Here is a 57411-nt window from a genome sequence, read left to right on the forward strand (position 1 = left end):
CGCTTCCGCGACGACAGCGGCGCCGATCAGCAGCGCGATGCCGTGATCACCGATGTCTTCGCCCGCAATGGCGAGGAATACCTGTCGATCAGCAGCGGCGAGCTGCTGCGTCTTGACCGGCTGGTGGAAGTGGACGGCGCACGCCTTGCCGACTACGACGAGTCGTCGTGCCGGCTGTGATGGCAGGTCGTCCGGGCCTCAGCCTCGCTTGAAACAAGTCACGGCACCCAGACGAAGCTGTCGCCCTCGGCCTTGAAGCGACCCAGGCCAGGGAAGGGGAAATGCACCGAATAGATCCGCAGGTTGCCGGCTGCGGCGCGTTGCAGCAGCGCACGCCGGCTGGCCTGCGCCGCCGGCGCGTCCTGGTCGTACTGCACCGTCCATTCCGGTCGCTGTACCGAGATCACGTAGTGGTGCGCGGCATCGCCGATATACAGCAAGCGTTCGTTGCCCGACTGGATCTCGTAGGCGCTGTGCCCAGGCGTGTGCCCGGTAACCTCCACGGCAGTGACCACGCCAGGCACGACTACGGCACCGGGCAGGAAGGTGTCGACCTTCGGCGTCATCGCGGCGACGAGCGCGGCGGCATCCTTGTCCTTCTTCAGCGATTCCCATTCGACGGCAGAGAGGTGGATGGCCGCATTGGGGAAAGCCAGCTTGCCATCACGCGTCAGCAGGCCGCCGGCATGGTCCTGGTGCCGGTGCGAAAGGAAGATGTCGGTGACCTGCGACGGCTCCACGCCGGCGGCACGCAGCGAAGCCTGCAGGCGTCCGGCACGCGCCCAGGACACATCACCGGCGCCGGTGTCGAACAACAGGATCCGCGCGTCGCTGCGAACCAGCAGCGGCTGGATGCTCAGGTGCAGCATGTCGGTTGGCAGGCTTGCCGCGGCCAGCAGCGCTGCGACGTCGGCAGTCGGCTGGCCGACGGCGAACGTCTTGCCGTCGTTGGCGACGTCGATGTCGCCGTCCTTCAGCGCGACTGCGTCGAGCGCGCCGATCTTGAAGCGGAAGGCATCCGGACTTGCCGCTGGCCGGTCTGCTGCTGTCGGAGCGGCAGCTTCGGGTGTGGTGGCAACGGCGGTGTTGGTGGAGGCCGGCTGCGGCCTGGAGCATCCGGCGAGCAGCAAGGCAGTAGTGAGCGCGGCGGTGAGTCCAGCTAGCGGGATGCGGATCATGCGGATGCCTGCGTGTGAAGGGGAGGGTTTGCGGCCGGCCCTGGAGAACCAGGACTACTGAAGCGGCTGCAGGAAATCCGAGACCGGTTCGAGGATCAGTTCCGGCAGGCTTTCGGCGATGCAATCACGCAACTGCTGCCAGGCCTCGGGGTCGACCGAAGGCAGGGTCAGTCCTTCGGCCTTTGCCGCTGCCGATGGCCATTGTGTGTAGCTGTACCAGATGTCGTCCGGACCCCGGTGAAGGCGCGAGCCCAGTGAGCCGCGCTCGCTCAGCAGCAGGCGGGTGATCGTCGACCAGGCCGCGACGAACGTCGCTTCAGATCCGGGATGCAGGCGCCAACGGTAGATGGCGCAGAAGGCGGGTTGGGGCATGGGTTGTGCCTCTGGGCGATGACGGTGGGCAAGCTTTCAGCAATCGTCGGCGCGGAACGCATCACGCAGCCAGTTGAACGTCGGTGCCGCCGGGTCACCCTCGGCCTCGATCACGTCGAAGCGACAGGCGCCATTGGCAAAGCGCCGGTTCCGGGCGAGGAAGGCCATCGCAGCGCGAACGAGCTTGCGGCGCTTGTGCACGTCGATCGAGTCGGCGCCGCCGCCGAAGCGGGAACTGCGCCGGAACCGGACTTCGACGAACACCAGCGTGGCACCGTCGAGCATCACCAGATCGAGTTCGCCAACGCGGTAGTTGGCGTTCGCGGCCACGTCGCGCAGCCCGGCATCGATGAGGTACTGGCGCGCGGCGGCTTCCACCGCCGCGCCACGGCTGCGCTGGTCAGCGCTGGGCCGCATTGAGCAGCGGCACGGCGACGCCGGCGCTGAACGTCGACCACGCCGGCGTGCGCAGGACGTTGCCGAAGCCATCCAGGCGCAGCGTGCCGGTAGCGCCGTCGATCTTGCCGTCGGCGCTGGTCGCCAGCCGCTGCAGGTAGGCGGTGATCTGCCATGCGTCGAAGCCGAAGGCGAACAGTCGCGCCGCCGGGCCCTTGGCGCTGGACAGCTGTGCGCCAACGTTGCTGGCAGGCGGCAGGCCGGCGACACCGCGCGTGGACCATACGTCGCTCGGAAAGGCGATGCCGTCGAGGATGCGATCCTCTTCCGGCTTGCCGGTGCCCGACAACACCTGCGACGTGGCAACGCGCGGCTTGCCGGCAAGGCCGGCGAGCGTCAGCTTGGGCATCAGCGTGCGCGCATTGCTGCCCTTGATCGCCAGGAACACGGCGTCGACGCCGCCGGCCTTCTGCGCATAGGGACCCAGGTCGGCGATGCCTTCGCTGACCACGTCGGTGACTTCACCGCCGCGTTCGACCAGGCGATCACGCAAACTGGTAACCGCACGCTGCTGCGTGTCGTCGCTGCTGGCGATCACCAGCACGCGGCGCGCGCCGACTCCGAGCAGGTATTCGGCAGCCGCGATGCCTTCGTCTTCCGGCGACAGCGAGAAGCTGGCATTGCCGCCGGGCGGCGAGGCATCACCGCGATTGAGTGCGAGCACCGGCACCGGCAGCGCGGCCTTGCCGAACAGCGCGTTGACCTCGTCGCGGCCGAGCGGGCCGATCACGAAGTCGTTGCCTTCGGCGGCGGCCTGGTCGTAGGCGGCCAGGGCGCCGCCCGTGGTGCCGGCGGTGTCGTAGAAACTGATGTCGGGGCGGCGGCGGGTTTCGCCGTAGTAGCCGGCGAGGAGCCCGTCGCGCACCGGCGTGGCCGGGACGGCGAGGTTGCCCGACATCGGCAGCAGCACCGCCAGCTTCACCGGCGGACGGTAGCCGTCGCTGTCGGCCGGCGGGCGGTTGGCGGCATCGAAGTGCCAGGCGCTGCGGTCGAACGGGCGCGGCAGCGGCAGGCCACGGCGCAGCAGCGCCTGGCCGACGTAGTTGTAGAGCGGGTCGCCGGCGGCCAGGGCCGCGGCTTCGCGGGTGAGGGTGGGGTTGTCGAGCTGTGCCAGCAGGCGCTCGATCTCGCGATCGTTGGCGCTGCGGGCGGGTCCAACCAGGGCGGCGCCGCTGCGGGCCAGTTCGCCGGCCTGCGCGATCGTCGGGTTGCGGCTGGCCTGCGAAGTCGTGCCGGTGTGGGTCACCGTGGCGCAGCCGCCGAGCAGGGCGGTGCCCATTGCCGCGGCGAAGATCCATTTCATCGCCCATCGATTCGAAGCTAGGCTCATCGGCATGCATTCGCCGCGACGCGGCGTTCCTGAGGGACCGGTTAGGATTCTACCCGGCCCCACCGCAGACGCACGATGCCTACGTCCCAAGCAGCAAATCTCCCACCTCCGGGTGTCCTTCATGTCGTGGCTACGCCGATCGGCAACCTTGGCGATCTGTCGGCGCGTGCGCTGGAGACCCTGAAGACGGTGAGCGCGATCTGCGCGGAGGACACCCGTCATACCCGCCAGTTGCTGTCGCATTTCGGTCTGGAGCGGCCGTTGCTGGCGTTGCACCAGCACAACGAGGACGCGCAGGCGGCGCAGCTGGTGGCGCGGCTGCGTGCCGGTGAGTCGCTGGCGCTGGTGTCGGATGCGGGCACGCCGTTGGTGAGCGATCCGGGTTTCCGCCTGGTTCGTGCCGCGCGCGCGGCCGGAATTCGTGTCTCGCCGGTGCCGGGTGCCTGTGCGGCGATCGCCGCGCTCAGCGTCGCCGGCGTGCCCAGCGATCGTTTCGTGTTCGAGGGATTCCTGCCGGCCAAGGCGTCGGCGCGGCGCGAGCGGCTGTCGCGCCTGGTCGGCGAACCGCGCACGTTGATCTTCTATGAGTCCGCGCACCGCATCGAGGAGTCGCTCGAGGATCTGGCGGCGGCGTTCGGCGATGCGCGCGTGGCGGTGGTGGGGCGCGAGCTGACCAAGCTGTTTGAAACGGTCCTCGACGGCAGCCTGGGCGAGTTGAAGGCACGCGTGGCGGCCGATCCCAATCAGCGCAAGGGCGAGTTCGTGGTGATCGTCGAAGGTGCGGGCGACGATGCCGACGCTAGCATCGCAGAGGGCCGGCGCCTGTACGCCAAGCTCAGCGAGCACCTCAAGCCCTCGCAGGCCGCCAAGCTGGCTGCCGAGCTGAGCGGCGCCCCGCGCAAGGCTTTGTACAACTCCGACGAAGGCTGATGCCTGCTTGGCGCAAGGCTGAGACGCATCGGTCTTCGGAAGGGCGCCGTCCGCCGGGCTGGGGATTGCTCCGCCCCTTAGTCGGACATCCTGTCCGAATGCGGGGCGCGGGACATCCATGTCCCGCTGCGGAGCAATCCCCAGCCCGGCGGACGACGCTTCGGCAATTCGTTGCCCGGTCTTCGGTGGCCCTCACCCCAACCCCTCTCCCGCAAGCGGGAGAGGGGCTCCCACCGGCGCTGGAAGACCGTCATCCCCGCGAAGGCGGGGACCCAGTGACTTGGCTCTTGCGGCGCGCGAAGAAGCAACGTCACTGGGTTCCCGCCTTCGCGGGAATGACGGTGTGAGGGTGGTGATGCGAATGACGATGCGGGCGTCGCCGCGCATGGCGAAGCACCAGCCCCCTTTAGTAAAGGGGGCGCCGCGGCAGCGGCAGGGAATTGGCAACTTACGGAGCGGGGCCCAAGGTTTGCGTAGCGAACTTTGGGGCTTCTGTGGCGTAGCCGCAGAAGGGCTCAGCCGCGGCAGCGGCAGGGAATTGGAGGCCATTCGGTCGGGGCCCGAAGTTTGCGCAGCAAACTTTGGGGGTATTCACTGCGAAGGCAGTAGAATAACCATCGGCGGAGTCGGCCAGGCAGTCGCGTCATCCTTTCGGGGGTGCCGAGGAAAGTCCGGGCTCCACAGGGCACGGTGCCAGGTAACGCCTGGGCGGCGCAAGCCGACGGAAAGTGCAACAGAGAGCAGACCGCCGAACGGCGTCGCAAGACGTGCGTGGTAAGGGTGAAACGGTGCGGTAAGAGCGCACCGCGAGTCTGGCAACAGACCGGCACGGCAAACCCCACCGGGAGCAAGACCAAATAGGGAGGCAATGCCGCGGCCCGCGGTGTCTCCGGGTAGGTTGCTTGAGCGTAGCGGCGACGCTGCGCCTAGAGGAATGACTGTCCACGACAGAACCCGGCTTACAGGCCGGCTCCGCCGCTCTTTTCGCGCTCCGCGCTCAAAGAGCCCCAAGTTGCTTGCGCAACTCGGGCCCCGGGCTTTTAGCCTCCAATTCCCCGCCGCTGCCGCGGCGCCCCCTTTACTAAAGGGGGCTGTGGCTTCGGTTGGCGTGGTCGTGTCCGGGCCATTGGCCCCCTTCTCCCGCTCGCGGGAGAAGGTGCCCGAAGGGCGGATGAGGGCAGCTTTGGCTCTGCCCCCGGAGGGGGCTTTGCCCTCCATAGACATCGCATATTCATTCTCAATATGTGATTGCTATCGCAAATGTGGCGGTCGGTGCTGCGGAGCAGCATCGGCAAAGGTGCCGGGGTTGGCTTTGCACAGGGAGGCGCCTCAACCCCTTCCAGTCTCAAAAAATGAGACTAAACAATGGCTAGTGGATAAGTCTTGAATAAGACTGTGAAGTTCGCTGCAAGCCCTTGATGGAACAGGTGAAATTGCGTCTCCAAACTTGTTGACAACCCTGTGGGGCGTGCCTAAGGTGGGCATCTGAGGGAAAACCGGGTTTTTTGTGGTTTTTCAGTGACCAAGCCGCCCGCTTAGAGGTGGCCCCAACCAGGTGCTGAATGTTCCAGGGTGAGACCGCCATCACGATCGACGACAAGGGCCGGCTGGCGGTGCCCACCGTCTACCGTGACGCCGTCGCGCGTGAATGCGGCAACCAGCTGGTCATCACCTACAACCCGTTCGAGTCCGGCTCGCTGTACGTCTATCCGCTGGCCATCTGGGAACGTGTCCGCGACCAGGTCAACGCCCTGCCCAAGGCCAAGAAGGTCAACCGCAGCATGCAGTTGAAGCTGGTCGGCGCAGCGACGTTCGTCGAACTCGACGGCAATGGCCGCATCAGCATTCCCGTCAGCCATCGCGCCGCCGTCGGCATCGAGAAGAAGGCCGTGCTGCTGGGCATGGGCGACAAGTTCGAACTGTGGAGCGAGCAAGCGCACCACGCACAGATCCGTCAGACGATTTCTGACGACGATCTGAGCGAGGAGCTTCTCGATCTGCAGCTGTGACGGTGGGTGGCATGGGGCGCGGCGCGCTTTCCGGCCACCTTCCCGTGATGTACGCGCAGGTGCTCGACGGCCTGAACGTGCGCGGGAACGGAACGTACCTGGATGGCACGTTCGGGCGCGGCGGCCATGCGCGTGGCGTGCTGGAACAACTCGGCCCCGGAGGCCGGCTGCTGGTCATGGACAAGGATCCCGAAGCGATTGCCGTTGCCGAACGCGAGTTCGCCGCGGACCCGCGCGTGGCGATCTACCGTGGCAGCTTCGCCGAGCTGGCGCAGTGGGGTGAAACCGCTGCAGGCCTGGACGGCATCCTGTTCGACCTGGGCGTGTCGTCGCCTCAGCTCGATGTCGCCGAGCGCGGCTTCAGCTTCGGCAAGGACGGTCCGCTCGACATGCGCATGGATCCCGACAGCGGGCTGAGCGCGGCGCAGTGGCTGGCCCAGGCCGACGAGCGCGACATCGCCGACGTGCTGTGGACCTACGGCGAAGAGCGCATGAGTCGCAAGATCGCCCGCACCATCGTGGCCCGCCGTGCCGAGCAGCCGCTGCTGCGCACCGCGCAGCTGGCCGACCTGATCGCTTCGGTGATGCCGCGCGGCGACAGCAAGATCCATCCGGCCACGCGCAGTTTCCAGGCGATCCGCATCTTCATCAACCGCGAGCTGGCCGATCTGGAGATCGGACTCGACGCGGCGCTGGCGCGACTCAAGTCCGGCGGCCGCCTGGCGGTGATCAGCTTCCATTCGCTGGAAGACCGCATCGTCAAGCAGTTCATCCTGCGCCACAGCAAGGCGCCGCCGGCCAATCGGCGCATGCCGGTCGAAGTGGCGTTCACGCCGGTCCTGCTGGCGATCGGCGGTGCGCAGAAGGCCTTCGACGAGGAAACCTCGGTCAACCCGCGCGCCCGCAGTGCGGTGCTGCGCGTGGCCGAGAAGCTGCCGGTCGGCACCGGGGAGGCGGCATGAGCATCGCCCGCCTGCTGCTGAGCGTGCTGGTGGTAGCCAACGTCGTCTCGGCGCTGGCGGTCGTGCAGGCGCGTCACCAGCATCGCCAGCTGTTCGTCCAGCTCAGTCGCCTGGAGCGCGCCCGCGACGAGCTCAACATCGAGTTCGGCCGGCTGCAGCTCGAGCAGGCGACCTGGGCCGAAAGCAACCGCATCGACCAGGTCGCGCGCGACCGCTTGGGCATGAAGTTTCCCGAAGGTGCCGAAACCGTGGTGATCCGTCCATGACCGGTCGCAACGCCAGGCCCACCGGTCGCACCAGCCCGCTCGAGCGGCTGCTCGCGCTGCGCGAGAAGTTCGGTGGCAGCGAGCGTGACCGCGTTGCCGGCAAGGGCCGAGGCCGCGCCTCCTTCAACCTGCGCAACCGCCTGCTGATCGTCGGCAGCGCGCTGGGCGTGTGCTCGATCGCGCTGGTCGCGCGCGCGCTCGACCTGCAGGTCATCAGCAACGACTTCTATCGCCAGCAGGGCGATGCCCGTTCGCTGCGCGAGATCCCGATCCCGACTTCGCGCGGCATGATCACCGACCGCAACGGCGAGCCGCTGGCGGTGTCGACGCCGGTCGAGTCGATCTGGGCCAACCCGCAGGAGCTGCTGGCCAACCCGACCCGCATCCCGCAACTGGCCAAGGCGCTGGGTGTTTCGCGCGAAGCGCTGACGCGCAAGCTCAGCCAGCGCGCCGACAAGGAATTCGTCTACCTCAAGCGCCGGATCAATCCGGACGAAGCGCGGCGGATCCTGGCCTACAAGACCCCGGGCGTGTTCTCGCAGCGCGAGTTCCGTCGCTTCTACCCGCAAGGGGAGGCGATGTCGCACATCCTGGGCTTCACCAACATCGACGACCTCGGCCAGGAAGGCCTGGAGCTGGCGTTCGACGACTGGCTGCGCGGCAAGCCCGGTGCCAAGCGCGTGATCCGCGACGGTGCCGGCCGCATCGTCGAGAGCGTCGACCTGGTCAAGCCGGCGGAACCCGGCCACGACCTGACCCTGACCATCGATCGCCGGGTCCAGTACCTGGCGTTCCGCGAACTGCGCGCCACGCTGCAGCGCACCGGCGCCAGCAGCGGTTCGGCGGTGGTGCTCGACATCGCCACCGGCGAAGTGCTGGCGATGACCAACCTGCCGACCTACAACCCCAATGCGCTCAGCGTCGGCAACCCCGACACGCATCGCAACCGCGCCGTCACCGACGTGATCGAGCCGGGTTCGACGATGAAGCCGCTGACCGTCGCCGCCGCGCTCGAAGCCGGCGTGATCACCGCGCATTCGACCTTCGACACCAATCCGGGCTGGATGCCGAACGGTCGCTATCGCACCACCGACCACCGCAACTACGGTGTGCTCGACACCACCGGCGTGATCACCAAGAGCTCGAACATCGGCGCAGCCAAGATCGTGGCGCGGATTCCGAGCCAGAAGTATTACGACTTCCTGCATCGCTTCGGCTACGGCCGCAAGACCAACAGCGGATTCCCCGGCGAGTCGTCGGGCGTGCTGGCGCCGCCGTCGCGCTGGAGCGGCACGACCAAGCAGACCATGTCCTACGGCTACGGCCTGTCGGCGACGCCGCTGCAGATCGCGCAGGCCTATGCCGCGCTCGGCAACGGCGGCCGCCTGATCACGCCGACCTTCGTCAAGGGCGGGCAGCAGCACGAGCCGGTGCAGGTGCTCGATCCGGCGATCTCCGGCCAGATCATGCGCATGATGCAGACCGTGACCGAGCCCGGTGGCACCGCCACCCAGGCGGCGATCCTCGGCTACCACGTCGCCGGCAAGACCGGCACCGCGCGCAAGTTCAACGACACCGGCGGCTACTCGCGCCGTTATGTGTCGTTCTTCGCCGGCGTGGTCCCGGTCAACAATCCGCGCTTCTCGATGGTGGTGGTCGTCAACGACCCCGATCCGGCGAAGGGCTATTACGGCGGTTTCGTCTCCGGGCCAGTGTTCAAGAACGTCATGGAAGGCGCCCTGCGCCTGATGGACGTTGCGCCCGACGACATCGACACCTGGATGGCGGCGCAGGCCGAGGCCGAGGCCAAGCGCGCCAGGACCAACGGTGGCAAGCCTTCCGGCGCGGTGCTGCCGGCGCCGGCGCAGGTGGCGACCATGCCGGTGTCGACCGGCGTGGTGACCGCGCCCGGAGGTGGCCGATGAGCCGTCTGATGGCGCTTGCCGAACTGCTGCCCGACGTGGCGGGCATCCCGCCGCAGTTGCAGATCAGCGGGCTGGTGCTCGATTCGCGTGCAGTCCGGCCGGGCTACGCCTTCGTCGCCATCGCCGGCTTCGGCGCGCACGGCCTGCGCTTCGTCGAGCAGGCGCGCGCTGCCGGTGCGAGCGCGATCCTGTTCGAGCCGCCGGCACCGGAAGACCTGCCGGCGCCCGCCGATGCCATCGCTGTGCCGGGCCTGCGTTCGCGCCTGGGCGAGATGGGCGATGTTTTCCACGGCCGCGCCACTGCGGCGATGGATGTGGTCGGCGTCACCGGCACCAACGGCAAGACCTCCACCGTGCAACTGCTGACCCAGGCCTGGCACCTGCGTGGCGTCAGCAGCGGCAGCGTCGGCACGCTCGGTGCGGGCCTGTACGGCGAAGTAGTTCCGACCGGTTTCACCACGCCACTGGTGCTGCAGACCCATGAGTTGCTCGCGCAGATGCGCGACCGGGGTGCGCAGGCCATCGCCATGGAAGCCAGTTCGCACGCGCTCGACCAGGGCCGCGTCGACGGCGTGCATTTCGATGTCGCAGTGTTCACCAATCTCACGCGTGACCACCTCGACTATCACGGCGACATGGCCACCTATGGCGCAGCCAAGGCGCGCCTGTTCGCGTGGCCGGGCCTGTCGGCGGCGGTGATCAATCTCGACGACGAATTCGGCCGCGAGCTGATCGCGACGCTGCCGCAGGGCGTGCGCGCCTTCGGCCTGAGCTCGCGCGGCGCGCAGGACGCGACGCTGCAGGCGCAGTCGCTGCGCTTCGACAATTCAGGCATCGGCTTCGACCTCGTACACGAAGGCGAAGCCCACCCGGTGAGCTCACCGCTGCTGGGCCGCTTCAATGTAGACAACCTGCTGGCAGTGGGCGGCACGCTGCTGGCGCTGGGCGAGCAGCCGGCGAAGATCGCGCAAGTGCTGTCGCAACTGCAGCCGATCCACGGCCGCATGAACCGCCTCGGTGGCGACGGCTCGCTGCCGCTGGTGGTGATCGACTACGCACACACGCCCGATGCCCTCGAACAGGCGCTGACATCGTTGCGCATCCACTTGTACGGGCCTGCCCCCGCGAAGGCGGGGGCGCGGTTGCTGTGCGTGTTCGGCTGCGGTGGCGATCGTGACCGCGGCAAGCGCCCGCAAATGGCGCAGATCGCCGAACGCCATGCCGACGTGGTGATCGTCACCGACGACAACCCGCGTTTCGAGAACGGCGACGTGATCGTCGACGACATCATGACCGGCTTCGCCAATCCGGCGCAGGTCAGCGTGCAGCGCGACCGCGCCGCCGCGATCGCACGAGCGGTCGGCATGGCCGGGGCGGACGACATCGTGCTGGTGGCCGGCAAGGGCCACGAGCCTTACCAGGACATCCAGGGCGTGCAATACCCGTTCGACGATACCCAGGTCGCCCGTGCGGCGCTGGAGGCTCGGGCATGAAGCCGCTGCATCTGTCCGAGATCGCACGCATGACCGGCGGACTCCTGCACGGCGCCGACGCCATGGTGGCGACCGTTGCCACCGATACCCGCGCGCTGCCGCAGGGCGGGGCGGTGCTGTTCATCGCGCTCAAGGGCGAGCGCTTCGATGCCCACGACCACGTTGCCGCGTTGCCGGCAGACAAGGTCACCGCGGTGCTGGTGTCGCGCCAGCTCGACACCGCGATACCGCAGGTGATCGTCGCCGATACCCAGCGCGCGCTGGCCGACCTCGCCGCCGCCGTGCAGCGCGCGCGCATCGACAGCGGGAAGGGCGAGAAGATCGTCGCCATCACCGGCAGCAACGGCAAGACCAGCGTCAAGGCACTTACGCTGGCGATCCTCGAGCGGGTCGGCCCGACCTACGCCACGCCGGGCAACCGCAACAACGAGATCGGCCTGCCGCTGGCCGTGCTTGATGCACCCGAAGGCGTACAGTTCTCGATCTACGAGATGGGCGCCGGCCAGCCGGGCGACATCGCCTATCTGACCGCGGTCGTCCGTCCCGACGTCTCGGTGATCAACAACATTGCGCCCGGCCACCTGGAGCGCATGGGCAGCCTGCTGGGCGTGGCCGATACCAAGGCGGCGATCTACGACGCGCTGCCGGCCGAGGGCGTGGCGGTGATCAACGCCGACGATGCCTTCGCGCCGTACTTCGCCGAGCGCGCGCATGGTCGCCGCCTGCTGCGCTTCGGCCTGGATGCCAGCGCCGACATCACCGCGCGCGACATCAAGGCGCTGGCCGACAGCTCGAGCTTCACCCTGGCCACGCCGCAGGGCGAAGCGGCGATCACGCTCGCGCTGCCTGGCCGCCACAACGTTCGCAATGCACTGGCCGCCGCCGCGCTCGCGCTTGGCGTTGGCGCGCCGCTGGAGAAGGTGGCCGAAGGCCTCAACGCCGCCAGGTCGGTGCCCGGGCGCCTGATCGCCTACCGCCTGGAAAACGGTGCGGTGCTGATCGACGACAGCTACAACGCCAACCCCGGCTCGCTCGCGGCCGCCATCGACACGTTGTCTGAAAGCACGTTGTCGGAAGGCGGCGGCGAAGCCTGGCTGGTGCTCGGCGACATGCGCGAACTGGGGGCCGATGCCGAAGCGATGCACGCCGAGGCCGGTCGTCGTGCCCGCAGCGCACGCATCGCGCGGCTGTTCACGCTGGGACAGTTCAGCGCCGCGGCGGCCGCAGCCTTCGGCGAAGGCGCCACGCATTTCGAAACTCATGACGCACTGGCCGACGCACTGCGCGCGCAACTGCACGAAGGCGTCCGCGTGCTGGTGAAGGGCTCGCGCGGCAGCGCGATGGATCGGATCGTCACTGCGCTGGCCGGCACGGAAAAGAAGGGGAACACCGATGCTGCTTGAACTCACTCGCTGGCTGGAACAACTGCAAAGCCTGTTCGGTCTTTTCAGTTACCTGACCTTCCGCGGCATCCTCAGCGCGCTGACCGCATTGGCGCTGTCGTTGTGGTGGGGACCGGCGGTGATCCGTCGCCTGGGCCAGCTCAAGGGCGGCCAGCCGATCCGCAAGGACGGCCCGCAGTCGCACTTCTCCAAGGCCGGCACGCCGACCATGGGCGGTGCGCTGATCCTGATCACGGTGATGGCCTCGGTGCTGCTGTGGGGCGACCTGCGCAACAAGTACGTGTGGACGGTCCTGCTGGTGATGCTCGCCTTCGGCGCGATCGGCTGGTACGACGACTGGATCAAGATCGTGCGCCGTGACCCGAACGGACTGAAGTCGCGCTGGAAGTACCTGGCGCAGTCGGTCTTCGGCCTCGCCGCCGGCCTCTACCTCTATCTGTACGCCGACGTGCCGGCGGCGACGACCTTCTATGTGCCGTTCTTCAAGTCGATCGCGCTGCCGCTGGCCGGCATTGGCTTCGTCGCCATCGCCTACTTCTGGATCGTCGGCTTCTCCAACGCGGTCAACCTGACCGACGGTCTCGATGGCCTGGCGATCATGCCCACGGTGCTGGTCGCCTGCGCGCTGGGCATCTTCGCCTATGCCTCCGGCCACGCCGAGTTCTCCAAGTACCTGCAGATTCCGGCGGTGCCGGGTGCCGGTGAGCTGGTGATCATCTGCGCGGCCATCGCCGGCGCCGGCCTGGGCTTCCTGTGGTTCAACACCTACCCGGCGATGGTGTTCATGGGCGACATCGGCGCGCTGGCGCTGGGCGCCGTGCTCGGCACGATCGCAGTCATCGTTCGCCAGGAACTGGTGCTGGTGATCATGGGCGGCATCTTCGTGATCGAGACGCTGTCGGTGATGATCCAGGTGGGCTCGTTCAAGCTCACCGGCAAGCGCGTGTTCCGGATGGCGCCGATCCACCACCACTTCGAATTGAAGGGCTGGCCGGAGCCGCGCGTGATCGTGCGCTTCTGGATCATCTCGGTGATCCTGGTCCTGGTCGGCCTGGCGACGCTGAAGGTGCGCTGATGACCGACCTGTCGACCACTCGCCAGGCAACCCGCCTCGACGCCATCGGCGGCCACTTCGATCCGTGGCTGCTGGGCATCTCGTGCGCGCTTGCCTGCCTGGGCGTGGTCATGGTCGGCTCGGCTTCGATCGGCGTCGCCGACGGCCACGACGTCGGACCGTTCTACTTCCTCAGCCGCCACGTCGTGTTCCTGGCCATCGGCCTGGTCATGGCGATGTGGGTGATGCGCACCGAGCTCAAGACCATCGAGCAGCACAACCAGTGGCTGCTGCTGGTCTGCTTCGTGCTGCTGATCGCGGTGTTCGTGCCCGGCATCGGCAAGAGCGTCAACGGCGCGCGGCGCTGGCTGAACCTGGGCGTGTCCAACTTCCAGGCGGTGGAGGCGGTCAAGCTGCTCTACATCGTCTGGCTGGCCAGCTACCTCAAGCGCTACAGCGAGGAAGTGACCGCGACCTGGGGCGCCATGCTCAAGCCGATCGGCGTCGCCGTCGGCCTGGTGGTGCTGTTGCTGCTGCAGCCGGACTTCGGTTCGTCTTCGCTGATCCTGGCCGTCACTGCCGGCATGCTCGTGCTCGGCGGCGTCAACATGCCGCGCATGTTCGGCCCGGTGCTGATCGGCCTGCCGGTGCTGGCCATCGTGGCCATCGCCGAACCCTACCGCGTCACCCGGCTGACCTCGTTCCTCGATCCCTGGCAGGACCCGTTCAAGACCGGTTACCAGCTGACCAACGCGCTGATGGCGGTCGGTCGTGGCGAATGGGTCGGGGTCGGCCTGGGCGCATCGGTGCAGAAGCTGTCGTACCTGCCCGAGGCGCACACCGACTTCATCATGGCGGTGATTGCAGAAGAGTTCGGCTTCCTCGGCGTGTGCACCGTGGTCGCGCTGTATGCCGGCCTGGCCGGTCGCGCCTTCTGGCTGGGCCTGAAGTGCGTCGAGATGCGTCGCCACTTCGCCGGCTATTGCGCCTTCGGCATCGCGTTGTGGATGAGCCTGCAGAGCTTCGTCTCGATCGGCGTCAACCTCGGCCTGCTGCCGACCAAGGGCCTGACGCTGCCGATGATCTCCTACGGCGGTTCCAGCGTGATCATGACCTGCGCCGCGCTGGGCCTGCTGCTGCGCGTGTCCTACGAACTCGACCGCGCCCAGCGCCAGGTCGCCCGCGTGCGCAACGAAACCACGCCGCCGCCGGCCGCTTCGGCGCCGCTGGCAACGTCGGCGCCGATTGCAGCGTCGCAGTCCAAGCGTTCCGCCGAAGCAGTGCGCGGTACCAGCCGCCTGCGCCAGCGCGTCGAACCCACCCTCGGGAGGATCGCATGAAGGTTGCCGCGACCGATTCCGACCTGCATCCGGTGATGATCCTCGCCGGCGGCACCGGCGGCCACATTTTCCCGGGCCTGGCCGTCGCGCGCGAACTCAAGGAGCGCGGCGTTCCGGTGCTGTGGCTCGGTGCCGAAGGCGGCATGGAAACGCGCCTGGTGCCGCAGCACGACATCGCCATCGACACGATCGCGGTCAGCGGCATGCGCGGCAAGGGCATCGTCACGGCGCTGGCGACACCGTTCCGCCTGATCGGCGCCGTGCGCGCCGCACTGCAGACACTGCGCGAGCGCCAGCCCCGAGCCGTCGTCAGCTTCGGCGGCTATGCCGCTGGTCCCGGCGGCATAGCCGCACGCATCGCCGGCATCCCGCTGCTGGTGCACGAACAGAACCGCGCCCCCGGCTTGACCAACCGCGTGCTGGCGCGCTTCGCACGCCATGTGCTGACCGGGTTCCCCGGCACGTTCCCGAACCTCAAGGACGAAGTGGTCGGCAATCCGGTACGCAGCGAGATCGCCGCGGTGACACCGCCGAGCGGTCGCTTCGCTGTGCGCACCGGCCCGATCCGCCTGCTCGTACTCGGTGGCAGCCAGGGTGCGCGTGCACTGAACATGGCGATGCCCAAGGCCGTCGCCGGCCTGCGTGGCCGCCTGGCCTGCGAAGTGCGCCACCAGAGCGGCGAGAAGATGCGCGAGGAAGCAGAGCAGGCGTACGCCAAGGCCGGCGTCAACGCGTCGGTGGAACCGTTCATCGCCGACATGGCCGAAGCCTACGCCTGGGCCGACCTGGTGATCTGCCGCGCAGGTGCACTGACCCTGGCCGAGTTGTGCGCGGTCGGCGTCGGCAGCGTGCTGGTGCCGTTCCCGCAGGCGGTCGACGACCACCAGACCAAGAACGCGCAATACCTGGTTGATCGCGGCGCTGCATTCCTGGTGCCGCAGGGCATCGGCAACGACCTGGGCGACCGCATCTCGGCCACGATCGAAATCCTCGGCGAGCGCGGCGCATTGCTGCAGCTGGCGCAAAGCGCGCACGCGATTGCAAAGCCCGACGCCGCCAAGCGCGTCGCCGACGCCGTCATGGAGGTGGTGCCGTGAATGCCTCCAGGAGCGGGAACAGGGAACGGGGAACGGGGAACGCAGGGCGTGCCGTCGCCGTGTCGTCGCCCGCGCTTCCCGATCGCCTTGCCACAGCCCGCCAGCATTCAATGCACACCAACCTGTCGTTCCCCGTTCCCCGTTCCCTGTTCCCGCTTCACGGACCCACGCCATGAGTACCGCCCTGCGTCGCCGCCTGCAGCACACCGGCGACCTCGCCAAAGCCTTCCCGCGCGTGCACTTCGTCGGCATCGGCGGCGTCGGCATGAGCGGCATTGCCGAAGTGATGGGCACGCTGGGCTACCAGGTCTCCGGTTCGGACAACGCCGACAACGCCGTGACGCGCCGCCTGGCCGCGCTCGGCATCAACGTCCAGCGCGGCCATGCCGCGGCGAACGTGCTCGGTACCGACTGCGTCGTGGTGTCCAGCGCGATCCGCGCCGACAACCCCGAACTGATGGAAGCGCGCGCGCAGCGCATCCCGGTGGTGCCGCGCGCGGAGATGCTGGCCGAGCTGATGCGCTTCAAGCGCGGCATCGCGGTAGCCGGCACGCACGGCAAGACCACTACAACGTCGCTGGCCGCCAGCGTGCTCGCCGAGGGCGGCATCGATCCGACGTTCGTGATCGGCGGCCAGCTGCTTGCCGCCGGCGCCAACGCACGCCTGGGCACCGGCGACTGGCTGGTCGCCGAGGCCGACGAAAGCGATGGCAGCTTCCTGCGCCTGAATCCGCAGATCGCGATCGTCACCAACATCGACGCCGACCATCTGGAAAACTACGACGGCGACTTCGCCAACGTCCAGTCGGCATTCGAGGAGTTCATGCACCGCCTGCCGTTCTACGGCCTGGCCGTGCTGTGCATCGACGACCCGGAAGTGGCGGCGCTGGCGGCGAAGACGCCGCGCCATGTCATGACCTACGGCTTCAGCGAAGTGGCCGACGTGCGTGCCGAGGACGTCGAGCAGGACGGCCCGAACATGCGCTTCACCCTGTGCCTGCCCGACGCGACGCGCACGCCGGTGACGCTGGCGCTGCCCGGCAGGCACAACGTGCAGAACGCGCTGGCCGCGGCCTCGGTGGCATGGCAGCTTGGCGTCAGTGCCGAAGCGATCGCACGCGCGCTGGCCGGATTCGCCGGTGTCGGTCGCCGTTTCAACCTGCTTGCCAGCCCGACCACGGCCAAGGGGGCGAAGGTCCAGCTGGTCGACGACTACGGCCATCACCCCAAGGAGCTGGAGGCGGTGTTCGCCGCCGCGCGTGGCGGCTGGTCCGACAAGCGTCTGGTGGTTGCCTTCCAGCCGCACCGCTACAGCCGTACCCGCGACTTGTTCGACGAGTTTGCCGCGGTGCTGTCCAGCGTCGACGTGCTCGTGCTGACCGAGGTCTACCCGGCCGGCGAGGCGCCCATCGCCGGTGCCGATGCCAAGTCGCTGGCGCGCGCGATCCGCGCGCGGGGCCGCATCGATCCCATCGTCGTCAATGGCGCGGCCGACCTCGCGAGCGTGCTGCCCGACGTCCTCAACGACGGTGATCTGCTGCTGATGATGGGCGCCGGCGACATCGGCTACGCCGCGCAGCAGATCGCTGCCAACGGATTCAATGGAACCTCCAACGGAGAGAAGAAGTGAGCGCGCAGTTCCCGATCGGCCCGGCCCAGGTCAGCGATCCTGCCGTGTTCGGCCGCGTCGCCGTGCTGATGGGCGGCACCAGTGCCGAACGCGAGGTCTCGCTCGACTCCGGTCGCAACGTGCTCGACGCGCTGCGCTCGCGCGGCATCGACGCGTTCGCGGTCGACGGCATCCCGGCCCTGGTCGATGCGATCCGCGCCGGCAGTGTCGATCGCGTGTTCAACATCCTGCATGGCAACAAGGGCGGCGGCGAAGACGGCGTCCTGCAGGGCCTGTGCGAAGCGCTCGGCGTGCCGTACACCGGCTCCAACGTGCTCGGTTCGGCGCTGACCATGGACAAGATCCGCACCAAGCAGGTGTGGCTGAGCGAAGGCCTGCCGACGCCGCGCTACGTGCGCCTGTCGCCCGGTGCCGACGTGCATGCCGCCGCGCGCGAACTGGGCCTGCCGGTGTTCATCAAGCCGTCGAGCGAAGGCTCCAGCGTCGGCGTGTCGCGCGTGCTCGCCGACTCCGACCTCGATGCCGCCGTCGAGCATGCCGCTCATTACCCGGGCGAGCTGCTGATGGAGCAGCTGATCGACGGCGAGGAACTGACCGTGCCGATGCTGCTCATCGGCGGCCGGCACGTGGCGTTGCCGTCGATCCGCATCGTCCCCAAGGGCGAGTGGTACGACTACCACGCGAAGTACATCGCCGATGACACGCAGTACCTGTGCCCGGGCCTGGAAGGCGCCGAGGAAGACACCATCCGGCGCCTGGCGCAGGAAGCCTTCGTGTCGGCTGGCTGCCACGGCTGGGGCCGCGTCGACTTCATGCGCGACCGCACCACCGGTGCGCTCTACCTGCTCGAAGTGAACACCGCGCCCGGCATGACCAGCCATTCGCTGGTGCCCAAGGCCGCGCGCCAGGTCGGCATCGAGTTCGATGAACTGTGCTGGCGCGTGCTCGAGTCGAGCCTCGCCCAGGCCGCGGGAGGTGCGCCGGCGTGAACGCCATGCTTCGCATCGTTGGCTGGATCCTCGCGCTGGCGCTGGTCGTGCTGCCGATCGTGGCCGTGCTCAACGGCTGGATCGGCGCCAGCCAGTGGCCGCTGCAGAAGCTGCGCGCGACCGGCCAGTTCGAGCGCGTCGACGAGGCGTTGCTGCGCCGCACGGTCATGCCGTATGCGCAGCGTGGATTCTTCGCCGTCGACCTTGTCGCCGCCCAGGACGCGGTGTCGAAACTGCCGTGGGTCGAGCACGCGCAGGTGCGCAAGCGCTGGCCGGACGTGCTGGAAGTGATCGTGGTCGAGCACCGACCGTTCGCGCGCTGGGACAAGGACCTGCTGCTGTCGCAGCAGGGCAAGCTGTTCCCGGCCAAGGGCATCGAGGTTCCGCCGGGATTGCCGCAGCTGGGCGGTCCGCACGCGCGCGTGGCCGATGTCGTGACGCTCTACAACGAATCGCGCGCGCAGTTCGCGCCGCTCGGCCTGGATGTCAAGGAAGTCGCGCTGGATCCGCGCGGCAGCTGGACGCTCGGGCTCGACAACGGTGCCCGGATCGTGGTCGGCCGCAGCGAGGCACGCGCACGCATCGGTCGCTTCGTGCGCCTGATGCCGCAGCTGCTGGCGCAGCAGGCGCAGGTGCTCAAGCGCGCCGACCTTCGCTACACCAATGGTTTTGCACTGACGTGGGCGCCGGTACCGGCGCCGGCGGCCGTGCCGCAACAACCGCAAGGACAATCATGAGCGTGTTGGTATGAATCGCAAGGGCGACAAGTCGCTGATCGTTGGTCTCGACATCGGCACCTCGAAGGTGGTGGCGCTGGTCGGCGAGTACTCGCCGGGCAACCCGATCGAGGTGATCGGCATCGGCTCGCACGAATCGCGCGGTCTCAAGCGCGGCGTGGTCGTCGACATCGAGTCGACGGTGCAGTCGATCCAGCGCGCGATCGAAGAAGCCGAGCTGATGGCCGGCTGCGAGATCCGCTCGGTCTACGCCTCGATCTCCGGCAACCACGTGCAATGCCGCAACTCGCAGGGCATCGCCCCGATCCGCGACGGCGAGGTGACCTACGGCGATCTCGACCGCGTACTCGAAGCGGCCAAGGCCGTCGCGATTCCCGCCGACCAGAAGATCCTGCACGCCATCCCGCGCGACTACGTGCTCGACGATTCCCAGGACGGCATCCGCAACCCCGTCGGCATGACCGGCGTGCGCCTGGAGGTGCATGCGCACCTGGTGGTGTGCGCGCAGTCGGCCGCGGCCAACATCAGCAAGTGCGTGCAGCGCTGCGGCCTGCAGATCGACGATCTCGTCCTGAGCGTGCTGGCGTCCAGCCAGGCCGTGCTGACCTCCGACGAGCGCGAGCTCGGCGTCATCCTGGTCGACATCGGCGCCGGTACCACCGACATCGCCGTGTTCGTCGGCGGCGCGATCGCGCACAGCGCGAGCCTGCCGATCGCCGGCGACAAGGTCACCGAGGACATCGCCCACATGCTGCGCACGCCGACGCCGGAGGCCGAGCAGATCAAGGTCCGCTACGCCTGCGCGCTGGCGCAGATGGCGACCGCCGAGGAATCGATCCAGGTGCCCAGCGTCGGCGACCGTCCGCCACGGCGCATGCCGCGTGCCTCGCTGGCGCAGGCAGTGCAGGCGCGCTACGAGGAAATCTTCGAAATGATCCAGGCCGAACTGCGCCGCAGCGGCTTCGAGCATCACGTCCGCGCCGGCATGGTCCTGACCGGCGGCGCGGCAAAGATGGAAGGCGTGGTCGAGCTGGCCGAGGAAATGCTGCAGATGCCGGTGCGCGTGGGCATTCCGCAGCACGTCACCGGCCTGGGCGAAGTGGTCGGCAACCCGGTGCATGCCACCGGCGTGGGTCTTTTGTTGATGGGCAGCCAGATCGAGCACCCGCGTCGCCCGGTGATTTCCACCGGTCGCGCCGGCAGCTTCTTCAGCAAGCTCAAGAACTGGTATCGCGGCGAGTTCTGACGATGGTCGGAAGCGCTGCAAGCACGGATTCGAGAAGCACGGAATCGACGCGGCGGCTGCCGACGCCGGTTCCCGGTCCGGGCAGGGAGCCCGGGCCAAGAGGGCAGGCGAGGCGACGGCGAAGAGCGGCAGGCAGCACCAGTACTTCGAAAGCAACACGACACATAACTAGCAACACATAACGAGGACGACGACATGGCACATTTCGAACTGGTTGAAAAAATGGCCCCGAACGCGGTGATCAAGGTCGTTGGCGTGGGCGGTGGCGGCGGCAACGCTGTTGCGCACATGGTCAGCGGCAATGTCGATGGCGTGGAGTTCATCACCGCCAACACCGACGCGCAGGCGATCAAGAACTGTGGCGCCAAGCTGCAGTTGCAGCTCGGCAGCAACGTGACCAAGGGTCTCGGTGCCGGCGCCAACCCCGAGGTCGGCCGCCAGGCTGCCCTGGAAGACCGCGAGCGCATCATGGACGCCCTGACCGGTGCCGACATGGTGTTCATCACCGCCGGCATGGGCGGTGGCACCGGTACCGGCGCCGCGCCGGTGGTGGCGCAGCTGGCCAAGGAGATGGGCATCCTGACCGTCGCCGTGGTCACCAAGCCGTTCCCGTTCGAGGGTCGCCGCCGCATGCAGGTGGCGCTCAAGGGCATCGAGGAACTGAGCCACCACTGCGACTCGCTGATCACCATCCCCAACGAGAAGCTGATCACCGTGCTGGGCCGCAACGCCACGATGATCCAGGCCTTCCGCGCCGCCAATGACGTGCTGCTCGGCGCCGTGCAGGGCATCGCCGACCTGATCGTCCGCCCGGGCCTGATCAACGTCGACTTCGCCGACGTGCGCACCGTGATGAGCGAGATGGGCCTGGCGATGATGGGCACCGGTTCCGCACGCGGCGACGACCGCGCGCAGGCCGCCGCCGAGTCGGCGATCCAGAACCCGCTGCTCGACGACGTCAACCTGTCCGGCGCCAACGGCATCCTGGTCAACATCACTGCCGGTCCGGACTTCACGATGGCCGAGTTCGACGAAGTCGGTCGCACCATCGAGAACTTCGCCTCCGAAGACGCCACCGTCGTCATCGGCACCGTGCTCGACCCGGACATGCAGGACGAGGTCAAGGTCACCGTGGTCGCCACCGGCCTCAACCGTGCCGTCTCCCGCCAGTCCGTTCGTGGCAGCGAGAAGGAAGCGCTGCGCGCCCCGATCACCCTGGTGCGCAATGCCACCACCGGCCAGCCGGAGTTCGGCGCGATGGAAGACATGGCCGCCCCGGTGCGCCCGAGCTTCGGCAACAGCCTGCGCGGCGGCACCAGTGCCCGTACGGCCGAGCCGTCGTCGTCGTCGCCGGCCGTGGCCGACTTCGGCAGCGACAGCAGCTACCTGGACATCCCGGCGTTCCTGCGCCGCCAGGCGGACTGAGGTAAGCGAAAACTCCCTCCCCTGCTTGCAGGGGAGGGTTGGGGAGGGGTAGCGAGCCGCGCAGCGGCGAGCTTGGCCCTGCGGGCCTCGCGACCCCCTCCCAGCCTCCCCCTGCGAGCAGGGGGAGGAGCAAGAACGTCGTCGTCCCCTAGTAGTCCCTTGGGCCTCCCACGCGGGGCTTTAGGCCGGTCGGCCCTGCAAAAGCAGGCCGACCGGTCATCTTGCCCGGCCCAGAAGGCCGGACAGTGACCGATTTCCGTTAAGGTTCAGGCGGCCCGGTGGTATTCTTTCGCGCCGTTCAGGCGAGAACGATTTGCATCTGCCTGGCCGCGGCCCTACATATTCCGGACGCGCATGGATGCGTCCCAGCGTCCCAGTCCATAACAGGTCTGCCCCCGACAGGTTTGCCCAGATGCTGCGCCAGCGCACCCTCAAGAACGTGATCCGCGCCACCGGCGTGGGCCTGCACAGCGGTGAGAAGGTCTTCCTTACCCTGCGTCCGGCCCCGGTCGATACCGGCATCGTGTTCCGCCGTATCGATCTCGATCCGGTGGTGGAAGTGCCTGCCAGCGCGGAACTCGTCACCGAGACCACCCTGTGCACGGGCCTGAGCAGCGGGCCGGCCAAGATCCAGACCGTCGAGCACCTGCTGTCGGCCCTGGCCGGGCTGGGCATCGACAATATCTATGTGGAACTGTCGGCGGCCGAAGTGCCGATCATGGACGGCTCCTCCGGCCCGTTCGTGTTCCTGCTGCAGTCGGCCGGCATCGCCGAGCAGGAAGCGCCCAAGCGTTTCATCCGCATCAAGCGCCCGGTGGAAGTACGCGACGGCGACAAGGTCGCGCGGTTCGAGCCCTTTGATGGCTTCCGCCTGGACTTCACCGTGCAGTTCGACCACCCGGCCATCCCGGCCTCGCAGTCGCGCGCGGTGGTGGAGTTCTCCACCGCCAACTACATCCAGGAAGTCAGCCGCGCCCGCACCTTCGGCTTCATGCGCGACCTGGAGTACATGCGCGAGCGCAACCTCGGCCTGGGCGGCTCGATGGACAACGCGATCGTCCTCGACGAATTCCGCGTCCTCAACGACGACGGCCTGCGCTACGCCGACGAGTTCGTCCGCCACAAGATCCTCGACGCGGTCGGCGACCTCTACCTGGCTGGTCACCCGGTCATCGGCACCTACGTCGGCTTCAAGTCGGGCCATGCGCTCAACAACAAGCTGGTCCGCGCGCTGCTCGCCGAGCGTTCAGCCTGGGACGAAGTCACGTTCAGTGAAACCGATGCCACGCCGGCACCGGTCGCCTACGGCGTCCCCGCCACCGCCTGAAGCGTGGTCCGTACCGTTTCCGGGGATCCCGGATTGCCCGATGCGGCAAACGGTTACATGAATTGGAAGGACGTCACAGACGTGAACATCACGTGACGCTTTAACAATTCTTTAACGAAATCATATCAAATTGTTTCCAACCCTTTAACAAATTCAAAGGGTTGGGCCTTTAGCATGCCCCGACCGCAGCCAATCGATGGACCCCGGCAACAAGTTTGCCAAGGTCGATCTGGTTCGGCGGCAGCCCTAGGAGTCGGCAGAGTCCGGATCTTTCAGGGATGCCAGAGCGGCCTGCAGTGCTAGCAGTGCAGTCGCTGAGATGGGTTTGGCTTTCCGATCCGATTGTGGGGAGGCAGTCGTCGGAGTTGTCGTTTTGACGATCAGTTCAGCCGCATCCAGCCCGACGGAACGGGCCGCGTCGAGCAGTTCCGGGGCAGCGAGCCGCAACTTGGCACGCCATACCGGGGCGTCGACGACAAACACGAGCCTGCCTCGTTCGTAATTGGCCAGCCGCGCATGCGCGGCCAGAGACGGGGGCAGGTGTGGGCGTAACCGTAGGTCCAGTTGTTCGAGCCACAAGGCACGACGAATTGGGCCACCAGCGGGCTCGGCCAGCAGCGCATCAAGCGCGGCTTGCGGAGTCGAAGGACCTCTCTTGGGGTTCCTGGGCTTGGAATCAGACATAAGACATGACCTATCCATCCATCGTAAACAAAACCCGCGCCCAGCTGTCGCATTGGTTGCAGCAGGCCGGTTACTGGGGAGCGCAGCGTCCCGCCCTGGCCATCGCCCTGCTTGTGGGCAGTGGCGCGGCGATCGGTGCAGGCGCCGGCATTGCCGACAACGTCCTGCTGCGCAACAAGTCCGACAATCAGGAAGCGCTGATCGCGGCCACCCGCCGTGACGCCCAGCGCGAGATCAATGCCCTGGCCGCCCGCATGGGCGAGCTGCAGGCCGAGGCCAACCGCCTCAACGCCCTCGGTGAGCGCCTGACCCGCATCGGCCAGCTCCAGGACGGCGAGTTCGATTTCGACAAGCCGGTAGGCGTCGGTGGCGCCGGTCCGGTCCGCGACATGACCAAGGCCGAGCTCGACGAAGGCATGGCGACCCTGGGCCAGCAGTTCCAGGCCTCGGGCGAACAGCTCTCGGTGCTCGAGTCGCTGCTGTTCAACCGCCAGCTCGACATGAACGCGGTCCCGGGCCGCGAGCCGATCGCCGGCAGCTACATCACCTCCGGCTTCGGCGGTCGCGCCGATCCGTTCAATGGCGGCCACGCCAACCACAAGGGCCTGGACTTCAAGGCCAACGTCGGTGACCCGGTCCTGGCCGTGGCCGATGGCGTGGTCAGCTACTCGGGCGTGCGCTCGGGCTACGGCAACGTGATCGAGGTCGACCATGGCAACGGCTACGTCACCCGTTATGCCCACAACTCGCGCCTGACCCACAAGGTCGGCGAGCTGGTCCGTGCCGGCCAGGAAATCGCCAAGGCCGGTTCGACGGGCCGCTCCACCGGCGCCCATGTGCACTTCGAGGTGTGGGAGAACGGCCGCGTGGTCAATCCGCGCAACTTCCTCAGCCAGCAGTCGCCGCTGAAGATGCAGATCAAGGGTTGATGCTTTGCTCCCTCTCCCGCTTGCGGGAGAGGGCTGGGGTGAGGGCAGTCGCGAAAAGCAGCCCTCATCCGCCCTCCGGGCACCTTCTCCCGCAAGCGGGAGAAGGGACTCATAGCCCCTCGCCCGCAAGCGGGAGAAGGGACTGATAGCCCCTCGCCCGCTTGCGGGAGAGGGGTTGGGGTGAGGGCCCGCTTCACCGCCTTGCAAGCACCGACCCTCGCCCCCACGCTACAATCGGACTGGCCACAGTTCAGGCTCGATGCGATCGGGGCGCTCGGCGCCCCGATTCCATTTCAAGCCGACCTCCTTCCGGGGAACTTGCTGGCGGACGTGCACTCTGAGTGCGTCCTGCCTGCTGGTTCCCCTGTTCCGCTTTCCGGACCCGTACATGCTCAACAGCCTGCTTACCCGCGTTTTCGGTAGTCGCAACGATCGCCTGCTGCGCCAACTGCAACGCTCCGTCCTCAAGATCAACGCCCTCGAGCCGCAGATGGAGAAGCTCAGCGACGCTGAGCTGCAGGCCAAGACTGCCGAGTTCCAGAAGCGCATCGCCGACGGCGAATCACTCGACAAGCTGCTGCCGGAGGCGTTCGCCGTCTGCCGCGAGGCCTCGCGCCGCGTCCTGGGCATGCGCCATTACGACGTCCAGCTGATCGGCGGCATGGTCCTGCACCTGGGCAAGATCGCCGAGATGCGCACCGGCGAAGGCAAGACCCTGGTGGCCACCCTGCCGGTCTACCTCAACGCCCTGGAAGGCAAGGGCGTCCACGTCGTCACCGTCAACGACTACCTCGCCCGCCGCGACTCGGCCTGGATGGGCCGCGTGTACAACTGGCTGGGCCTGTCTGTCGGCGTGGTCTACCCGGGCATGCCGCACGGCGACAAGCACGCCGCCTACGGCTGCGACATCACCTACGGCACCAACAACGAATTCGGCTTCGACTACCTGCGCGACAACATGGCGCTGTCGAAGGAAGACCGTTTCCAGCGCGGCCTCAACTACGCGATCGTCGACGAGGTCGACTCGATCCTGATCGACGAGGCGCGCACCCCGCTGATCATCTCCGGCCCGGCCGACGAGTCGCCGGAGCTGTACATCAAGGTCAACCGCCTCGTCCCGAACCTGGTCCGCCAGGCCACGGAAGAAGGCGAGGGCGACTACTGGGTCGACGAGAAGAGCAAGCAGGTGCACCTGTCGGAATCCGGCCAGGAGCACGCCGAGACGCTGCTGCGCCAGGCCGGCATCCTGCAGGGTGAAGACGATTCGCTGTACGGCGCGCAGAACCTGGGCGTCGTCCACCACCTCAACGCCGCCATGCGCGCGCACGCCATCTACCAGCGCGACGTCGATTACATCGTCCGCGACGGCGAAGTGGTGATCGTCGACGAGTTCACCGGCCGCACCCTGGCCGGTCGCCGCTGGTCCGACGGCCTGCACCAGGCGGTCGAGGCGAAGGAAGGCGTGCCGGTCCAGCGCGAGAACCAGACGCTGGCGAGCATCACCTTCCAGAACCTGTTCCGCATGTACAACAAGCTGTCCGGCATGACCGGTACGGCCGACACCGAAGCGTACGAGTTCCAGAGCATCTACGGCCTGGAAGTCATCGTGATCCCGACCCACCAGCCGGTGCAGCGCAAGGACCATGCCGACGCGGTGTTCCTCAACCGCGCCGGCAAGTACCGCGCGGTGCTGGCCGAGATCAAGGACGCCAACGCCCGCAAGCAGCCGGTGCTGGTCGGCACCACTTCGATCGAAGTGTCGGAGATGCTCAGCCAGCAGCTGCGCGATGCCGGCATCCACCACGAAGTGCTCAACGCCAAGCAGCACGAGCGCGAAGCGCAGATCGTAGCGCAGGCCGGCCGCCCGGGCGCGATCACCATCGCCACCAACATGGCCGGCCGCGGTACCGACATCGTGCTCGGCGGTTCGCTCGAGAACGAAGTGACCCTGCTCGAAGCCAGCAACGGCGGCGAGCTGGACGAAGTCACCAGGGCGCGACTGAAGTCGGAATGGCAGGCACGCCACGAGGCCGTCAAGGATGCCGGTGGCCTGCACATCGTCGGCACCGAGCGTCACGAGAGCCGCCGCATCGACAACCAGCTGCGCGGTCGCGCCGGTCGCCAGGGCGACCCGGGTTCGAGCCGCTTCTACCTGTCGCTCGAAGACAACCTGATGCGCATCTTCGCCGCCGACTGGGTGCAGCGCGTGATGGCGCGCATGGGCCTGAAGGAAGACGACATCATCGAAAGCCCGCTGGTGTCCAAGCAGATCGCCAATGCGCAGCGCAAGGTCGAGGCCCACAACTTCGACATCCGCAAGAACCTGCTTGACTTCGACGACGTCAACAACGACCAGCGCAAGGTGATCTACGCCCAGCGCAACGAACTGCTCGAAGCCGAGAACGTCGAAGAGAACATCGAAGGCCTGCGCAGCGACGTCGTCGCCGACACCGTCGCCCGCTTCGTTCCGCTCAATTCGATCGACGAACAGTGGGACCTGCCGGGCCTGGAAGCGACGCTGGAGCAGGAATTCGGCGTGGCCGTGCCGCTGGTGGCGATGGCGAAGGAGAGCGACGAGCTCGACGCCGAGACCATCGAGGAGCGCGTGCAGCAGGCCGTGCTGGGTCACTTCAGCGAGCGTGAGACCCAGCTTGGCGCCGAGACCATGCGCATGCTGGAAAAGCACATCATGCTCAACGTGCTCGACCAGAACTGGAAGGAGCATCTTGCGCGCATGGACTACCTGCGCCAGGGCATCCACCTGCGCGGCTACGCGCAGAAGCAGCCCAAGCAGGAGTACAAGAAGGAAGCGTTCGAGCTGTTCAGCGAGATGCTGGAGAAGGTCAAGCGCGAAGTCGTCACCCTGCTGGCGCGCGTGCGCATCCGCAGCGAGGACGAAGTCGCCGCCCTGGAAGCGCAGGAGCGCGCCGCTGCCGAGGCGCAGGCCCGGCAGATGCAGTTCCAGCACGCCGACGTGGGCGGCTACGGCGCCGACGAAGAAGCCGCGCAGGCGCGCGCGCTGGCCGGCGGCAACGACGCCTTCGCCAATGTCGGCCGCAACGACCCGTGCCCCTGCGGCAGCGGCAAGAAGTACAAGCACTGCCATGGGCAGATCGCCTGACCACCGCTCGGACTATGCTCTGAAGCCCCTCTCCCGCCTGCGGGAGAGGGGTTGGGGTGAGGGCAGACCGCCCATAGCCCCGACACCATGACCGGCCATCCCCCTCCAGCCGTTTCCCCGAACCCGCCCGTCCACGACAGGTCGGCGCCCACGCGCATCGTGGAAGTCGTCGCCGGCGTCATCCGCGACGCCCGCGGCCGCATCCTGCTGGCGCGACGCACCGAAGGTCGCGACCTGGCTGGCCTGTGGGAATTCCCCGGCGGCAAACACGAGCCTGGCGAGTCGGCCGAAGACGCGCTAGTGCGCGAGCTCCACGAAGAACTCGGCATCGACGTCGAACTGGGCGCGCCCCTGATCACGGTGCCGCAGCTCTACCCGGACAAGCGCCTGCGCCTGGACGTACGCATGGTCGCCCACTGGCGCGGCAACGCGCGCGGACGCGAGGGGCAGGCCCTGGTGTGGGTGCCGCCGCACAAGCTCGCCAGCTATGCGATGCCGCCGGCAGACCGCCCAGTGGTGGCCGCCCTGTTGCAGCCATCGCACTATCTGGTGACTCCGACACCCGACGACGACGCGCACTGGCTGCTGCAACTGGAAGCCGCACTGGCGGCCGGCATCCGCCGCGTCCAGCTGCGTGCGCCGGGGATCGATCCGGCGCATTGGCGGTCACTCGCGAGCCAGGCCGTGCAGCGCTGCCGGCAAGCGGGTGCCGAAGTACTGATCAACGCCGATGCCGCGCTCGCACTGGAACTGGGTGCCGGCCTGCACCTCCCGTCGGCGCTGCTGCACGCGCAGCGTGAGCGGCCGCTACCGCCCGAATTACCGCTGGCGGCGTCCTGCCATGTCCTCGAGGACCTGATCGCCGCAGAGGCATTGGCCTGCGATTTCGTAGTGCTCGGCAGCGTCAAGGCGACGCCGAGCCATCCCGGGGTTGCCGGCATCGGCTGGGATGCGTTCGCTGCCCTGCGTGAGCATGTGTCGCTGCCGATCTATGCGATCGGCGGACTTGGCCCTGATGACGTCGACGAAGCCCGTGCGCACGGCGCCCAGGGCGTGGCCGCGATCCGCAGCCTCTGGCCGACCTGACGTTCGCTCTTGAGCCCTTCTCCCGCTTGCGAGAGAGGGGTTGGGGTGAGGGCACCCGAAGGGGGCCGCGAAAGGCCGCCCTCATCCGCCCTCCGGGCACCTTCTCCCGCGAGCGGGAGAAGGGACTGCAGGCGTTGGGGCGAGACGGATGGCCCCAGGAGCCCCTCTCCCGCTTGCGGGAGAGGGGTTGGGGTGAGGGCAGCCCGCTACCTGGCCGCCGCCAACGCCCGATACCTGCGATCCAGCGCAGCAATGGGCGCATCCAGCGCATCAAGCGACCCATCGTTGACCAGCACATCATCTGCAACAGCCAGACGCTGCGAACGCGTGGCCTGCGCCGCGATCATCTTGTCCGCCAAGGCCGCATCGACACCGTCGCGCGCCATCAACCGAGCCCGCTGCGCAGCGACCGGCACATCGACCACCAGGATCCGCGCCAGCCACGGATAGGCCTCGCGGCCACCGCCCTCGGTCAGCAACGGGATCGCGGCAATTGCGTAGGGACCGGAGGCCGCCAGACAGGCCTCGTGCAATGCGATGCGCACACGCGGATGGATGATTGCTTCCAGGCGTCGTCGCGCGGCCTCATCGCCAAAGACCCGCTTCCGCATGGCTGCCCGATCGAGACCGCCGTCGGCGGCCAGGACATCATTCCCGAACGAAGCGACGACTTCGGCCAACCCCGCCGACCCCGGCGCCACCGCGGCGCGGGCGGCGACATCGGCATCGGCCACGACAATCCCGAGTTCCTCGAACCGACGCGTGACGACGCTCTTGCCGGATGCGACGCCGCCGGTGATGCCAATGATGAAATCGCTCATGCGCGAATCATATCTTGAGCCCCTCTCCCGCTTGCGGGAGAGGGGTTGGGGTGAGGGCGGCTCTTGGGGTGAGGGCAACCCTCAGCGCAACCCGGAGACCCGCATATAGGTCCCAACAATCTGCTCGCCCCAGAAGAACGCGATCCACCCGGCAATGGCCAGGTACGGTCCGAACGGAATCGGCGTAGCACGATCGCGCCCCTTCATCGCCAGCCAGATCGAGCCGATGATCGCGCCGACCAGCGACGACAGCAGGATCGTCGGCAGGATGCCCTTGAGCCCCGTCCAGGCGCCAATGGCGGCAAGCAACTTGAAGTCGCCATGCCCCATGCCTTCCTTGCCGGTGAGCTGCTTGAACAGCCACCAGACCGTCCACAGGCTCAGATAGCCCGCGACCGCGCCGAGCAGAGCCGGCTTGGCCGGGAAATAGAGATTGTCCGAAGCCGCTATCAACCCCAGCCACATCAGCGGCAACGTCAGCTGGTCGGGCAACAGCTGCGTGCGCAGATCGATCCCCGACAGCACGATCAGGAAGCAGGTGAAGACGATCGCACCAAAGCCCTGCCAGCCGAAACCGAAGCGCCACACGCAGGCGACCACCAGCAGCATGGTCAGCAACTCGACCAGCGGGTACTGCGGCGAGATGGGAGCCTTGCAGCTGCGGCAACGGCCGCGCAGCGCCAGGTAGCTGAACACCGGAATGTTCTCGTACCAGGCCAATTGGTGCTTGCAGTGCGGGCAGTGCGATCTCTCGATCACGATGCCTGGCGGTGGCGGATCGTAGGTCTCCGGCTCGCCCAGGACCTCGCGGCTGTCGCGCCGCCACTGCCACTCCAGCCGCTTGGGCAGCCGCAGGATCACCACGTTGAGGAAGCTGCCGACCAACAGGCCGAGCCCGGCCGCCAGCGGAAAACCGATGGCGGGGTTCTGATCTAGGAATGCCATGCGTCGGATTGTGGCCTAAGTAGTGCTGGCGTGGCGATCAGCCGACCGTGGCGGCCAGCTTGAAGATCGGCAGGTACATGGCGATCACCATGCCACCGACGATCACGCCCAGGAACACCATGATCAGCGGCTCCAGCAGGCTGGCCAGCGCGTCCACCGCGTTGTTGACCTCCTGCTCGTAGAACTCGGCGACCTTGAACAGCATGGTGTCGAGCGCACCGGCCTCTTCGCCGATCGCCGTCATCTGGACGACCATGTGCGGGAACAGGTTGACCTGCTTCATCGCCACGTTGACCGGGTAACCGACCGCAACGTCATCGCGGATGTTGCGCACGGCGTCTTCGTACAGGACGTTGCCGGTGGCGCCGGCGACCGTGTCCAGCGCCTCGACCAGCGGCACGCCGGCCTTGAAGGTCACCGCAAGGGTGCGGGAGAAGCGGGCGATGGCCGAGTTGTGCATGATCTGGCCGACGACCGGAACCTTCAGGATCATCCGGTCGAGCAATCGGGAGAACGCCACCGATCGGTTCTTGGCCATGATGAACGCCACGATCGCGCCTATCACCCCCGCCAGAATCACGAACCACCAAGCGACCATGAAGCGGCTCAAGGCCACGATCAGCTTGGTGAAGGCGGGCAGGTCGGCACCGAAGCCCTTGAAGACCTCTTCGAACTGCGGCACGACGAACACCAGCAGGATCGAGCTGACGATCAAGGCCACTGCAATGACCATCGCCGGGTAGAACATCGCCTTCTTGATTTTGCCCTTCAGGGCTTCGATGTTTTCCTTGTAGGTGGCGACCGTGTCGAGAACGACCTCAAGCACACCTGCCGATTCACCAGCCTTGACCAGGTTGCGGTAAAGCTCGTCGAACTGGACTGGGTGCTTGTTCAGTGCTTCGTACAACGAAGAGCCGCTTTCAATATCGGCTCGCACCGAATTGACCAGTTTCACCATGCGCGGGTTCTTGTTGCCGTTGGCGATGATTTCCATCGCTCCCACGATGGGCACACCCGACTTCATCATCGTCGCGATCTGGCGGCTGAACACCGCGATGTCGAGCGGGGTGATGCGCTTGCCGGCGGCGCCGAACAGCGGCTTGCCCTTGGGCTTGACCACCTTGGGCGTGATGCCCTGCTTGCGCAACTCGGCGCGCAAAGCGTTGGCGTTTTTGGCGTTCTGCTCGCCCTTCATCACCTTGCCGCGCTTGTCGGTGCCCTGCCAGGTGAAAACAGGCAGGGCCTCGGCGCGGCGCACGGGGTTGGGCTTGGTGGCAATGCGAGTCGCGGACATGGTTTAGTCCTTGGTTACACGGTTGATTTCGGCGAGGCTGGTAACGCCGTTCTTGACTTTCAGCATCGCCGACTGGCGAAGGTCGTTGACGCCGGACCGCAGTGCGGCCTCGGCGATCTGCATGGCGTTGCCGCCGGCGAGCACGATCGCCTGGATCTCATCTGTCATCGGCATCACCTGGTAGATGCCGGTTCGGCCCTTGTAACCCTCGGTGCAGTCGGCGCAGCCGACCGCCTCGTAGATCTTCAGGCCGTCGGCGATCTCTTCAGGCTTGAAACCCTCGGCCAGCAACGCATGCTCCGGCAGGTGCACTTCGCGCTTGCAGTCGTGCAGGCGCCGGGCAAGGCGTTGGGCGATGACGAGGGTCACCGACGAGGTGATGTTGAAGGGCGCCACGCCCATGTTCATCAGGCGCGCGATGGTCTGCGGCGCATCGTTGGTGTGCAGGGTGGACAGCACCATGTGACCGGTCTGGGCGGCCTTGATGGCGATTTCGGCCGTTTCCAGGTCGCGGATTTCGCCGACCATGATCACGTCCGGGTCCTGGCGCAGGAAGCTGCGCAGCGCGGCGGCGAAGGTCATGCCGCGCTTGACGTTCATCTGCACCTGGTTGATGCCCGGCACGCGGATTTCGACCGGGTCCTCGACGGTGGAGATGTTGCGCTGCTCGTCGTTGAGGATGTTCAGGCCGGTGTACAGCGATACCGTTTTGCCCGAACCGGTCGGGCCGGTGACCAGCACCATGCCGTAGGGCTTGGCCAGGGCCTGCTCGTAGAGAGCGCGCTGGGCGTCCTCGTAGCCGAGCTTGTCGATGCCCAGCTTGGCGGCGCTGCCGTCGAGGATACGCATCACCACCTTCTCGCCGAACAGGGTCGGCAGGGTGCTGACGCGGAAGTCGACCTGCTTGGTCTTGGAGATGTTGAGCTTGATGCGGCCGTCCTGCGGAACGCGTTTCTCGGCGATGTCGAGCTGGGCCATCACCTTGATGCGTGCTGCGATGCGGGCCTGCAGGCTGGTCGGCACCTTGGCGACCTGCTTGAGTAGTCCGTCGATGCGCAGGCGCACACGGTACTCGGTTTCGTAGGGCTCGAAATGGATGTCGGAAGCGCCCTTGCGGATCGCATCCACGAGCACCTTGTTGACGAACTTCACTACGGGGGTGTCGTCGGTCTTGACGTCCACACCGCTTTCGTTGGACAGGTCGGCATCGCCGCCGGAGACGTCGAGGGACTCAAGACCCTCCGAATCGCCGACCGTGTCGCCCAGCGCATCGCTGGCCTCCAGCCACGTATCGATGCAGCGCTTGATCCGGTCTTCGTCGACCAGGATGGGCTCGATCGCCAGGTTCGTCTGGAACTTGATCTCTTCCAGGGCTTGGTTGTTGGTCGGATCTGCAATGCCGATGAACAGCCGGTTGCCGCGCTTGAACAGCGGCAGCACAGTGTGCTTGCGGATCAGAGCTTCGTTGACGACCTTGATTGCGGACTGCTTCGGGTCGAATGCTGACGCATCGAGCAGCGGTACGCCAAACTCGACCGAGTTGGCAGCGGCCATCTGTCCCGGTGTTACCAGGCGCTTCTCGGCCAGGTAGGCGGCGATGGGCTGCTTGAGACTGGTGGCGTTCGCCAGCGCCTGGCGGGCGGCCGTGTCTTCCAGCGCCCCATCCAGCACGAGGCGCCGGGCAATGCCGGTGATCCCCACCAGATTGGCAGTGGCAACGGTGCTCATGGAGCCCCCTGTGATTCCCCGATCGGACTGTACCGCAATCCTGTTGCCTGGGGAGCGGACCGCGCGCACGTTTGTGCAGTCCCGCGGCCGCAGCCCCATTAAGAAAACGGGGACGCCTGCACCTTCCTGGGGGAGGCCCTATCGCCTACTCTGTGCAGGCAAAGGGGGGAGGGGATGCGCGTTTCCGTAGTACTACCTGCTAAGAACGAGGCCGAGGGCCTGGCCAGGACACTGCCTGCCCTGCGGGAGCAATGGCCCGAGGCCGAACTGATCGTGGTCGACGACGGCTCCAGTGACAGCACAGCTGCCGTGGCGGCCGAGCATGGGGTCAAGGTGCTGTCGTCCCCCTACTCGATGGGCAACGGCGCCGCGATCAAGCGTGGGGCCCGGGCGGCCACGGGCGACGTCATCGTCTTCATGGACGCCGACGGGCAGCACAGCGCGGCCCACATCGGCTTGCTCCTGGCCAAGCTGGAGGAGGGTTATGACATGGTCGTTGGCGCCCGTGACGGGTCTGGGCAAGCCAATTTTCACCGCGGCTTGGCCAATGGCCTGTATAACCGGCTAGCCAGCTGGATGACCGGCCACCCTATCCTCGACCTGACCTCGGGTTTCCGCGCCGTCCGTGCCGCGCGCTTCCGCGAATTCCTCCACTTGTTGCCCAACGGTTTCAGCTATCCGACGACAAGCACTATGGCCTTCTTCCGTAGTGCCTACCCGGTGGCGTATGTCCCGGTCCCAGTAGCGAAGCGCGTCGGCAACGGCAGCCACATTCGACCCATCAAGGACGGCATACGCTTTCTTCTGATCATCCTGAAGATCGCAACGCTGTACTCGCCATTGAAGCTGTTTGCACCAACCGCAGCAACGTTCTTCCTGCTCGGTACCGGCTACTACGCGTACACCTTCGCGACGATGGGGCGGTTCACGAACATGAGCGTGCTTTTGTTCAGTGCGGCGGTAATTGTTTTTCTGATTGGACTTATCTCCGAGCAGATCACCGGATTGACCTATCAGGCCGCACGAGGAGATCAGCAGTCGCCGGTCGGTCGAGGCGGACCTGCAACCGATACAGGGCGATCGAACTAGGCATGTCAATCTCGACGGGTCTTAGACGACGCTTCAGGGGCTATTCCGGTGCCCGGCCTGATGTGGTGGCAATGATTGAGGACGCACCGCGTCGGGTTCTTGATATCGGTTGCGGTGCAGGAATGACCGCAACGCTTATTGCGGAGAAGTTCTTGGGTGTGACGGTGGTCGGCGTGGAGCCAAATGGGACCTTGGCCACAATCGCGCGCGAGCACATGTCAATCCTGATCGAAGGCGCGATCGACGATGATGCCGTTGTGCTGCGGATTGCGGAGAATGCGCCTTACGACTTGATCATTCTGGCCGACGTGCTCGAACATCTGGCACAGCCGGACGAAGTGATGAGGCGGATGGCCGGGTTCCTCGGCCCCGGCGGCCGGGTGGTGACCAGTCTTCCAAATGTCAGGCACATTTCGACATTTCTGAGTCTAGGTGTGTTTGGCACCTGGCCAGCACGCGAACGTGGAATCCACGACCGCACCCATCTGCGGTTCTTTGCACGCAGTGATATCTTCGCGCTTGGAGCGCAGGCTGGACTTCGCATGGAGCGCGAGCGCCGGAACCTGCGGCTGTTGGAGTCTGTGTCATGGACAATGGTGCCGGCTAAGCTGCTGGATTTCTGGCCCTTTCGAGCCTTCTTCACGTTTCAGTATCTGCACCGATGGGTCCCGATGAAAGACGATGATCGGGCGTGAGCGGTCTGCATGGAGGTCCGTCGCCGGTTATGGATTGGCGGCTGCCGCAATCATTTCGGTTGCGAGGTACGTAGGACTTAACGGCAGCGATTTTATCGACGCAGGGAAGCAGATCACCGCGCAAACAGCGGTGGTTGCAGGTCTTTTGTTTGGCCTGCATCTGGCGATCAATGCATGCGCCTTTGCTGTCTTGGGGCGAGCATTTCACATGCGGCTCCCCAAACATTTCCTATCGGTGGCATGGGGCGCGACATTGCTCGCGAAGTACGTGCCGGGCGGCGTATGGCAGATTGTTGGACGCGGGATACTGCTTGGACGACATGGCGTCACGATGCGAGTAACCATCGTTAGCGGATTGTTCGAGCAACTCCTCTCCGTTGGGATATGTGGAGCTCTAGCCGTCGTGTTCTATTTGTCAAGGAGTCAAAGCAACTGGCCGTGGTCGGTCGTGGTTGTCGCTGCGGCCGTTGCCACGTTGGCTGCCGTGTCGTCTGTCAGCCGCCGGTTGATCGGGGTTCAATTGAGCCAGCGGCCGTTCCTTCAGTCGGCAAGTCTCTACAGTTTGGCAATGCTTCCGTACGGCTTGGGGTACGTCGTTGTTGCATCTCCTCAAGAGCTGCTGCGATTTCTTGGGGCCTTGTTTGGGGGGACGGTCGCGGGTGTCATGGCGCTGCCAGTGCCTGGTGGATTAGGTGTGCGTGAGGCCGTCACCTCTGTGTTGTCTTCTTCCATCCAGCCTGCGCAGCTGCTGGCAGCGCTCTTGGCGTGCAGGATGATTATTCTTGTCATGGAAGTCGCGATAAGTGCCATGTGCATTGGTACGCTGCGGCGACTCAGATACCTATGAGAGTCTACGTCGCTGGGCCTGGGCTTCGGGGCGGTGGCTATCCCAACGCGGGTCGAACTGTTGAACTCCTGAAGTCGCATCTGCAAGTCGAAGTCGTGGAAAGTGTCCCCTGGCTTCCGGAGTCCTTGCGCCTGTGGGAGCTGGCCCGTTCTCCTCCGCGGAGGACTGCCCTCATTCTCACGTCGATTGTGTTCGGGGCCGCTCGAAGTCTTTTCCGAATCCTGGCGTGGAACAGGACAAAACCGGCACCGGTCTATGTCCCGTATCCGTCTTTGTTCTTCATGTCGTTGGTGTCATTGCTCCCAGCTCGCTTCCGACCCCAATGCATCGTTGATTGCTACATCTCCGTCTGGGACTCGATGTTTCGTGACCGCCAGGTCGGAAACGCCGTGGGGGTGATGTCACGTCTGGTCAGGTGGGCTGAAGGTCGTGCTCTGCGTGCTGCGTCTTGCGTATTGGTTGACACAGAGGCAAATCAGAGTCGCATCATTCTTGACTTCGGGCTTGAGCCGTCACGTGTGAAATCGCTGCCTCTGGCAATCGAAGAAGAGCCGTTCAACGACGTGGCTTTCAAGTCGACGTGCTCGCAGCCGAGGCGGCCTCTTGTGCTGTTCGTCGGAACCTTGATCCCATTGCACGGTGTCTCAACAGTGTTGAGGGCAATCGGTAAGCTACTGCCCGAGCAGAAATACGATTTCCGGATAGTAGGTGACGGCCAGCAAGGTCACCTGGTCTCGGAGTTCTTGACCGAGCACGGTGAAGGAGCTATTGCTTGGGTACGCGGCTGGCAAGATCTGAAAGCGCTGTCCGCCGAGATCGCCGCAGCCGATGTGTGCCTTGGCATCTTTGGGGGCGAGCAGAAGGCCGCGCGAGTTCTGCCCTTCAAGCTGTACATGTACTTGGCCGCCGGCCGGGCAGTCATCAGCCAATCCTTACTTTCCACCCCTTCCGACATCCCGTTCCCGCCCATCAAGACGGTTCCGCCTGAAGATCCGGAGGAACTGGCCGCGGCAATCCGGCAGTTGGTGGAGAGCTCGACCGATCGATTCCAGCTGGCAGTCAACGGTCGGGAATACTATCGAGACCGACTGGCAAATCAGCAAGTAGCGCGTCGTTGGGCGATGATCCTGTCGGAGATGTTCGAGCAGATCTAGAGTGTTGCTGCGATCCTCTTGTGCTCAGCTGCCAAGGCGCTGTCCTTGAGGACGACTCGGGCGAAGTCCGCGTACACCAGATTCATTTCAAGGTGACCGGGATACCTGCGCAGGAACGTCTCGAAGAGGCGTTGCATGTGGTCAGGCGGCAGCGAAGCGCCCTTGACGGCAGCGGCATGCAGTGAATAGATCGCGGTGAACTCCTGGGGTCCTAGTGCATTATTCGCGATCTTGTGCTCAAGGCTCTGCCACCACCTTTCTTCGATCAGTTGACCATTGCGGTTCGCCAGCAGGATCAGGGCTTGTTCCGGGAGTGGCGAGGAATTCCTCACCGTGCCTGCATGTTCAAATGCCGCAATCGCCTTGTGATACAGCGGCGAAGCCGGGTCGAATTGCGCGTATCGAAGGTAGGTGACTGCCAAATCGAACGCGGCGCGAGGCGATTCGGGGTTGTTCCTGGCCATGCTTGCGGCGAGGGAGATCGGGTCTCCCCAGGTCGCCGCTCTCAATAGGGTCATGAATGCCAGTGCTACCACGACGGCGCTTACCGAAAACGGGATCGGCACTAGGTTCGATGGAGTTGCAATTCGTCGCAGACTGTCTGCGGCGAAAAGAACCACGCCGAACAGTGCAAAATAGTTCCGGTGTTCAAAGATGAGTTCGAGCGGTAACGCGCTGCTGGTCAGGACGTGCGCGAATAGGAAGATCGCAATGCCGAGTGCTGATAGCGGGTGCTGTTTGCGTGATCGTATGGCGTACCAGACGAGCAACACAAGAAACAATGCGCCGGCGGCTGTTGTCCAAGGGTCGAGTAGTCCGCCAGAGGCCGCGAAATCGTCGTGGTAGAAGGTGAGGTTCGCGGTTGACGGGTACACAATCCAGTACAGGTACATCGGTAACACGCGGAACTGAGTGACGACACGTTCGTAAGCAGTGAAGTCCCGGCTTGCGAATCCGGCGGCGAAGTGCGTGGCGGACCACACAAGGCCGGTCAGGAAGACGCCCGCGACAAGGCCATAGAACAGCCGCAGGTAGTGCCCGACTCGTGGTTCGGAGGCAGAGAACCGCAGTACGGTCCATTCGAGCGCAAGCGCATACAGCGGAATCAGGATCGCATTCTCTTTGCAGAGCAGTGCTGCCGCTGCCGACACAGCGCCGAGTGCAAACCAATCCAATCCGATCGAACGCCCCGCAATCTGGAGCTCCCGGGCCTTGATGTAAGACAGCAGCGAGAGGATGGTGAAGGCTGTGACCAGTAGCTCCATCCGCTGCACGATGTACATTGTGCTGGAAACCTGGATCGGATGGATTGCCCAGACAAGTGCGATCGCTGCTGCGATCAGGTCGATTCTTGGGGTGTAGGCGCCAGCCAACTTCAAGACTGACCGGCTGAGCAAGCCTATGAGAAGGACGTTGAGAACGTGGATGCCCAAGTTGGTTGCCTTGAACCACCAAGGATCCATGCCGGTCAAGATATGGTTGAACGCAAAGCTGAGTGTTGCGAGCGGTCGGCCGATGGGTCCGTGATAAGCCGAGAATGCCTGCTGGAAGGTATGCCAACTCCACTCATTCACCTGAATGTCCGCATTGTTGATAACGTTGGGTACGTCATCGAACAGGAACCATCCCGTCAAACCAGGCCAAAGCAGGATTGTGGCTATCAGCGCGGCCAGCACCAGGTAGGCGTAGGGCTTCCAACTGCTCGCCTGCTCATTTCGATGCATCAGTGCGTTCCTGCTCCCAGCGTAGCGAACGCGCCAACCGGGACAAGTCTTAGCTCCTCAGCCTTTCTCGCGGCGGCGTTTGCCTGTCGAATGCGTCCGTCCAAAATGAGGCCCTGGATCAATCTGCCGGCATACGGCGGATCATTCACGCATCGCTCGATGGCTTTGACATACATGCTGTCCGCCAGTTCCGGGTCGTTTAGGTAGGTCAGTGCGTGGTCGCCCAGTTGTACGTACTGTAGAGGAGGCATGTTGGCCCGTTCGGCCAGAACGGTGTAGGAATCGGCCAAGCGCCGATCATCCAGCGCCACGCCTTTGTAGCGTTGACCTAGCAGGCCAAGCACCATCATCGATTCCTGGGGGCCGATAGGACGCGTACTAAGCTTGTGGATGACGCGATTCCACCAGGCATCGTCCACGGGCTGTCCGGAAATGGTCGCCATCAGGATCAAGCCTTGCTCCGGAAGAGGTGACGCGTTTGGCAGCCGGGATCCTCGCTCGAACTCGGCCACCGCCATCTGATAGAAGGGTGAGTTCACATTGCCATTGGCAAGGATCATGTACTGCTCGCCCAGGTCGGTGCTTGCCCGCGTGGAGCTCGGATTTTTTGCCGCCAAGTCCGAAGCAAGCAGCAGGGGATTACCCCAAGTGGCGCTTCGCAGCGCTCCGAGCAAGCCTGCGCCAGTAATCACGACTAGTATGGCGGCCTGGATCGAACGTGGATCGTTGACCGGGACGCGTCGAATGAGGTCTGCAATGGCCAGCAAGATGCCGAGGAGGGCGAAGTAGTTTCGGTGCTCGAATACGAGTTCCAGCGGCACCACGCTCGCCGTTAGTAGGTGGGCGGAGAAGAACCACAGGATGCCCAGAGCAAACAGGGGAAACTTCTTCCTCAGAGCGACTGCCAGGCCTAGGAGGGTAAGAATGAGCACGCCGCCCAGTGCAGTGGAGGCCGGTTCGAAAAGGCCAGTCGACTTGGCGTAGTTGTCGTAATAGAACGTCAGATTGCCGGGAATGGGCAGCAGAATCTGCCCGATGTACATCGGCAGTACTCGCAACTGCGTTAGCAGGCGTTCGCCCAGGCTGAAATCGCGGGCCTCATAAGCAGAGGGCTGTGCGTAGTGGGGGGCAAGCACAGCAACGAAGGCTAATAGCGCAAGTGCGCTGCCGATCCAGTACGAGAGGCGTAAGGCACGCCGCGTATGCGTGTGCTGCGCATCAAACTGCAACACTGTCAGCTCAAGGACGAGCGTGTACGCGGGAAATAGAATTGCGCTTTCCTTGCTCAGCAGGCCGCCGGCCGCGACCGCAGCGGATCCAAGGAGCCAGGGCCAGCCGCGCTTGCCGTCGATCTGCTGGCTGCGGCCGTGCAGATATGCAATCAGGCCCAGCAGAACGAACGTCAGCGAAAGCTCTTCCATTCGCTGAACCACATACAGAACCGTCGAAATCTGCAGCGGGTGAATGGCCCACAGCAACGTGATGGTGAAAACAGTCAGCCTTATCGGGTTCGATCTGGCGCCTGTTGCAACTGCAGGAAACCGCCAGAGCAGATGAAGCATCCTGAAAATCAGCAGCGCATTCAGCAGATGCACCAGCAGAGAGGTTAGTTTGTATCCCCAAGGATTCTTGCCGCTAATGACGTGGTCGACTGCGAAACTGATCGTTGCCAGCGGCCTGCCGATCGGACCCGAATAACCTTGCGCCGCCAAGCTGAGCGTCGCTGGATTCAGCTCGGTTGGCTGAACTCGGGAATTCGTCAGAATGTTTGAGTAGTCATCGAACAGGAATCCGCCGCCTAATCCGGGAAAGAATACCGCCGCAGTAAGCAAGCACAACAAAGCTGCGAGAAGCGGATAGGGGGCTATGCGGGTCATGAGTGGTTATCGGACAGGCGATATCGACAGTCTAGTTGCGCCACTGTCGCTTTGATACGAAACGGCTCGCATTTCCCGAGATCAGTCGCAGCCTGCAGGTCTGTGCCGCGCTGCTATTCCGCTGCTGGTCGCGCAACTCCAGACGCCCCCGGATGCTCGACTGAGAGTAACGGTTTCGTCGACAATCAACGGATTGCCCTTGAGAGTGCAGCGTATGTACCCGGTGTCGCTGGGATCCATCGATACCGTGCAGCGGGCTGTGGTCGATTGCAGGCCCAGGTCGCGCGCATCGAAGGTCGTTGCGCCTTCCGCCAGCAATTTGGATTCGAAGGTTGTCTTCCCCGGGGTGATTTCCGCCAGTCCCGCGGTGACCTGCGAGCGGATGGCGTAGTCTTGATAGGCGGGGATCGCTATGGCCGCGAGGATCGCGATGATCGCCACGACGATCATCAATTCGATAAGAGTAAAGCCACGCACGGTCCGCATTTTGTTCCCCTATCCCTGTTTAGTAATTGATACGCATAAAGCGTGCCAAGTGTCGGGGGGCGTTAGCTGGCAAAAAAAACCCCGGGTTTCCCCGGGGTTCTTTCAATTCGGATGCGATCCGAATTAGCCGGCCGGGCAACCTGCCGGACGGTACTTGTTGTCCATGCCCGTGCTGGTGGTGCAATTCCAAGCGCCGGTGGCGCTGACGCGGGTGAGCTTGACCTCGTGCGGGCTGACCTTCGGGTTGCCTTCGAGGGCGCAGGTGATCGAACCGGCTGCGCCGGCAACGACCGTGATCGGACGGCAGCGGGTGGTCGACGCGGCCAGACCGATATCGGTGTTGGTGTAAGCCGTCGGCGTGCCCTTGTTGATGATCTCTTCAAACGCCGTCACGCCGCCACGGATGTCGGCCAGACCGGAGGTGACCTGCGAGCGGGCCACGTAGTCCTGGTAAGCCGGCAGCGCGATGGCAGCCAGGATGGCGATGATCGCCACGACGATCATCAGTTCGATCAGGGTGAAGCCTTGCTGATTGTTCTTCATGTGTTTCCCCTAGGAGTGTTTTGTTACTTCACGTGCCATTGGGTCGGGCCTTCCGATCCTCGGGCAGCCGTGCGCCTCGGCACGTGCGCTGAAAATACACGCATAAGCCGTGCCAATGGTGGATTTACCCGGTGCCATTGCCAATCTGGGTATGCGTTCACGCAAAATGTCAGAAGTCGCCGGAGGGGCGGTGACGATATTTGTCAGTTTCCGCGATTCAGTGACGCTGGGCGTCAGCGGGTCGGCCGGGGACGGCGCTGGGGCGGGTTTGGACCGGATGGGCCGCCGAACGACTGCCATGGGCATTTGCTGCCGATGTGTGTGCGGTGCGTCAGCTTTTTATCGCAGGTGTTGCGGGACGGCAAGCGGTGATGCGTGTTTGCGCGGGGATCGTTCACCGCGCGTTGCGCGAGTTTGCATGTGTGGCGGGTGGAGTGGATCGGGCACCAGCGCTGACGGGTGGTCGGCGCAAGATGGATCCCGGCTTTCGCCGGGATGACGGTGACGTGGCGGTTGCGCTGCGGGCCTGGATCCCGGCGTTCGCCGGGATGACGGGTTGAAGGGTCGGATGACGTGTCTGGGATCAGACAACTAGTCGATGGATCAGACAACTAGTCGATGGATCAGGCGACGAGCGATGGATCAGTCGATCCCGAGTTTCTTCAGCTTGTATCGCAGCGCGCGGAAGGTAATACCCAGTGCGGCCGCGGTGCGCGTCTTGTTGTAGCGGTTTTCCTGCAGCGCCTGCTGGATCGCGGCGCGCTCGATCTCCTCTATATAAGAGGGGAGCGGGCTGCTGGCGGTGTCGCGCGGATTGAGGGTGCGCGGGTCGATGGCCATCATCGGTTGACCGGGCACGGCAATCGGCGACGGCGCCGACGGCGCGGCCGCACCTTGCGGTGGGAACACAGCGCTCTGCGCCTGCGCGGCCTGTGGCAGGTGCAGGTCGTCGGCGGTCAGGATCTCGTCTTCGGCCAGGGCCAGTGCACGCTCCAGGATGTTCTCCAGTTCGCGCACGTTGCCCGGGAACGCATAGCTGCGCAGAACTCCGAGGGCGTCGTCGCTCAGCGCGGGCACCGGTCGCGACTGCGCCGTGGCGAGGCGCTTGAGCACCATCAGGACCAGGCCCGGCAGGTCGTCCTGGCGCTCCCGAAGCGGCGGCACGCGCAGCTCGATCACGTTGATGCGGTAGTAAAGGTCCTGGCGGAAGCGACCATCGGCGACCAGCGCGGCCAGGTCCTTGTGCGTGGCCGAGAGGATGCGCACATCCACCGGCACTTCGCTGTTGGCGCCGACCGGGCGGATCGACTTTTCCTGGATCGCGCGCAGCAGCTTGACCTGCATCGCCAGCGGCAGCTCGGCGATTTCGTCGAGGAACAGCGTGCCGCCGTCGGCGCTCTGGAACAGGCCGGGCTTGTCGGCGTGGGCGCCGGTGAAGCTGCCCTTCTTGTGGCCGAAGAACTCGCTCTCCATCAGTTCGGCCGGGATTGCGCCGCAGTTGACCGGAACGAACGGTCCGCCGGCGCGGCCGCCTTCGGCGTGGATGGTGCGGGCGACCAGTTCCTTGCCCACGCCCGACTCGCCGACGATATAGACCGGCGCCTGGCTGCGCGCGACCTTGGCAATGGTCTGGCGCAACGTGGTCATGGCCGGCGACTGGCCGTACAGGCGGGCGGCGACGGCATCGGCCGGCGGCGCGCTGCGGCGGCTTTCATTGAGGTCCAGGGCGTGGCGGACCAGGTCGCGCAGCACGGCCAGGTCGACAGGCTTGGCGACGAAGTCGAACGCGCCGGCCTTCAGTGCCTCGACCGCGGCTTCGACATTGCCGAAGGCGGTGATCATGGCGACCGGGGTCTCGGGGTGTTTCTGGCTGATCTCGGCGACCAGGTCCATGCCCGAGCCGTCAGGCAGGCGCATGTCGGTCAGGCAGAGGTCGTAGCGATTGCGGGACAGCTGGCTGCGTGCCTCCCCGATGGTGGAGGCGGTGTCGCAACGCAATCCCATCCTCCCCAATGTCATGACGAGCAGCTCGCGAATGTCGCGTTCGTCGTCGACCACCAGTGCACTACGTGTTTCGGCCATCGTCCCCTCCGTGCGCCACGATAACTTAAGGGAGTGTGAAGATGGAAGCCGATCCGTGGCTGTTCAGCGCATTCAGCTGCAACGAGACGCGCAGCCGTTCTCGCGCTTCCGCCCGTCAGGCGGTCATCAAGGTATGGCTGCCGACCAGTCGGATGCGGAAACAGCCGCCGCCGCCGGGCATCGAAACGTAGTCGAGCGTGGCCTGGTTGGCGCGACACAGTTCACGGGCGATGTACAGGCCCAGACCCGTGCCATGGCTGGACGTGGTGAAGAACGGTCGGAACAGGCGCGAGGCCACCGATTCTGGAATGCCGGGGCCGCGATCGAGGACATCGATCGAGGGTGTGCCCGCTTCGTCGGCGTAGACATGCACCGAAACCCGCGCCGGTTCCCCCGGCATCCGTCCGTAGGTCAGCGCGTTGTGCACCAGCACCGTCAGCACCTGGTGCAGCTGGCGCGGGTCGATCATCACCGGCAGGCGGGCGACCTTGCCGCCGGTCTTCAATGTGTCCAGGTCGAGCGGGTGGCTCTCCAGGTACTCCTCGACGAACATGCGGGCGAAGCCGACCAGCTCCACGTGCTCGGGCTTGGCGGGCTCGCGCCGGGCCATGCCGAGCACGTTTTCGACGATGCCGTTCATGCGCACGCCCTGCTGGCGGATGATCTCCAGCAGGCGGCGCTCGGCGGTCGGGATGTCGTCGGACTCCTCCAGCAACTGCACGGCGTAGTTGATCGCCGCCAGCGGATTGCGGATCTCGTGGGCCAGGCTGGCCGAGAAGCGGCCGAGCGTGGCCAGGGTCATCGACTCGGCGTGGCGCGAGAGCAGCGAGGTGTCGTCGAGGAAGATCAGCACCTGGTCGCTGCCGGCGAGCAGACGGGTAAAGCGCGGAACCACTTCGGGCAGGTCCGGCGCCAGCTGCACGGGGCTGTCGACGTTGCTGCCATCGCTGCGCCAGCGCTGCAGGCGACGCGCCAGTTCCGGTGCCGCCACGGCCAGGCTGCGTTGGCCGTGCAGGTCGGTGCTTTCACCGGCGTCGCCGAGCAGCAGCATCGCCGCCTCGTTGGCCAGGCGGATGCAGTCGCCGCGATCCACCAATAGCACCCCGGTGCGCAGGCGGCGGATGATCAGCTCGTTGATCTCGCCCAGGTGCGCGGCCTCGGCGCCGCGACGTTCGGCCAGGTCGTAGCTGTCGCGCATCTGCCGGCCGAGGATGCTGGTCAGCGTGGCGATGGCCATGTAGCCGATGGCGAACATCATCGGCTCGGCCAGCGTGCGCCGCGCGAACATCGGGTCCAGCGTGCTCCATGCGTACTCGCCGAACAGGCCCAGCACCGCCACCATGGCCGCACCCAGGCCGTATCGCGGCGGCAGCAGCAGCGCGGCGGCGCCGACGTTGAACAACAGCATCAATGCGATGCCGGTACCCGCTATGGGCATGGTGTGGATGGCCATCAGGCCGAAGAACAGATCCGCGGCGATGCCGGTCAGGGTCTGGCTGCGCAATTCGCCGCGCTTGCCGAGGGCAAAAAGGAGCGCGGCAATGAAGAGGTAGGACAGCGCCACGGCGCGTGCGCCCAGGGCGTGGCGCAGAGGCTCGACCAGTTCGGTGGCCGGGCCGAACAGGAAGAACACCAGCAGGGCCGCTTCCAGCAGCCGGTAAAGGGTGAAGAAATAAAGCTCGCGGCGCAGGGCGCGATCGGCATCGGCGGCATCGATCGGGGCGAGGGCGAGCGGCAAGCGGCTGTCCTGGTGGGGCGGCGGTTGCCACGAGTATGGGGGGCGGCAGGACATTGTTGCCAGATGTGGCTTTTGGAGCCCCTCTCCCGCTCGCGGGAGAGGGGTTGGGGTGAGGGCAGCCGAAGCGGCAACGCGAAAAGCGCCCTCATCCGCCCTGCGGGCACCTTCTCCCGCATGCGGGAGAAGGGAGGTGTAGAGGCCTTCTCCCGCACGTGGGAGAAGGGAGGTGTTAGCCCCTCTCCCGCTTGCGGGAGAGGGGTTGGGGTGAGGGCAGCCGCAGCGGCAACGCATCCGTTTTGCCCGAACCGCCCCGATCGGCGACAATACGGCCCCCTCGCGCTCGGCCGTGCCGGACCGCGGGGATTCTTTTCACTCCCCTCGGTGACGCATGAATTTTCACGAATATCAGGCAAAGCAGCTGTTTGCCGACTACGGCATCGCTGTTCCGGCCGGGCGCGTTGCGCGCACCCCTGACGAGGCCGTCGCGGCGGCCAAGGCCATCCCTGGCGACCTGTGGGTGGTCAAGGCGCAGATCCACGCCGGTGGCCGCGGCAAGGCCGGCGGCGTCAAGCTCGCCAAGTCCTATGACGAGGTCAAGCAGTACGCCCAGGCCATGCTCGGCACGAAGATGGAGACCTACCAGTCCGCTGGCGTCGCCCTGCCGATCGACTCGGTGCTGATCTCCGAGGGCACCGACATCGCCAACGAGCTGTACCTGTCGGTGCTGGTCGACCGTTCGACCCAGACCATCACCTTCATCGCCTCCGCCGAGGGCGGCGTGGAGATCGAGAAGGTCGCCGAGGAGAACCCGGACGCCATCAAGACGCTGCACGTGAACTACGTGCAGGGTCTGCAGCCCTACGAGTGCCGCGAGCTCGGCTTCGCCCTGGGCCTCAACGCCAAGCAGGTCGGCCAGCTGACCAAGATCATGCTGGGCCTGTTCAAGCTGTTCAACGAGAAGGACCTGGCGCTGGTCGAGCTCAACCCGCTGGCGATCCTCACCAACGGCGACCTCGCCGTGCTCGACGGCAAGATCAACAGCGACGACAACGCCACGTTCCGCCACAAGGACCTGGCCGCGATGCGCGACATCCGCCAGGAAGACGAGACCGAGGTGCTGGCCAGCCAGCACGACCTCAACTACGTCACCATGGACGGCAACATCGGCTGCATGGTCAACGGCGCCGGCCTGGCGATGGCGACCATGGACGTCATCTCGCTCAACGGCGGTTCGCCGGCCAACTTCCTCGACGTCGGCGGCGGCGCCACCAAGGAGCGCGTGACCGAAGCGTTCAAGCTGATCCTGTCGTCCGACAAGGTCAAGGCGATCTTCGTCAACATCTTCGGCGGCATCGTCCGCTGCGACATGATCGCCGACGGCATCATCGCCGCGGTCAAGGAAGTCGACGTCAAGGTGCCGGTGATCGTGCGCCTGGAAGGCACCAACGTCGAAGCCGGCAAGGAACTGCTGAAGAATTCGGGTCTGGCCATTACCCCGGCCGACGACATCAACGATGGCGCGAAGAAGGCGGTTGCCGCCGTCGCTGGCAAGTAAGGGGCCACAGACATGTCCGTTTTGATCAACAAGAACACCAAGGTGATCGTCCAGGGCTTCACCGGCTCGCAGGGCACCTTCCACGCCGAGCAGATGCTCGATTACGGCACCAAGGTCGTCGGTGGCGTGACCCCGGGCAAGGGTGGCACCCAGCACCTGGGCCTGCCGGTCTTCAACACCGTGCGTGACGCGGTCAATGCGACCGGCGCCGACGCTTCGGTCATCTACGTGCCGCCGCCGTTCGCGGCCGACGCGATCCTGGAAGCGGCCGATGCCGGCATCAAGGTCATCGTCTGCATCACCGAAGGCATCCCGGTGCTGGACATGCTGCGCGTCAAGAACACCCTCAAGGGTTTCGACGACGTCGTGCTGGTTGGTCCGAACTGCCCGGGCGTCATTACTCCGGGCGAGTGCAAGATCGGCATCATGCCGGGCCACATCCACATGCCGGGCAAGATCGGCATCGTCTCGCGTTCGGGCACGCTGACCTATGAAGCGGTCAAGCAGACCACCGACGTGGGCCTGGGTCAGTCGACCTGCATCGGCATCGGCGGCGACCCGATCAACGGCACCAACTTCATCGACGCGCTGAAGCTGTTCCAGGAAGACCCGCAGACCGAGGGCATCATCATGGTCGGCGAGATCGGTGGCTCGGCCGAGGAAGAAGCAGCCGAGTTCATCAGCAAGTACGTGACCAAGCCGGTCGTCGGCTTCATCGCCGGCGCCTCGGCACCGAAGGGCAAGCGCATGGGCCACGCCGGTGCGATTGCTTCGGGCGGGCAGGGTACGGCTGAAGGCAAGTTCGCGGCGATGGAAAAGGCCGGGGTCACCACGGTGAAGTCGCCGGGCGACCTGGGTGCGGCGATTGCCAAGCGCCTGGCAAAGTAATTCGCTGGTTGCCAGTGTGTTGTGAGAGAGGCCACCTTCGGGTGGCCTTTTTCTTTTGGGCTATGGGCGAAAGCCGCCCTCACCCCAACCCCTCTCCCGCAAGCGGGAGAGGGGCTAAAAAATCGCAGCACTCTTGAGCCCCTCTCCCGCTTGCGGGAGAGGGGGTGGGGTGAGGGCAGGATGGGCTTGGGTTTCCGAAGCCTTGAGCCCCTCTCCCGCTTGCGGGAGAGGGGTTGGGGTGAGGGCCCCCCGGCGAAGACCACTTTTCCGATACCACCCCAACAATTGCACTGCCACGCTGATGTCCCCTCCCGACCGGAAGCGCAAGGATGCGCCCGCGACAGAAGCTTCACTTCGCCCGCAAACTGCGGCGCGACATGACCGATACCGAGCACCGCTTGTGGTATCACCTGCGAAACCGTGCACTGATGGGCTGCAAGTTTCGCCGTCAGCATCCGATCGGCCCCTACATCGCAGACTTCGTATGCCTGGAAGCTCGCCTTGTCGTCGAACTGGACGGCGGGCAGCACGCCGGGTTGTCTGGGGACCTGCCCAGAACAGCGTTTCTCGAAGCCGAGGGCTACCGCGTCCTCAGATTCTGGAACAATGAGGGCCTGAAGCAGACCGAGGCGGTGCTTGCAGCGATCCATGATGCGCTTGCCTCGCGGTTTGCCCTCACCCCAACCCCTCTCCCGCAAGCGGGAGAGGGGCTTTAAGAGCAGGTGGCATCGAGATGTCCAATCCGCTTCGCCTAGCCCTGGCCCAGTTCGACTTTCCGGTCGGCGCGGTGCACCTCAATGCCGAACGCATCGCCGCGATGATCGCGCAGGCGCGCGACGAGTACGGTGCCGATGTGGTGCTGTTTCCGGAATTGGCACTCAGCGGCTACCCGCCGGAAGACCTGCTGCTGCGCCCGGGCTTCCTGGCCGATTGCGAAGCCGCCATCCACCGCGTCGCCGCGTCCACCCAGGGCATCGTCGCCGTAGTCGGCTGGCCGCAGGCGGCCGGAAGCGTGGTCTACAACGCCGCCAGCGTGCTGCGCGACGGCCATGTCTCGCATACCTACCGCAAGCGTGAGCTGCCCAATTACGCGGTATTCGACGAGCGCCGTTACTTCGATGTCGATCCCGACCGCGAGGACTGCGTGTTCGATGTCGACGGCGTCCAGGTCGGGCTGATCATCTGCGAGGACCTGTGGTTCCCCGAACCGCTGGCCAGCACCGTCGCCGGCGGCGCGGAGCTGGTGCTGGTACCCAATGCCTCGCCGTTCGAGCGTGACAAACATGCCGAGCGCGACCATTTGCTGGCGCAGCGCGTGCAGGAAACAGGCGTCGGCCTGGTCTATCTCAACGTCGTCGGAGGCCAGGATGCGCTGGTGTTCGATGGCGGTTCGGTCGTCGCCGACGGCGACGGCACCGTGCATCCTGCGGCCGCGGCCTTCACCGACCAGTGGCTGGTGGTGGATTTCGATCCGGATTCGCGCCGCTTCAATGCGGTGGAGTGGATGGAGGACGGCGACGAAAGCCGCGACGCGCTGGCCTGGCGCGCTGTGGTGCGCGGTACGCGCGACTATTGCCGCAAGAACGGTTTCGAGAAGGTCTGGCTTGGCCTGTCCGGCGGCATCGATTCGTCGCTGGTGCTGGCCATCGCAGTCGATGCGATCGGTGCCGAAAACGTCACCGCAGTGCGCATGCCGTCGCGCTACACCGCTGATCTTTCCAATGACCTGGCGGAAGAGCAGTGCAAGACGCAGGGCGTGCGCCTACTGACGCTGCCGATCGAGAAGCCGTTCCAGGGCTACCTCGATGCGCTGGCCGAGCACTTCGGCGACCGCCCGGTCGACACCACCGAAGAGAACCTGCAGTCGCGCACCCGCGGCACGCTGCTGATGGCGATGAGCAACAAGTTCGGCGGGCTGCTGCTGACCACCGGCAACAAGAGCGAGTACGCGGTCGGCTACGCGACGATCTACGGCGACATGTGCGGCGGTTATGCGCCGCTGAAGGATCTGTACAAGTCCGAGGTGTTCGCGCTCGCGAGCTGGCGCAACACGGTTGGTGATCGCGTCATCCCGCAGGCAGTGATCGACCGGCCGCCGTCGGCCGAGTTGCGCGAGAACCAGAAGGACCAGGACTCGCTGCCGCCGTACGACGTGCTCGACGCCATCCTGCTGCGCTATGTCGACCAGGAGCAGTCGTATGACGAGATCGTTGCGGCCGGGTTCGATGCGGCCACGGTCGAGCGCGTATTGCGGCTGGTGCGGATCAGTGAGTGGAAGCGGCATCAGTCGGCGCCGGGACCGAAGGTGTCGCGGCGTGCGTTCGGGCGTGAGCGACGGTATCCGATCAGCAACGGGTATCGGGGATAGCCCGTACCTCAACGCCACTTCGCCGTCATCCCACCACTTCACCGTCATCCCGGCGAATGCCGGGATCCATTTGCTCTTGCTCTTGCTGTTGCCCGCGCCGCTGGCGCAAGCAACGTCCATGGATCCCCGCTTTCGCGGGGATGACGGGCAGTAGCGAAGTCGCTGGGTTCCCGCCTTCGCGGGAATGACGGGCACCTGACGCAAACAAAAACGCCGCCCGAAGGCGGCGTTTTCGCTAGCAGTACCGGCAACCCGATCAGTCGTTGTCCAGCGCCGACTTCTCGCCCGCGAACGGGTTGAGCTTGCGAAGATTGCTCGGGTAGTCCGGCCACTTGCCGGTCAGGTACGGGTGGTTCGGCTCGTTCTGCTGCAGCACGCGCTTGGCGTCGGCGGCCAGCGTCTCGTTGCCCAGGCCTTCGTAGGCCACGGCCAGGGTGGCGACGGCGTCGTTCTGGTACTGGCTCTGCGGGTAGGTCTCGAGCAGGTACTTGGCGCGCTCGATCGCGCCGACATAGGCCGTGCGACGCAGGTAGTACAGGGCGGTGTCGAGCTCGTGGCGGGCGAACATGTCGCGCAGGCCGCGCATGCGGCTGCGCGCATCCTCGGCGTAGCGGCTGTTCGGGTAGCGGTCGGCGACGATCGAGAAGTCGTTGAATGCCTGCAGCGGGGTGGCCAGGTCGCGGCGGCTGGCGTCGAGCGTCCAGACCTGCTGCAGGAACACCGTGTCGCGGCTGGAGTTCGAAAGGCCGCGCAGGTAGTACAGGTACGCGATGTTCTTGTGGGTCGGGTAGGTGCGGATGAAGCGGTCGATGCTGCTGATCGCGTCGTCGTGCTTGCCCGACTTGTACTGGGCGTAGGCGGTCTCCACCAGGGCCTGCTCGGTGTAGGGGCCGTACGGATACTGGGCGACCAGGCGCTTGAACGTGGTCTCGGCCGCCGACCAGTTGCCGTTGGTCATCGACTTGTGGGCTTTCTCGTAGAGCTGTTCGACCGGCACGCCCTCGTCGGCGTCCTTGTTCTTGAACTTGCTACAGCCCACTCCAGCGAAAGCGACGATCAGCAGCAGCGCCAGCAGGCGCGAAGGGGCAGAGCGTAGGGTCATGGCAGATACACGGGCGCCGAAGGTACGAAGGTCGGATAATAGCAGCCCCTGCGCGGCAGCCCTGAATCCTTCCCCTCCGATGACCATTCCCGCCACGCCCCTGCATGCCATCGTCCCGGACAGCGCCGCCGGGCGCCGCTTCGATGCGGTCCTGGCCGAGCTTTTCCCCGATTTCTCGCGGTCCCGCCTGGCGGCGTGGATCAAGTCCGGCGATGCCCGCCTGGACGGCCGCGAGGTCCGCCCGCGCGATCCGGTCCGTGGCGGCGAGGCGGTCACCCTCCATGCCGCGCTCGAGGTCCAGACCCATTCCGAGCCCGAGGACATCGCCCTGGACGTGCTGTTCGAGGACGAGCACGTCATTGTCATCAACAAGCCGGCCGGGCTGGTGGTCCACCCTGGCGCCGGCAATCCGGCCGGGACCCTGGTCAACGCCCTGCTGCACCGCGACGCCTCGCTCAACACGTTGCCCAGGGCCGGTATCGTCCATCGCCTCGACAAGGACACCTCCGGGGTCATGGTGGTCGCGCGCACCCTGCCGGCGCATACCGCGCTGATCGAGCAGCTGTCCTCGCGCGAGGTCCACCGCCAGTACCTGGCCGTGGTGCTTGGGTCGCTGGTGTCGGGCGGCACCGCCGATGCGCCGATCGACCGCCACCCGCGCGACCGCATCCGCATGGCCGTGCGCGAGGACGGCCGCGATGCGGTCACGCACTTCCGCCTGCGCGAGCGGTTCCGCGCGCATACGCTGCTGGAATGCCGTCTGGAAACCGGCCGCACCCATCAGATCCGGGTGCACATGGCCCACCTCAAGCATCCGATCGTCGGCGATCCGCTGTACGGCGGCCCGCTGAAGCTGCCCAAGGGCGCGACCGAGGAACTGATCGCGACGCTGCGCGGATTCAAGCGCCAGGCGCTGCACGCCGAGACGCTGGAGTTCGCGCATCCGGTCACGGGCGAGCCCGTGCGCTGCACCGCGCCGGTGCCGGAGGACCTGCGCGGACTGGTTCGCGCCCTCCACGACGACACCGTCGCCGCGGCCGAGCGGGAGCGCTGAGCGTGTCGGCCCCCTGGCTGGAAGCGCAATGGCCGCTGCCGGCATCGGTGCGGGCCTTCACCACGCTGCGGCACGGACTTGGGGTGTCGAAGGCGCCGTTCGATCATTTGAACCTGGGGTTGCGCGCGGGTGATGACGCCGACGCGGTGTTGCGCAATTGCGCGCTGCTGCGTGAGGCGGCGCGGTTGCCGGCGGAGCCTGGCTGGTTGCGGCAGGTGCATGGGGTGGAGGTGGTCCGCTTCGGTGGCCCTCACCCCGGCCCTCTCCCGCAAGCGGGAGAGGGAGAACAGCGCCTGGCTTCGCTCCCTCTCCCGCTTGCGGGAGAGGGCCGGGGTGAGGGCCGCAGTGAACACAGCGAACCCGAAGCCGACGCTTCCGTCACCTCCACACCCGGCACCGTCCTGGCCATCCTCACCGCCGACTGCATGCCCGTGCTGTTCTGCACCGACGACGCCAGCGAAGTCGCCGCGGCGCATGCCGGATGGCGCGGCCTGGCTGGCGGCGTCCTCGAAAACACCGTCGCTGCCATGCAGTCGCCGCCGCAGCGCCTGCATGCCTGGCTCGGTCCCGCGGCCGGCCCGCAGCACTACGAGATCGGCGAAGAGGTCTACGACGCCTTCGTCTCGCGCGACTGGAGTGCCGGCAGCGCCTTCGTCAGCACCCGCCCGCACCACTGGCGGGTGGATCTGTACGCCCTGGCGCGGCGCCGGCTCGAGGCCGTGGGCATCGACGCCAGCCGGATCCACGGCGGCGGTCTGTGTACGATCGCCGAACCGGACCGTTTCTTCTCCCATCGCCGCGACCAGCGCGGTGGGCGCATGGCCTCCCTGATCTGGATCGAGCCAGGATGATGGATTCCACCGTCGCGTCGCCGTCGTTGTACCGACAACTTCTTGCGGCGCGGTTCGACCAGCTGCCGCCGACGCTGCGCGCGCTGCACGATCGCAGTGGCTGCAGGCGCTACCACGGCAAGGTCGAAGTCGACCGCGGCGACGGGATGCTGTCGCGGTTGTGTGCCTGGGCGGCGCGTTTGCCGGCGCCGGGGCGCGGCACGATCAAGGTCGAGATCGATGCCGACGCGAAGGGCGAGCGCTGGGCGCGCGTGTTCGCCGGCAAGGCGATGCGTTCGCGCCTGTGGGCCCACGATGCCCTGCTGCGCGAACGCCTGGGCCTGCTGCGCTTTGCGTTCCGCCTCGATGTCGAGCAGTTGCCTGGCGCAGGCCCTGCCGTGGTCTGGCATGTCGCCAAGGTCAGCGCGCTCGGCCTGCCGTTGCCGCTGCGGTGGTTCGCGGGCGTGACGGCGCGCGAGTACGAGCGCGACCACCGCTACCGTTTCGACGTTGCCGCCAGGCTGCCGTGGGTGGGCCTGGTGGTGCATTACCGGGGATGGCTGGATGTCGATTGAATCGGGACACGGCAACGGCGCGGTCATCGTCTTCGACGGTGTATGCGTGCTGTGCAACGGCTGGGTGGATTTCCTGTTGCGGCACGACCGTGACGGTCGCTATCGCTTCGCCGCGATGCAGACCGCAAGTGGTCGCGACCTGTTGGCCGCGCACGGTCTGGATCCCGACGACCCGGTGTCGTTCCTGCTGGTCGATGGCGGCCGTGCCTGGACCGATACCGATGCGATCGCACGCGTGCTCCAGGGCCTTGGCGGCGCCTGGCGACTCGCCGGTGCCATGCGCGTGGTGCCGAAGTTCGTCCGTGATCCGCTCTACCGCCATGTCGCCCGCAATCGCTATCGCTGGTTTGGTCGCCATGAGCAGTGCCTGGTGCCGACGTCGCAGCAGGCCTCGCGGTTCCTGCCGTGACGGTGCGGCTGGCTCGCGGTGGCCTGCACCTGGCGATGGTCGCTGCGGCGCTGTGGCTGTCGGGCTGCGCGGGATTGGACAGCAGGGACACCACCGCGGGGATGCAGGGCGACGCCGCACGTCCCGCGCAGGCCGCCGGCTGGGTTCGCAGCGAGCTGTACTTCGCCGTCGGCAACGAGGATGGCAGCGACACCGTCGATGAAGCCAAGTGGCGTGACTTCCTCGATCGCGAGGTCACGCCGCGCTTTCCCGATGGGCTGACGGTGCTCGATGGTTACGGACAGTGGCGATTCAAGGATCGAGATCGACTCGTGCGCCAACGCTGCAAGGTGCTGGTGCTGTTGCACGAGGACGGCGCAGCACGTCGTAACGACATCGAGGCGATCAGGCTGGCGTGGAAGCGCGCGAGTGGGCACGAATCGGTGCTGTGGGCGCGGCAGGCGGTGGAGGTTTCGTTTTGAGGCGGTGTCATCCGGGCTCTTCCGGATATTCTGGCCGTCATCCCGGCGTTCGCCGGGATGACGGGTACGCTACCTCGTCGAGTCGCAACAACCTTTCATTGGAGTAGTCGATGACCGCAACGCCGCAACGCCGCTGGTTCGTCGCAGGCGACCTCAATGGCTTCTTTGGCCTGGTCGTCGACAACCTCTCGATCCTGGGTTTCATCGCCGCTGCGCTGATCGGCATCTTCGGCTTCCCCGCCGAGGTCGTGTTCGCGCGGATGTTCCCGGGCACGGCGTTCGGTGTGCTGGTGGGCAATCTCATCTACACCGTGATGGGGCGCAGGCTGGCGGCGCGGAGCGGCCGCGACGACGTCACCGCGATGCCCCTCGGCCTGGATGCGCCGACCAGCATCGGCATGGCGCTGCTGGTTCTCGGCCCGGCCTTCGTCGCCTTCAAGCAGCAGGGCATGGACGAGCAGGCCGCGGCGATCGCCACCTGGCAGCTGGGCATGGCCTCGCTGGTGGTGATGGGCGTGCTCAAGTTCATCCTGTCGTTCGCCGGCGATGCGGTCACGCGGTTGATTCCGCGTGCGGGCCTGCTGGGTTCGATTGCCGGCATCGCGCTGGTGCTGATGGGCTTCCTGCCGCTGGTGGAGGCGCTGCGTTCGCCGGTGGTGGGTTTCGTCACGCTGGGCCTGCTGCTTTATGTGCTGATCGCGAAGGGCCGCCTGCCGGTGCGTTTGCCGGGCGTGTTCGTCGCCTTCGTGTTCGGCACGGTCCTGTACTACTCGCTCGGTGCGGCCGGCTTGGCGCCAGGCTTCCACTGGCCTGAGCCGACGCCGTTGCGACTGGTGCTGCCGTGGCCGACGCTGGGCTTCCTCGAAGGCCTGCCGGCGACGGTGCCGTACCTGCCGCTGCTGCTGCCGTTCGGCCTGCTGATGGTGGTCGGCGGCATCAACGTCAGCGAAAGCGCGCGCGCTGCCGGCGACGATTACCGCACCCGCGACATCCTCCTGGCCGAGGCCTTCTCGACCCTGGTCGCCGGCTTCTGCGGCGGCGTCGCGCAGACCACGCCCTACATCGGCCAGCCCGCGTACAAGCACATGGGCGCACGCACCGGCTACACCCTGCTGACCGGACTGTTCATCGGCCTGGGCGGCATGCTCGGCCTGGTCTCCGGTCTGGTGCAGTGGCTGCCGCTGGCGGTGCTGGCGCCGATCATCGTCTACGTCGCGCTGGACATCACCACGCAGGCGTTCCAGGCGACGCCCAGGCGCCATGCCACCGCGATGGTGCTGGGGTTCCTGCCATCGGTGGCGTACATGCTGGCGATCAAGGTCGGCAACCCGACGTGGATCGCGCCGGAGAACTTCGCCCGGCTGATGACGACCAGCGACGGCCACGGTCTGCCGGAGATGGCGGTGATCATCACCCTCGGCAACGGCTTCATCATCACCGCGATGATCTGGACGTCGGCGGTGGCGGCGATGGTCGACGGGCGCTTGCTGCGCGCCGGTGCGTTCCTGCTGGCGGGTGCGGCGCTGACCCTGTTCGGGCTGATCCACTCCGTGCATCCGCAGGGCGGCATCTACTGGCCGTGGACGCTGGAAGGGTTGCCGCGCGTGCTGTCGTGGCAGTTCGCCGGGGCCTACGTGGCGTTGGCGACGCTGCTGGCGCTGTTGTCGTTGCAGCGCGATGCGGTGCCCGTGGCGAGTGAGCAGGATGCCGCGCATTGAGCGCGTGCCCGGTGCGCCGCCATTGGAATCGACGCTTAAAATAGCGTGTCCCCCCGATCAACGAGTACGACGATGTCCCTGCAAGACGAGCTCAATGGCATCCCCGGCGTCAGCACCCAGCGCGACGCGGCCACACGGCAGTTCGTGTTCAACCACACGATGCTGCGCGTCAAGGACATCGCCCGCTCGCTGGATTTCTACACGCGCGTGCTCGGCTTCACGCTGGTGCGCAGGCGCGATTTCGCCGAAGCGAAGTTCAGTCTGTACTTCCTGGTGCTGGTCGACGATCCGTCGCAAATCCCTGCCGAAGAGCCGGCGCGCGGCCAATGGCTGCTGAGCCAGCGTGGCGTGCTGGAGCTCACCCACAACCATGGAACTGAAGATGACGCCGGCTTCGCCTACCACGACGGAAACAGCGAGCCTCGCGGGTTTGGCCATA

General features: G+C 66.0%; 50 protein-coding genes, 1 other RNA gene and 1 pseudogene (2 of these 52 running past the window's edge). 36 read left to right on the forward strand and 16 right to left on the reverse strand.

Annotated features, from left to right (window positions below):
- Positions 1-180: the 3' portion of a hypothetical protein gene (locus tag AC3A3X_RS02335; RefSeq protein ID WP_487581451.1), read on the forward strand. 93 nt of this gene lie to the left of the window's left edge; only the last 180 of its 273 coding nucleotides appear in the window; its start codon lies off the left edge, out of view; its stop codon occupies positions 178-180.
- A gap of 38 nt (positions 181-218) precedes the next feature.
- Here the strand turns inward: AC3A3X_RS02335 and AC3A3X_RS02340 are convergent, their stop codons facing one another.
- From AC3A3X_RS02340 to AC3A3X_RS02355, 4 genes and pseudogenes are all read right to left on the reverse strand, one after another.
- Positions 219-1178 carry an MBL fold metallo-hydrolase gene (locus tag AC3A3X_RS02340; RefSeq protein WP_487581452.1) on the reverse strand — a complete coding sequence of 320 codons (960 nt, stop codon included), beginning with the start codon at positions 1176-1178 and terminating at the stop codon, positions 219-221.
- 54 nt (positions 1179-1232) lie between these two features.
- Positions 1233-1550 (reverse strand): antibiotic biosynthesis monooxygenase family protein, encoded by a 318-nt coding sequence (locus AC3A3X_RS02345; protein WP_487581453.1) that lies wholly within the window; start codon positions 1548-1550, stop codon positions 1233-1235.
- A 36-nt stretch (positions 1551-1586) separates the two neighbouring features.
- Complete coding sequence (locus AC3A3X_RS02350; protein WP_487581454.1) at positions 1587-1967, reverse strand: YraN family protein; 381 nt, start codon at positions 1965-1967, stop codon at positions 1587-1589.
- A pseudogene (locus AC3A3X_RS02355) lies at positions 1951-3198 on the reverse strand (penicillin-binding protein activator); the annotation flags it as partial. The pseudogene AC3A3X_RS02355 and the gene AC3A3X_RS02350, both read right to left, overlap by 17 nt.
- A 213-nt stretch (positions 3199-3411) precedes the next feature.
- On the opposite strand from AC3A3X_RS02355, the gene rsmI reads away from it, so the two are divergent.
- From rsmI to lpxC, 17 genes are all read left to right on the forward strand, one after another.
- Positions 3412-4266: a 16S rRNA (cytidine(1402)-2'-O)-methyltransferase gene (gene rsmI / locus AC3A3X_RS02360; protein WP_487581455.1), complete on the forward strand. Its 855-nt coding sequence runs from the start codon at positions 3412-3414 to the stop codon at positions 4264-4266.
- A gap of 622 nt (positions 4267-4888) precedes the next feature.
- An RNA gene (gene rnpB / locus AC3A3X_RS02365) (RNase P RNA component class A) lies at positions 4889-5244 on the forward strand.
- A gap of 584 nt (positions 5245-5828) precedes the next feature.
- Positions 5829-6275, forward strand: coding sequence for a division/cell wall cluster transcriptional repressor MraZ (gene mraZ, locus AC3A3X_RS02370; protein WP_487581456.1), 447 nt, complete (start codon positions 5829-5831; stop codon positions 6273-6275).
- Between the two features lie 11 nt (positions 6276-6286).
- Positions 6287-7237 carry a 16S rRNA (cytosine(1402)-N(4))-methyltransferase RsmH gene (rsmH, locus tag AC3A3X_RS02375; RefSeq protein ID WP_487581457.1) on the forward strand — a complete coding sequence of 317 codons (951 nt, stop codon included), beginning with the start codon at positions 6287-6289 and terminating at the stop codon, positions 7235-7237.
- 2 nt (positions 7238-7239) lie between these two features.
- Complete coding sequence (gene ftsL, locus AC3A3X_RS02380; protein WP_241920641.1) at positions 7240-7503, forward strand: cell division protein FtsL; 264 nt, start codon at positions 7240-7242, stop codon at positions 7501-7503.
- The gene (locus AC3A3X_RS02385) at positions 7500-9428 is read left to right on the forward strand and encodes a peptidoglycan D,D-transpeptidase FtsI family protein (RefSeq protein ID WP_487581458.1); all 1929 of its coding nucleotides are present in this window, start codon (positions 7500-7502) and stop codon (positions 9426-9428) included. Before ftsL ends, AC3A3X_RS02385 begins: the two co-directional genes overlap by 4 nt.
- Positions 9425-10921 (forward strand): UDP-N-acetylmuramoyl-L-alanyl-D-glutamate--2,6-diaminopimelate ligase, encoded by a 1497-nt coding sequence (locus AC3A3X_RS02390; RefSeq protein WP_487581459.1) that lies wholly within the window; start codon positions 9425-9427, stop codon positions 10919-10921. The genes AC3A3X_RS02385 and AC3A3X_RS02390 overlap by 4 nt, the downstream gene beginning before the upstream one ends.
- Positions 10918-12324, forward strand: coding sequence for a UDP-N-acetylmuramoyl-tripeptide--D-alanyl-D-alanine ligase (locus AC3A3X_RS02395; protein WP_487581460.1), 1407 nt, complete (start codon positions 10918-10920; stop codon positions 12322-12324). The genes AC3A3X_RS02390 and AC3A3X_RS02395 overlap by 4 nt, the downstream gene beginning before the upstream one ends.
- Complete coding sequence (gene mraY, locus AC3A3X_RS02400) at positions 12314-13399, forward strand: phospho-N-acetylmuramoyl-pentapeptide-transferase (RefSeq protein WP_158733401.1); 1086 nt, start codon at positions 12314-12316, stop codon at positions 13397-13399. The genes AC3A3X_RS02395 and mraY overlap by 11 nt, the downstream gene beginning before the upstream one ends.
- Positions 13399-14718 carry a putative lipid II flippase FtsW gene (gene ftsW / locus AC3A3X_RS02405; RefSeq protein WP_487581461.1) on the forward strand — a complete coding sequence of 440 codons (1320 nt, stop codon included), beginning with the start codon at positions 13399-13401 and terminating at the stop codon, positions 14716-14718. The genes mraY and ftsW overlap by 1 nt, the downstream gene beginning before the upstream one ends.
- Entirely contained in the window at positions 14715-15815 is a 1101-nt protein-coding gene (gene murG, locus AC3A3X_RS02410; RefSeq protein ID WP_487581462.1) for an undecaprenyldiphospho-muramoylpentapeptide beta-N-acetylglucosaminyltransferase, read from the forward strand. Before ftsW ends, murG begins: the two co-directional genes overlap by 4 nt.
- Positions 15816-15987: 172 nt before the next feature.
- A complete protein-coding gene (gene murC / locus AC3A3X_RS02415) occupies positions 15988-17445 on the forward strand; it encodes a UDP-N-acetylmuramate--L-alanine ligase (protein ID WP_487581463.1) in 1458 nt (485 codons plus the stop codon).
- A complete protein-coding gene (locus tag AC3A3X_RS02420; protein WP_487581464.1) occupies positions 17442-18434 on the forward strand; it encodes a D-alanine--D-alanine ligase in 993 nt (330 codons plus the stop codon). Before murC ends, AC3A3X_RS02420 begins: the two co-directional genes overlap by 4 nt.
- Entirely contained in the window at positions 18431-19171 is a 741-nt protein-coding gene (locus tag AC3A3X_RS02425; protein WP_487581465.1) for a cell division protein FtsQ/DivIB, read from the forward strand. The genes AC3A3X_RS02420 and AC3A3X_RS02425 overlap by 4 nt, the downstream gene beginning before the upstream one ends.
- Before the next feature lie 10 nt (positions 19172-19181).
- The gene (gene ftsA, locus AC3A3X_RS02430; RefSeq protein WP_200606777.1) at positions 19182-20417 is read left to right on the forward strand and encodes a cell division protein FtsA; all 1236 of its coding nucleotides are present in this window, start codon (positions 19182-19184) and stop codon (positions 20415-20417) included.
- 195 nt (positions 20418-20612) lie between these two features.
- A complete protein-coding gene (ftsZ, locus tag AC3A3X_RS02435) occupies positions 20613-21842 on the forward strand; it encodes a cell division protein FtsZ (RefSeq protein ID WP_487581466.1) in 1230 nt (409 codons plus the stop codon).
- A 412-nt stretch (positions 21843-22254) separates the two neighbouring features.
- Positions 22255-23169, forward strand: a complete 915-nt coding sequence (gene lpxC, locus AC3A3X_RS02440) for a UDP-3-O-acyl-N-acetylglucosamine deacetylase (RefSeq protein WP_487581467.1) — start codon at positions 22255-22257, stop codon at positions 23167-23169.
- Between the two features lie 246 nt (positions 23170-23415).
- Here lpxC and AC3A3X_RS02445 read toward each other — a convergent pair whose 3' ends face one another.
- Positions 23416-23853: a DciA family protein gene (locus AC3A3X_RS02445; protein ID WP_233264863.1), complete on the reverse strand. Its 438-nt coding sequence runs from the start codon at positions 23851-23853 to the stop codon at positions 23416-23418.
- A gap of 5 nt (positions 23854-23858) precedes the next feature.
- Here AC3A3X_RS02445 and AC3A3X_RS02450 point away from each other — a divergent pair, with 5 nt between their 5' ends.
- The 3 genes from AC3A3X_RS02450 (at position 23859) to AC3A3X_RS02460 (ending at position 28989) form a co-directional block, all read left to right on the forward strand.
- Positions 23859-24782, forward strand: a complete 924-nt coding sequence (locus AC3A3X_RS02450) for a M23 family metallopeptidase (RefSeq protein ID WP_487581468.1) — start codon at positions 23859-23861, stop codon at positions 24780-24782.
- Positions 24783-25170: 388 nt separating this feature from the next.
- Positions 25171-27903, forward strand: coding sequence for a preprotein translocase subunit SecA (secA, locus tag AC3A3X_RS02455; RefSeq protein WP_487581469.1), 2733 nt, complete (start codon positions 25171-25173; stop codon positions 27901-27903).
- A gap of 159 nt (positions 27904-28062) precedes the next feature.
- Positions 28063-28989 carry a Nudix family hydrolase gene (locus AC3A3X_RS02460; protein ID WP_487581470.1) on the forward strand — a complete coding sequence of 309 codons (927 nt, stop codon included), beginning with the start codon at positions 28063-28065 and terminating at the stop codon, positions 28987-28989.
- A 206-nt stretch (positions 28990-29195) separates the two neighbouring features.
- Here the strand turns inward: AC3A3X_RS02460 and coaE are convergent, their stop codons facing one another.
- The 4 genes from coaE to pilB form a co-directional block, all read right to left on the reverse strand.
- Positions 29196-29810, reverse strand: a complete 615-nt coding sequence (gene coaE / locus AC3A3X_RS02465) for a dephospho-CoA kinase (protein WP_487581471.1) — start codon at positions 29808-29810, stop codon at positions 29196-29198.
- Positions 29811-29891: 81 nt separating this feature from the next.
- On the reverse strand, positions 29892-30755 hold the full coding sequence (locus AC3A3X_RS02470) for a prepilin peptidase (RefSeq protein WP_487581472.1): 864 nt from the start codon (positions 30753-30755) through the stop codon (positions 29892-29894).
- 37 nt (positions 30756-30792) lie between these two features.
- Positions 30793-32049: a type II secretion system F family protein gene (locus tag AC3A3X_RS02475; RefSeq protein ID WP_487581473.1), complete on the reverse strand. Its 1257-nt coding sequence runs from the start codon at positions 32047-32049 to the stop codon at positions 30793-30795.
- A 3-nt stretch (positions 32050-32052) separates the two neighbouring features.
- Complete coding sequence (pilB, locus tag AC3A3X_RS02480; protein ID WP_487581474.1) at positions 32053-33777, reverse strand: type IV-A pilus assembly ATPase PilB; 1725 nt, start codon at positions 33775-33777, stop codon at positions 32053-32055.
- Positions 33778-33951: 174 nt separating this feature from the next.
- Here pilB and AC3A3X_RS02485 point away from each other — a divergent pair, with 174 nt between their 5' ends.
- The 4 genes from AC3A3X_RS02485 (at position 33952) to AC3A3X_RS02500 (ending at position 37562) form a co-directional block, all read left to right on the forward strand.
- Complete coding sequence (locus AC3A3X_RS02485) at positions 33952-34866, forward strand: glycosyltransferase family 2 protein (protein WP_487581475.1); 915 nt, start codon at positions 33952-33954, stop codon at positions 34864-34866.
- A 71-nt stretch (positions 34867-34937) separates the two neighbouring features.
- Positions 34938-35561, forward strand: a complete 624-nt coding sequence (locus tag AC3A3X_RS02490; RefSeq protein WP_487581476.1) for a class I SAM-dependent methyltransferase — start codon at positions 34938-34940, stop codon at positions 35559-35561.
- A 34-nt stretch (positions 35562-35595) separates the two neighbouring features.
- Positions 35596-36408 carry a hypothetical protein gene (locus tag AC3A3X_RS02495; RefSeq protein WP_487581477.1) on the forward strand — a complete coding sequence of 271 codons (813 nt, stop codon included), beginning with the start codon at positions 35596-35598 and terminating at the stop codon, positions 36406-36408.
- A 518-nt stretch (positions 36409-36926) separates the two neighbouring features.
- On the forward strand, positions 36927-37562 hold the full coding sequence (locus tag AC3A3X_RS02500; RefSeq protein WP_487581478.1) for a glycosyltransferase: 636 nt from the start codon (positions 36927-36929) through the stop codon (positions 37560-37562).
- Here the strand turns inward: AC3A3X_RS02500 and AC3A3X_RS02505 are convergent.
- From AC3A3X_RS02505 to AC3A3X_RS02530, 6 genes are all read right to left on the reverse strand, one after another.
- Positions 37559-39286: a hypothetical protein gene (locus AC3A3X_RS02505; RefSeq protein ID WP_487581479.1), complete on the reverse strand. Its 1728-nt coding sequence runs from the start codon at positions 39284-39286 to the stop codon at positions 37559-37561. The genes AC3A3X_RS02500 and AC3A3X_RS02505 overlap by 4 nt on opposite strands.
- Positions 39286-41163, reverse strand: a complete 1878-nt coding sequence (locus AC3A3X_RS02510; protein ID WP_487581480.1) for a hypothetical protein — start codon at positions 41161-41163, stop codon at positions 39286-39288. The genes AC3A3X_RS02505 and AC3A3X_RS02510 overlap by 1 nt, the downstream gene beginning before the upstream one ends.
- An 81-nt stretch (positions 41164-41244) precedes the next feature.
- Complete coding sequence (locus tag AC3A3X_RS02515) at positions 41245-41649, reverse strand: pilin (RefSeq protein WP_487581481.1); 405 nt, start codon at positions 41647-41649, stop codon at positions 41245-41247.
- Between the two features lie 123 nt (positions 41650-41772).
- Positions 41773-42192, reverse strand: a complete 420-nt coding sequence (locus tag AC3A3X_RS02520) for a pilin (RefSeq protein WP_487581482.1) — start codon at positions 42190-42192, stop codon at positions 41773-41775.
- A gap of 642 nt (positions 42193-42834) precedes the next feature.
- A complete protein-coding gene (locus AC3A3X_RS02525) occupies positions 42835-44274 on the reverse strand; it encodes a sigma-54-dependent transcriptional regulator (RefSeq protein WP_487581483.1) in 1440 nt (479 codons plus the stop codon).
- 115 nt (positions 44275-44389) lie between these two features.
- On the reverse strand, positions 44390-46012 hold the full coding sequence (locus tag AC3A3X_RS02530) for a sensor histidine kinase (protein ID WP_487581484.1): 1623 nt from the start codon (positions 46010-46012) through the stop codon (positions 44390-44392).
- Positions 46013-46400: 388 nt separating this feature from the next.
- Between AC3A3X_RS02530 and sucC the strand changes: the two genes are divergently transcribed.
- From sucC to AC3A3X_RS02550, 4 genes are all read left to right on the forward strand, one after another.
- The gene (sucC, locus tag AC3A3X_RS02535) at positions 46401-47567 is read left to right on the forward strand and encodes an ADP-forming succinate--CoA ligase subunit beta (RefSeq protein WP_487581485.1); all 1167 of its coding nucleotides are present in this window, start codon (positions 46401-46403) and stop codon (positions 47565-47567) included.
- A gap of 12 nt (positions 47568-47579) precedes the next feature.
- Positions 47580-48455, forward strand: a complete 876-nt coding sequence (gene sucD, locus AC3A3X_RS02540; RefSeq protein ID WP_200606747.1) for a succinate--CoA ligase subunit alpha — start codon at positions 47580-47582, stop codon at positions 48453-48455.
- Between the two features lie 329 nt (positions 48456-48784).
- Positions 48785-49171, forward strand: coding sequence for an endonuclease domain-containing protein (locus tag AC3A3X_RS02545; RefSeq protein WP_487581486.1), 387 nt, complete (start codon positions 48785-48787; stop codon positions 49169-49171).
- A 17-nt stretch (positions 49172-49188) separates the two neighbouring features.
- On the forward strand, positions 49189-50823 hold the full coding sequence (locus AC3A3X_RS02550) for an NAD+ synthase (protein ID WP_487581487.1): 1635 nt from the start codon (positions 49189-49191) through the stop codon (positions 50821-50823).
- Positions 50824-51079: 256 nt separating this feature from the next.
- Here the strand turns inward: AC3A3X_RS02550 and AC3A3X_RS02555 are convergent, their stop codons facing one another.
- The gene (locus AC3A3X_RS02555) at positions 51080-51925 is read right to left on the reverse strand and encodes an outer membrane protein assembly factor BamD (RefSeq protein WP_487581488.1); all 846 of its coding nucleotides are present in this window, start codon (positions 51923-51925) and stop codon (positions 51080-51082) included.
- 79 nt (positions 51926-52004) lie between these two features.
- Here AC3A3X_RS02555 and rluD point away from each other — a divergent pair, with 79 nt between their 5' ends.
- The 7 genes from rluD to gloA all read left to right on the forward strand — a co-directional run.
- A complete protein-coding gene (gene rluD, locus AC3A3X_RS02560) occupies positions 52005-52979 on the forward strand; it encodes a 23S rRNA pseudouridine(1911/1915/1917) synthase RluD (RefSeq protein WP_487581489.1) in 975 nt (324 codons plus the stop codon).
- Complete coding sequence (gene pgeF, locus AC3A3X_RS02565; RefSeq protein WP_487581622.1) at positions 52976-53830, forward strand: peptidoglycan editing factor PgeF; 855 nt, start codon at positions 52976-52978, stop codon at positions 53828-53830. The genes rluD and pgeF overlap by 4 nt, the downstream gene beginning before the upstream one ends.
- The gene (locus tag AC3A3X_RS02570) at positions 53830-54384 is read left to right on the forward strand and encodes a DUF4166 domain-containing protein (protein WP_487581490.1); all 555 of its coding nucleotides are present in this window, start codon (positions 53830-53832) and stop codon (positions 54382-54384) included. The genes pgeF and AC3A3X_RS02570 overlap by 1 nt, the downstream gene beginning before the upstream one ends.
- On the forward strand, positions 54374-54793 hold the full coding sequence (locus AC3A3X_RS02575) for a thiol-disulfide oxidoreductase DCC family protein (RefSeq protein ID WP_487581491.1): 420 nt from the start codon (positions 54374-54376) through the stop codon (positions 54791-54793). Before AC3A3X_RS02570 ends, AC3A3X_RS02575 begins: the two co-directional genes overlap by 11 nt.
- A gap of 35 nt (positions 54794-54828) precedes the next feature.
- On the forward strand, positions 54829-55254 hold the full coding sequence (locus AC3A3X_RS02580; protein WP_487581623.1) for a DUF3574 domain-containing protein: 426 nt from the start codon (positions 54829-54831) through the stop codon (positions 55252-55254).
- Positions 55255-55364: 110 nt separating this feature from the next.
- Complete coding sequence (locus AC3A3X_RS02585; protein ID WP_487581492.1) at positions 55365-56972, forward strand: SulP family inorganic anion transporter; 1608 nt, start codon at positions 55365-55367, stop codon at positions 56970-56972.
- Between the two features lie 72 nt (positions 56973-57044).
- Positions 57045-57411: the 5' portion of a lactoylglutathione lyase gene (gene gloA, locus AC3A3X_RS02590; protein ID WP_487581493.1), read on the forward strand. The gene runs 164 nt beyond the window's last position; only the first 367 of its 531 coding nucleotides appear in the window; the start codon lies at positions 57045-57047; its stop codon lies off the right edge, out of view.

The organism is Lysobacter sp. Soil_N_23 (genome assembly GCF_057656135.1).

Bases quoted from the DNA above. Each gene is read 5' to 3' on its own strand.
- AC3A3X_RS02340 (WP_487581452.1), bottom strand. From the start codon at position 1,178: ATGATCCGCATCCCGCTAGCTGGACTCACCGCCGCGCTCACTACTGCC.
- AC3A3X_RS02345 (WP_487581453.1), bottom strand. From the start codon at position 1,550: ATGCCCCAACCCGCCTTCTGCGCCATCTACCGTTGGCGCCTGCATCCC.
- AC3A3X_RS02350 (WP_487581454.1), bottom strand. From the start codon at position 1,967: ATGCGGCCCAGCGCTGACCAGCGCAGCCGTGGCGCGGCGGTGGAAGCC.
- rsmI (WP_487581455.1), top strand. From the start codon at position 3,412: ATGCCTACGTCCCAAGCAGCAAATCTCCCACCTCCGGGTGTCCTTCAT.
- mraZ (WP_487581456.1), top strand. From the start codon at position 5,829: ATGTTCCAGGGTGAGACCGCCATCACGATCGACGACAAGGGCCGGCTG.
- rsmH (WP_487581457.1), top strand. From the start codon at position 6,287: ATGGGGCGCGGCGCGCTTTCCGGCCACCTTCCCGTGATGTACGCGCAG.
- AC3A3X_RS02385 (WP_487581458.1), top strand. From the start codon at position 7,500: ATGACCGGTCGCAACGCCAGGCCCACCGGTCGCACCAGCCCGCTCGAG.
- AC3A3X_RS02390 (WP_487581459.1), top strand. From the start codon at position 9,425: ATGAGCCGTCTGATGGCGCTTGCCGAACTGCTGCCCGACGTGGCGGGC.
- AC3A3X_RS02395 (WP_487581460.1), top strand. From the start codon at position 10,918: ATGAAGCCGCTGCATCTGTCCGAGATCGCACGCATGACCGGCGGACTC.
- mraY (WP_158733401.1), top strand. From the start codon at position 12,314: ATGCTGCTTGAACTCACTCGCTGGCTGGAACAACTGCAAAGCCTGTTC.
- ftsW (WP_487581461.1), top strand. From the start codon at position 13,399: ATGACCGACCTGTCGACCACTCGCCAGGCAACCCGCCTCGACGCCATC.
- murG (WP_487581462.1), top strand. From the start codon at position 14,715: ATGAAGGTTGCCGCGACCGATTCCGACCTGCATCCGGTGATGATCCTC.
- murC (WP_487581463.1), top strand. From the start codon at position 15,988: ATGAGTACCGCCCTGCGTCGCCGCCTGCAGCACACCGGCGACCTCGCC.
- ftsA (WP_200606777.1), top strand. From the start codon at position 19,182: ATGAATCGCAAGGGCGACAAGTCGCTGATCGTTGGTCTCGACATCGGC.
- ftsZ (WP_487581466.1), top strand. From the start codon at position 20,613: ATGGCACATTTCGAACTGGTTGAAAAAATGGCCCCGAACGCGGTGATC.
- lpxC (WP_487581467.1), top strand. From the start codon at position 22,255: ATGCTGCGCCAGCGCACCCTCAAGAACGTGATCCGCGCCACCGGCGTG.
- AC3A3X_RS02445 (WP_233264863.1), bottom strand. From the start codon at position 23,853: ATGTCTGATTCCAAGCCCAGGAACCCCAAGAGAGGTCCTTCGACTCCG.
- AC3A3X_RS02450 (WP_487581468.1), top strand. From the start codon at position 23,859: ATGACCTATCCATCCATCGTAAACAAAACCCGCGCCCAGCTGTCGCAT.
- secA (WP_487581469.1), top strand. From the start codon at position 25,171: ATGCTCAACAGCCTGCTTACCCGCGTTTTCGGTAGTCGCAACGATCGC.
- coaE (WP_487581471.1), bottom strand. From the start codon at position 29,810: ATGAGCGATTTCATCATTGGCATCACCGGCGGCGTCGCATCCGGCAAG.
- AC3A3X_RS02470 (WP_487581472.1), bottom strand. From the start codon at position 30,755: ATGGCATTCCTAGATCAGAACCCCGCCATCGGTTTTCCGCTGGCGGCC.
- AC3A3X_RS02475 (WP_487581473.1), bottom strand. From the start codon at position 32,049: ATGTCCGCGACTCGCATTGCCACCAAGCCCAACCCCGTGCGCCGCGCC.
- pilB (WP_487581474.1), bottom strand. From the start codon at position 33,777: ATGAGCACCGTTGCCACTGCCAATCTGGTGGGGATCACCGGCATTGCC.
- AC3A3X_RS02485 (WP_487581475.1), top strand. From the start codon at position 33,952: ATGCGCGTTTCCGTAGTACTACCTGCTAAGAACGAGGCCGAGGGCCTG.
- AC3A3X_RS02490 (WP_487581476.1), top strand. From the start codon at position 34,938: ATGATTGAGGACGCACCGCGTCGGGTTCTTGATATCGGTTGCGGTGCA.
- AC3A3X_RS02505 (WP_487581479.1), bottom strand. From the start codon at position 39,286: ATGCATCGAAATGAGCAGGCGAGCAGTTGGAAGCCCTACGCCTACCTG.
- AC3A3X_RS02510 (WP_487581480.1), bottom strand. From the start codon at position 41,163: ATGACCCGCATAGCCCCCTATCCGCTTCTCGCAGCTTTGTTGTGCTTG.
- AC3A3X_RS02515 (WP_487581481.1), bottom strand. From the start codon at position 41,649: ATGCGGACCGTGCGTGGCTTTACTCTTATCGAATTGATGATCGTCGTG.
- AC3A3X_RS02520 (WP_487581482.1), bottom strand. From the start codon at position 42,192: ATGAAGAACAATCAGCAAGGCTTCACCCTGATCGAACTGATGATCGTC.
- AC3A3X_RS02525 (WP_487581483.1), bottom strand. From the start codon at position 44,274: ATGGCCGAAACACGTAGTGCACTGGTGGTCGACGACGAACGCGACATT.
- sucC (WP_487581485.1), top strand. From the start codon at position 46,401: ATGAATTTTCACGAATATCAGGCAAAGCAGCTGTTTGCCGACTACGGC.
- sucD (WP_200606747.1), top strand. From the start codon at position 47,580: ATGTCCGTTTTGATCAACAAGAACACCAAGGTGATCGTCCAGGGCTTC.
- AC3A3X_RS02545 (WP_487581486.1), top strand. From the start codon at position 48,785: ATGCGCCCGCGACAGAAGCTTCACTTCGCCCGCAAACTGCGGCGCGAC.
- AC3A3X_RS02550 (WP_487581487.1), top strand. From the start codon at position 49,189: ATGTCCAATCCGCTTCGCCTAGCCCTGGCCCAGTTCGACTTTCCGGTC.
- AC3A3X_RS02555 (WP_487581488.1), bottom strand. From the start codon at position 51,925: ATGACCCTACGCTCTGCCCCTTCGCGCCTGCTGGCGCTGCTGCTGATC.
- rluD (WP_487581489.1), top strand. From the start codon at position 52,005: ATGACCATTCCCGCCACGCCCCTGCATGCCATCGTCCCGGACAGCGCC.
- AC3A3X_RS02570 (WP_487581490.1), top strand. From the start codon at position 53,830: ATGGATTCCACCGTCGCGTCGCCGTCGTTGTACCGACAACTTCTTGCG.
- AC3A3X_RS02575 (WP_487581491.1), top strand. From the start codon at position 54,374: ATGTCGATTGAATCGGGACACGGCAACGGCGCGGTCATCGTCTTCGAC.
- AC3A3X_RS02580 (WP_487581623.1), top strand. From the start codon at position 54,829: ATGGTCGCTGCGGCGCTGTGGCTGTCGGGCTGCGCGGGATTGGACAGC.
- AC3A3X_RS02585 (WP_487581492.1), top strand. From the start codon at position 55,365: ATGACCGCAACGCCGCAACGCCGCTGGTTCGTCGCAGGCGACCTCAAT.